This is a genomic window from Streptomyces sp. NPDC094032 (assembly GCF_040303965.1).
Taxonomy (GTDB): Bacteria; Actinomycetota; Actinomycetes; order Streptomycetales; family Streptomycetaceae; genus Streptomyces.
This window is the reverse complement of record NZ_JBEOUE010000012.1, coordinates 1-56062: the sequence shown is the minus strand read 5'-3', so window position 1 is coordinate 56062 and position 56062 is coordinate 1. Positions and strand designations below refer to the sequence as shown.

At 71.8% G+C, this 56062-nt stretch carries 55 protein-coding genes (1 of these 55 cut by a window edge); 35 read left to right on the top strand and 20 right to left on the bottom strand.

Going from position 1 to position 56062, the window contains the following annotated elements; translation table 11 throughout:
• The 4 genes from ABTZ54_RS18565 to ABTZ54_RS18550 form a co-directional block, all read left to right on the top strand.
• Window positions 1-353, top strand: the 3' portion of a protein-coding gene (locus ABTZ54_RS18565) for an IclR family transcriptional regulator (protein ID WP_351664376.1). The gene continues 406 nt to the left of window position 1, outside the view; only the last 353 of its 759 coding nucleotides appear in the window; the start codon falls outside the window, past its left edge; its stop codon occupies window positions 351-353.
• Window positions 354-366: 13 nt separating this feature from the next.
• On the top strand, window positions 367-777 hold the full coding sequence (locus tag ABTZ54_RS18560) for a RidA family protein (protein ID WP_351664374.1): 411 nt from the start codon (window positions 367-369) through the stop codon (window positions 775-777).
• Window positions 778-902: 125 nt separating this feature from the next.
• A complete protein-coding gene (locus tag ABTZ54_RS18555; protein WP_351664372.1) occupies window positions 903-2390 on the top strand; it encodes a GntP family permease in 1488 nt (495 codons plus the stop codon).
• Between the two features lie 194 nt (window positions 2391-2584).
• The gene (locus ABTZ54_RS18550) at window positions 2585-2971 is read left to right on the top strand and encodes a hypothetical protein (RefSeq protein ID WP_351664370.1); all 387 of its coding nucleotides are present in this window, start codon (window positions 2585-2587) and stop codon (window positions 2969-2971) included.
• On the opposite strand, the gene ABTZ54_RS18545 is transcribed toward ABTZ54_RS18550, so the two are convergent.
• Both ABTZ54_RS18545 and ABTZ54_RS18540 read right to left on the bottom strand, forming a co-directional pair.
• Window positions 2968-4311 (bottom strand): M14 family metallopeptidase, encoded by a 1344-nt coding sequence (locus tag ABTZ54_RS18545; protein ID WP_351664368.1) that lies wholly within the window; start codon window positions 4309-4311, stop codon window positions 2968-2970. The genes ABTZ54_RS18550 and ABTZ54_RS18545 overlap by 4 nt on opposite strands.
• A gap of 208 nt (window positions 4312-4519) precedes the next feature.
• Complete coding sequence (locus ABTZ54_RS18540; RefSeq protein ID WP_502997266.1) at window positions 4520-6202, bottom strand: chitinase; 1683 nt, start codon at window positions 6200-6202, stop codon at window positions 4520-4522.
• Window positions 6203-6546: 344 nt separating this feature from the next.
• On the opposite strand from ABTZ54_RS18540, the gene ABTZ54_RS18535 reads away from it, so the two are divergent.
• From ABTZ54_RS18535 to ABTZ54_RS18475, 13 genes are all read left to right on the top strand, one after another.
• Window positions 6547-7446, top strand: a complete 900-nt coding sequence (locus ABTZ54_RS18535; RefSeq protein ID WP_351664366.1) for a hypothetical protein — start codon at window positions 6547-6549, stop codon at window positions 7444-7446.
• Window positions 7447-7524: 78 nt separating this feature from the next.
• On the top strand, window positions 7525-8229 hold the full coding sequence (gene cpaB, locus ABTZ54_RS18530) for a Flp pilus assembly protein CpaB (protein ID WP_351664364.1): 705 nt from the start codon (window positions 7525-7527) through the stop codon (window positions 8227-8229).
• A gap of 8 nt (window positions 8230-8237) precedes the next feature.
• On the top strand, window positions 8238-9494 hold the full coding sequence (locus ABTZ54_RS18525) for a CpaE/TadZ family protein (protein ID WP_351664362.1): 1257 nt from the start codon (window positions 8238-8240) through the stop codon (window positions 9492-9494).
• 1 nt (window position 9495) lies between these two features.
• A complete protein-coding gene (locus tag ABTZ54_RS18520) occupies window positions 9496-9864 on the top strand; it encodes a TadE/TadG family type IV pilus assembly protein (protein ID WP_351664360.1) in 369 nt (122 codons plus the stop codon).
• Window positions 9865-9932: 68 nt separating this feature from the next.
• On the top strand, window positions 9933-10439 hold the full coding sequence (locus tag ABTZ54_RS18515) for a TadE/TadG family type IV pilus assembly protein (protein WP_351664358.1): 507 nt from the start codon (window positions 9933-9935) through the stop codon (window positions 10437-10439).
• Window positions 10436-11779: a TadA family conjugal transfer-associated ATPase gene (locus tag ABTZ54_RS18510; protein WP_351664356.1), complete on the top strand. Its 1344-nt coding sequence runs from the start codon at window positions 10436-10438 to the stop codon at window positions 11777-11779. Before ABTZ54_RS18515 ends, ABTZ54_RS18510 begins: the two co-directional genes overlap by 4 nt.
• Window positions 11780-11804: 25 nt before the next feature.
• On the top strand, window positions 11805-12749 hold the full coding sequence (locus ABTZ54_RS18505; protein ID WP_351664354.1) for a type II secretion system F family protein: 945 nt from the start codon (window positions 11805-11807) through the stop codon (window positions 12747-12749).
• A gap of 12 nt (window positions 12750-12761) precedes the next feature.
• Window positions 12762-13649, top strand: a complete 888-nt coding sequence (locus ABTZ54_RS18500) for a DUF5936 domain-containing protein (protein ID WP_351664674.1) — start codon at window positions 12762-12764, stop codon at window positions 13647-13649.
• An 8-nt stretch (window positions 13650-13657) separates the two neighbouring features.
• Entirely contained in the window at window positions 13658-14245 is a 588-nt protein-coding gene (locus ABTZ54_RS18495; RefSeq protein WP_351664352.1) for a response regulator transcription factor, read from the top strand.
• Between the two features lie 90 nt (window positions 14246-14335).
• Complete coding sequence (locus tag ABTZ54_RS18490) at window positions 14336-14545, top strand: Flp family type IVb pilin (protein ID WP_351664350.1); 210 nt, start codon at window positions 14336-14338, stop codon at window positions 14543-14545.
• Entirely contained in the window at window positions 14545-15228 is a 684-nt protein-coding gene (locus ABTZ54_RS18485; protein WP_351664348.1) for a pilus assembly protein TadG-related protein, read from the top strand. Before ABTZ54_RS18490 ends, ABTZ54_RS18485 begins: the two co-directional genes overlap by 1 nt.
• A gap of 21 nt (window positions 15229-15249) precedes the next feature.
• On the top strand, window positions 15250-15837 hold the full coding sequence (locus tag ABTZ54_RS18480) for a hypothetical protein (protein WP_351664346.1): 588 nt from the start codon (window positions 15250-15252) through the stop codon (window positions 15835-15837).
• A gap of 10 nt (window positions 15838-15847) precedes the next feature.
• Entirely contained in the window at window positions 15848-16486 is a 639-nt protein-coding gene (locus ABTZ54_RS18475; RefSeq protein ID WP_351664344.1) for an OmpA family protein, read from the top strand.
• A 12-nt stretch (window positions 16487-16498) separates the two neighbouring features.
• On the opposite strand, the gene ABTZ54_RS18470 is transcribed toward ABTZ54_RS18475, so the two are convergent.
• Window positions 16499-17191, bottom strand: coding sequence for an endonuclease domain-containing protein (locus ABTZ54_RS18470; protein WP_351664342.1), 693 nt, complete (start codon window positions 17189-17191; stop codon window positions 16499-16501).
• A 392-nt stretch (window positions 17192-17583) separates the two neighbouring features.
• Between ABTZ54_RS18470 and ABTZ54_RS18465 the strand changes: the two genes are divergently transcribed.
• Both ABTZ54_RS18465 and ABTZ54_RS18460 read left to right on the top strand, forming a co-directional pair.
• Complete coding sequence (locus ABTZ54_RS18465; protein ID WP_351664341.1) at window positions 17584-17940, top strand: hypothetical protein; 357 nt, start codon at window positions 17584-17586, stop codon at window positions 17938-17940.
• A 38-nt stretch (window positions 17941-17978) separates the two neighbouring features.
• On the top strand, window positions 17979-19076 hold the full coding sequence (locus tag ABTZ54_RS18460; protein WP_351664339.1) for a glycosyltransferase family 39 protein: 1098 nt from the start codon (window positions 17979-17981) through the stop codon (window positions 19074-19076).
• On the opposite strand, the gene ABTZ54_RS18455 is transcribed toward ABTZ54_RS18460, so the two are convergent.
• Window positions 19048-19428 carry a DUF192 domain-containing protein gene (locus ABTZ54_RS18455; RefSeq protein WP_351664337.1) on the bottom strand — a complete coding sequence of 127 codons (381 nt, stop codon included), beginning with the start codon at window positions 19426-19428 and terminating at the stop codon, window positions 19048-19050. The genes ABTZ54_RS18460 and ABTZ54_RS18455 overlap by 29 nt on opposite strands.
• Window positions 19429-19458: 30 nt before the next feature.
• Here ABTZ54_RS18455 and ABTZ54_RS18450 point away from each other — a divergent pair, with 30 nt between their 5' ends.
• Window positions 19459-20205 carry a prepilin peptidase gene (locus ABTZ54_RS18450; protein WP_351664335.1) on the top strand — a complete coding sequence of 249 codons (747 nt, stop codon included), beginning with the start codon at window positions 19459-19461 and terminating at the stop codon, window positions 20203-20205.
• Between the two features lie 24 nt (window positions 20206-20229).
• Complete coding sequence (locus ABTZ54_RS18445) at window positions 20230-21750, top strand: DUF2079 domain-containing protein (RefSeq protein ID WP_351664333.1); 1521 nt, start codon at window positions 20230-20232, stop codon at window positions 21748-21750.
• A gap of 298 nt (window positions 21751-22048) precedes the next feature.
• Here the strand turns inward: ABTZ54_RS18445 and mgrA are convergent, their stop codons facing one another.
• Entirely contained in the window at window positions 22049-23086 is a 1038-nt protein-coding gene (mgrA, locus tag ABTZ54_RS18440) for an L-glyceraldehyde 3-phosphate reductase (protein ID WP_351664331.1), read from the bottom strand.
• Between the two features lie 110 nt (window positions 23087-23196).
• On the opposite strand from mgrA, the gene ABTZ54_RS18435 reads away from it, so the two are divergent.
• From ABTZ54_RS18435 to ABTZ54_RS18415, 5 genes are all read left to right on the top strand, one after another.
• Window positions 23197-23958 carry an isoprenyl transferase gene (locus ABTZ54_RS18435; RefSeq protein ID WP_351664329.1) on the top strand — a complete coding sequence of 254 codons (762 nt, stop codon included), beginning with the start codon at window positions 23197-23199 and terminating at the stop codon, window positions 23956-23958.
• Window positions 23959-24267: 309 nt separating this feature from the next.
• On the top strand, window positions 24268-25590 hold the full coding sequence (phoH2, locus tag ABTZ54_RS18430) for an RNA 5'-3' helicase PhoH2 (RefSeq protein ID WP_351664327.1): 1323 nt from the start codon (window positions 24268-24270) through the stop codon (window positions 25588-25590).
• Between the two features lie 360 nt (window positions 25591-25950).
• Entirely contained in the window at window positions 25951-26652 is a 702-nt protein-coding gene (locus ABTZ54_RS18425; protein ID WP_502997265.1) for an aggregation-promoting factor C-terminal-like domain-containing protein, read from the top strand.
• A 98-nt stretch (window positions 26653-26750) separates the two neighbouring features.
• Entirely contained in the window at window positions 26751-28220 is a 1470-nt protein-coding gene (locus ABTZ54_RS18420) for an AI-2E family transporter (RefSeq protein WP_351664323.1), read from the top strand.
• A complete protein-coding gene (locus tag ABTZ54_RS18415; RefSeq protein WP_351664321.1) occupies window positions 28217-28897 on the top strand; it encodes a hypothetical protein in 681 nt (226 codons plus the stop codon). Before ABTZ54_RS18420 ends, ABTZ54_RS18415 begins: the two co-directional genes overlap by 4 nt.
• A 64-nt stretch (window positions 28898-28961) precedes the next feature.
• Here ABTZ54_RS18415 and ABTZ54_RS18410 read toward each other — a convergent pair whose 3' ends face one another.
• Together ABTZ54_RS18410 and ABTZ54_RS18405 are read right to left on the bottom strand one after the other, a co-directional pair.
• On the bottom strand, window positions 28962-29495 hold the full coding sequence (locus ABTZ54_RS18410; RefSeq protein ID WP_351664320.1) for an alkyl hydroperoxide reductase: 534 nt from the start codon (window positions 29493-29495) through the stop codon (window positions 28962-28964).
• Window positions 29496-29497: 2 nt separating this feature from the next.
• Complete coding sequence (locus ABTZ54_RS18405; protein ID WP_046909806.1) at window positions 29498-30052, bottom strand: peroxiredoxin; 555 nt, start codon at window positions 30050-30052, stop codon at window positions 29498-29500.
• Window positions 30053-30204: 152 nt separating this feature from the next.
• On the opposite strand from ABTZ54_RS18405, the gene ABTZ54_RS18400 reads away from it, so the two are divergent.
• The gene (locus ABTZ54_RS18400) at window positions 30205-31152 is read left to right on the top strand and encodes a LysR substrate-binding domain-containing protein (RefSeq protein ID WP_351664317.1); all 948 of its coding nucleotides are present in this window, start codon (window positions 30205-30207) and stop codon (window positions 31150-31152) included.
• On the opposite strand, the gene ABTZ54_RS18395 is transcribed toward ABTZ54_RS18400, so the two are convergent.
• From ABTZ54_RS18395 to ABTZ54_RS18385, 3 genes are read right to left on the bottom strand one after another with little or no spacing between them, the layout of a single operon-like run.
• The gene (locus ABTZ54_RS18395) at window positions 31139-33487 is read right to left on the bottom strand and encodes an FtsX-like permease family protein (protein ID WP_351664316.1); all 2349 of its coding nucleotides are present in this window, start codon (window positions 33485-33487) and stop codon (window positions 31139-31141) included. The genes ABTZ54_RS18400 and ABTZ54_RS18395 overlap by 14 nt on opposite strands.
• Complete coding sequence (locus ABTZ54_RS18390) at window positions 33484-34167, bottom strand: ABC transporter ATP-binding protein (RefSeq protein ID WP_351664314.1); 684 nt, start codon at window positions 34165-34167, stop codon at window positions 33484-33486. Before ABTZ54_RS18390 ends, ABTZ54_RS18395 begins: the two co-directional genes overlap by 4 nt.
• Window positions 34164-34688 carry a PadR family transcriptional regulator gene (locus tag ABTZ54_RS18385; protein ID WP_351664312.1) on the bottom strand — a complete coding sequence of 175 codons (525 nt, stop codon included), beginning with the start codon at window positions 34686-34688 and terminating at the stop codon, window positions 34164-34166. Before ABTZ54_RS18385 ends, ABTZ54_RS18390 begins: the two co-directional genes overlap by 4 nt.
• 229 nt (window positions 34689-34917) lie before the next feature.
• Here ABTZ54_RS18385 and ABTZ54_RS18380 point away from each other — a divergent pair, with 229 nt between their 5' ends.
• A complete protein-coding gene (locus tag ABTZ54_RS18380; RefSeq protein ID WP_351664310.1) occupies window positions 34918-37110 on the top strand; it encodes a transglycosylase domain-containing protein in 2193 nt (730 codons plus the stop codon).
• Between the two features lie 73 nt (window positions 37111-37183).
• Here the strand turns inward: ABTZ54_RS18380 and ABTZ54_RS18375 are convergent, their stop codons facing one another.
• From ABTZ54_RS18375 to ABTZ54_RS18365, 3 genes are all read right to left on the bottom strand, one after another.
• A complete protein-coding gene (locus tag ABTZ54_RS18375) occupies window positions 37184-39013 on the bottom strand; it encodes a SpoIIE family protein phosphatase (RefSeq protein ID WP_351664308.1) in 1830 nt (609 codons plus the stop codon).
• A gap of 274 nt (window positions 39014-39287) precedes the next feature.
• Window positions 39288-39953 carry a cytidylyl-2-hydroxypropylphosphonate hydrolase gene (gene fomD, locus ABTZ54_RS18370; protein ID WP_351664306.1) on the bottom strand — a complete coding sequence of 222 codons (666 nt, stop codon included), beginning with the start codon at window positions 39951-39953 and terminating at the stop codon, window positions 39288-39290.
• 143 nt (window positions 39954-40096) lie between these two features.
• Window positions 40097-41497, bottom strand: coding sequence for a class II fumarate hydratase (locus tag ABTZ54_RS18365; protein ID WP_351664304.1), 1401 nt, complete (start codon window positions 41495-41497; stop codon window positions 40097-40099).
• A 151-nt stretch (window positions 41498-41648) separates the two neighbouring features.
• Here ABTZ54_RS18365 and ABTZ54_RS18360 point away from each other — a divergent pair, with 151 nt between their 5' ends.
• Both ABTZ54_RS18360 and ABTZ54_RS18355 read left to right on the top strand, forming a co-directional pair.
• Window positions 41649-43187 (top strand): ricin-type beta-trefoil lectin domain protein, encoded by a 1539-nt coding sequence (locus ABTZ54_RS18360; RefSeq protein ID WP_351664302.1) that lies wholly within the window; start codon window positions 41649-41651, stop codon window positions 43185-43187.
• Window positions 43188-43364: 177 nt separating this feature from the next.
• Window positions 43365-43880: a dirigent protein gene (locus tag ABTZ54_RS18355; protein WP_351664300.1), complete on the top strand. Its 516-nt coding sequence runs from the start codon at window positions 43365-43367 to the stop codon at window positions 43878-43880.
• 4 nt (window positions 43881-43884) lie between these two features.
• Here the strand turns inward: ABTZ54_RS18355 and ABTZ54_RS18350 are convergent, their stop codons facing one another.
• Window positions 43885-44523 carry an HAD family acid phosphatase gene (locus ABTZ54_RS18350; protein WP_351664298.1) on the bottom strand — a complete coding sequence of 213 codons (639 nt, stop codon included), beginning with the start codon at window positions 44521-44523 and terminating at the stop codon, window positions 43885-43887.
• A gap of 194 nt (window positions 44524-44717) precedes the next feature.
• Window positions 44718-46388, bottom strand: coding sequence for a fumarate hydratase (locus ABTZ54_RS18345; RefSeq protein ID WP_351664296.1), 1671 nt, complete (start codon window positions 46386-46388; stop codon window positions 44718-44720).
• Between the two features lie 232 nt (window positions 46389-46620).
• Here ABTZ54_RS18345 and ABTZ54_RS18340 point away from each other — a divergent pair, with 232 nt between their 5' ends.
• Both ABTZ54_RS18340 and ABTZ54_RS18335 read left to right on the top strand, forming a co-directional pair.
• A complete protein-coding gene (locus tag ABTZ54_RS18340; RefSeq protein WP_351664294.1) occupies window positions 46621-47331 on the top strand; it encodes a DUF1707 SHOCT-like domain-containing protein in 711 nt (236 codons plus the stop codon).
• A 162-nt stretch (window positions 47332-47493) separates the two neighbouring features.
• Window positions 47494-47862 (top strand): WhiB family transcriptional regulator, encoded by a 369-nt coding sequence (locus ABTZ54_RS18335; RefSeq protein WP_351664292.1) that lies wholly within the window; start codon window positions 47494-47496, stop codon window positions 47860-47862.
• An 87-nt stretch (window positions 47863-47949) separates the two neighbouring features.
• Here the strand turns inward: ABTZ54_RS18335 and glpX are convergent, their stop codons facing one another.
• The gene (gene glpX, locus ABTZ54_RS18330; RefSeq protein ID WP_351664290.1) at window positions 47950-48984 is read right to left on the bottom strand and encodes a class II fructose-bisphosphatase; all 1035 of its coding nucleotides are present in this window, start codon (window positions 48982-48984) and stop codon (window positions 47950-47952) included.
• Between the two features lie 117 nt (window positions 48985-49101).
• On the opposite strand from glpX, the gene ABTZ54_RS18325 reads away from it, so the two are divergent.
• The gene (locus ABTZ54_RS18325; protein WP_351664288.1) at window positions 49102-49635 is read left to right on the top strand and encodes a DUF4245 domain-containing protein; all 534 of its coding nucleotides are present in this window, start codon (window positions 49102-49104) and stop codon (window positions 49633-49635) included.
• A 77-nt stretch (window positions 49636-49712) separates the two neighbouring features.
• On the opposite strand, the gene ABTZ54_RS18320 is transcribed toward ABTZ54_RS18325, so the two are convergent.
• The 4 genes from ABTZ54_RS18320 to ABTZ54_RS18305 all read right to left on the bottom strand — a co-directional run bounded on the left by ABTZ54_RS18320 (window position 49713) and on the right by ABTZ54_RS18305 (window position 54116).
• The gene (locus tag ABTZ54_RS18320) at window positions 49713-50306 is read right to left on the bottom strand and encodes a malonic semialdehyde reductase (RefSeq protein WP_351664286.1); all 594 of its coding nucleotides are present in this window, start codon (window positions 50304-50306) and stop codon (window positions 49713-49715) included.
• Between the two features lie 114 nt (window positions 50307-50420).
• On the bottom strand, window positions 50421-50681 hold the full coding sequence (locus tag ABTZ54_RS18315) for an exodeoxyribonuclease VII small subunit (RefSeq protein WP_351664284.1): 261 nt from the start codon (window positions 50679-50681) through the stop codon (window positions 50421-50423).
• A gap of 614 nt (window positions 50682-51295) precedes the next feature.
• Entirely contained in the window at window positions 51296-52507 is a 1212-nt protein-coding gene (gene xseA / locus ABTZ54_RS18310) for an exodeoxyribonuclease VII large subunit (RefSeq protein ID WP_351664282.1), read from the bottom strand.
• Window positions 52508-52748: 241 nt separating this feature from the next.
• A complete protein-coding gene (locus ABTZ54_RS18305; RefSeq protein ID WP_351664280.1) occupies window positions 52749-54116 on the bottom strand; it encodes an APC family permease in 1368 nt (455 codons plus the stop codon).
• A 54-nt stretch (window positions 54117-54170) separates the two neighbouring features.
• Between ABTZ54_RS18305 and ABTZ54_RS18300 the strand changes: the two genes are divergently transcribed.
• Window positions 54171-55190: a 4-hydroxy-3-methylbut-2-enyl diphosphate reductase gene (locus tag ABTZ54_RS18300; RefSeq protein WP_351664278.1), complete on the top strand. Its 1020-nt coding sequence runs from the start codon at window positions 54171-54173 to the stop codon at window positions 55188-55190.
• Window positions 55191-55220: 30 nt separating this feature from the next.
• Window positions 55221-55967, top strand: coding sequence for a polyphosphate--glucose phosphotransferase (gene ppgK / locus ABTZ54_RS18295; RefSeq protein WP_351664276.1), 747 nt, complete (start codon window positions 55221-55223; stop codon window positions 55965-55967).
• Window positions 55968-56062 lie beyond the last annotated feature (95 nt).

Below are 56062 nucleotides of genomic sequence, written 5' to 3'. Positions count from 1 at the left end.
AACTGCTCCTCGCCGACCTGCCCGAGCACGAGCGCCGCGCGCTCGCCGCCAAGCTGGACTACCCCCTGTACACGCCCCGTTCGACGCCCAACGCCGCCGCCTTCCTCAAGGAGCTGGCGACCGTACGCGAACAGGGGTGGGCCACCGACCTCGGTGGCCACGAGGAGTCGATCAACTGCGTCGGCGCGCCCATCCGGGGCGCCGACGGCCGGGTCGTCGCCGCCATGTCGGTCTCCGCGCCGAACGTCGTGGTGACCGCGGAGGAACTCCTCACCCTCCTCCCGCTGGTGCGCCGCACCGCCGAGGACATCAGCCGCGACTACTCCGGCAACACCCCCAGGAAGAACAGTTAGGAACAGGAACCGCATGACCGAGAAGATCGCCCTCGTCCCCGCCACCCACACCGCCCCGCCCGCCAAGTTCTCCCACGGCGTGAAGAAGGGCAACATCCTCCAGGTCGCCGGCCAGGTCGGCTTCCTGCCCGCCGTCGAGGGGCAGCCCCCGACGCCGGCCGGCCCGACCCTGCGCGAGCAGACCCTCCAGACCTTCGCCAACGTCAAGGCGATCCTGGAGGAGGGCGGCGCCACCTGGGACGACGTGATGATGATGCGCGTCTACCTCACCGACGTCGACCACTTCGCCGAGATGAACGAGATCTACAACGCGTACTTCGAGGAGCAGGGCCTCAAGGCCCCCGCCTCGGCCCGTACGACGGTCTACGTCGGCCTGCCCAAGGGCCTGCTCATCGAGATCGACGCCCTGGCGGTTCTGAGCTGATCCCGCTGCACCACCACCCGCACCACCACCTGCTCCACGGCACGGCGTTCGTCCCCGGAACGCCGTGCCGCGCCCCACCCTGCCCGAAAACGAGAACGAGAACCGAGATACGAGGTCCCCCCTTCATGCACCTCAGCCTCAGCCTCAGCCCCGCCCTTCCCCTCGCCGCCGAAGCCCCGCCCGCCCCGCCGCACACCGGCGGCCTGCTGCTCCTGATACCCGGCACCGCGGGACTGCTCACCGTCGCAGCGCTCGGCATCGCCCTGCTGCTGCTCCTCATCATCAAGGTGCGGCTCCAGCCCTTCGTGGCGCTGCTCGCCGTCTCCCTCACCGTCGGCCTCGCCGCCGGTCTGTCGGTCACCGAACTCTTCGGCACCGTCCAGAAGTCCGCCGCCACCTCCGTCATCGAGAACGGCATGGGCGGCATCCTCGGCCATGTCGCCATCATCATCGGCCTCGGCACCATGCTCGGCGCGATCCTCGAAGTGTCGGGCGGCGCCGAGGTGCTGAGCAGCCGTCTGCTCGGGCTCTTCGGTGAGAAGCGCGCCCCGCTCGCGATGGGGCTCACCGGCCTCATCTTCGGCATCCCCGTCTTCTTCGACGTCGGCATCTTCGTCCTCGCGCCGATCGTCTACGCCGCCGCCAAGCGGTCCGGGAAATCGATTCTGCTCTACTGCATGCCGCTGCTGGCCGGGCTTTCGATGACCCATGCCTTCCTGCCGCCGCACCCCGGTCCCGTCGCCGCCGCCGGTCTGCTGAACGTCTCGCTCGGCTGGGTCATCCTCATGGGCGTCGTCGTCGGCGTCCCGGCCGTCCTCGCCGCCTGGGCGTACGCCGCCTGGATCGGCAAGCGCATCTTCGTCGAGGTCCCCCAGGACATGGTGGACGCCGCCGAGGAGGCCAGGGCACGCGTGGCCGCCGAACGCTCGGGCGGCTCCGAGGCGCCCGTACCGCTGGCCACCGTCCTGTTCATCATCGGTACGCCGCTGGTGCTCATCCTCGCCGCGACCTTCTCCTCCATCGCGCTCGACCCGTCCACTCTCCGGTCGGTGATCGAGTTCTTCGGCAACCCGTTCGTCGCCCTGACGATCGCGCTGCTCCTCGCGTACTACCTGCTCGGCATCCGGCGCGGCTGGAGCCGCAAGTCCCTTGAGCAGGTGTCCACGTCCTCCCTCAAGCCGGTCGGCAACATCCTGCTCGTGGTCGGCGCGGGCGGGGTCTTCGGCGCGGTCCTCAAGGCCAGCGGGGTCGCGCAGGCCCTCTCCGACACCTTCAACGACGTCGGCCTGCCCGTGATCGTCCTCGCCTACCTGATCTCCCTGGTCCTGCGCGTCGCCCAGGGCTCGGCCACCGTCGCCATCGTCACCACGGCCGGCATCGTCCTCCCGCTGGTCGAGGGCGGCGACTACTCGCAGGCCTTCCTCGCCCTGGTCATCATGGCGATCTCGGCCGGCTCGATCTTCGCCTCGCACGTCAACGACGGGGGCTTCTGGATCGTCGCCAAGTACTTCGGGATCTCGGAACGGGACACCCTGAAGTCCTGGACGGTGCTGGAGTCGGTGCTGTCCGTGGCCGGGTTCGCCGTTGCGGCGGCGTTGAGCCTGGTCGTGTAGCGGGCGGGCCCGTTTCCGGCGGGGGCGCCTGCCCCGCTCACAGCATCGTCGGCCATACTTCCCGCGTGGAGCAGAGCACAGGACCCAGCAGCATTCCGCCCCTTCAAGGCGCCGCGGCCGATCCGGCGTTCGTCCCCGGCATCACGGGGCCACGCCCGGAGGCGGAGACAGGACCGGCGGAGACAGGACCGGCGGTGAGTGACGCGGTCGAGACCGATGTCGATGTCGATGTCGATGTCGATGTCGTCGAGGACGCGGTGCCCGAGAGTGGTTTCGAGCCGGATCCCGACGGGCCCGTCTTCGAGGCCGCCGACCGGCGGGCCCGGATCGTCGCCGACGGCGAGGGCGTACGGCTCAGCCTCGACGAGGAGAGCTGCGACTTCCGCTGGGACGAGATCGGCGCGGTCGAGACCGCGTCGGGGCGCTTCGGCAAGCGGTTCACCGTCACCGTGCACACCCCTGACCGGCGCTGGTACCCGATCGAGATCGAGGCACCGGCCAGGGGGCACATCGCGGAGTGGGAGTCACAGCTCGACGCCGTGCTGGACGCCTACTTCGACGACGACGCCAAGGCCGGCTAGCAGTACTGCGCGGCCTTGCCGATCGAGCGGTACATGCAGTCGCTGTTCTCCAGGAGTTGGAGCACGGCGTCCCGGTTGCGGCTGGTCTCCCGCTCGATCACCTCGTCGGGCGGGTAGAAGCCGCCGCTCCAGGAGTCGGTCGGGTACATCTCGAAGGTGTACGCGAAGATCTTCTGCGCGCCCCACAGGTAGTCGTCGATCGACCCGTCCGTGATGTACAGGTCGCTGGACTGCTCGGGCGTGTAGCCGTTGCTCGTGGCCATCTTCTGGCCGACCGTGGCGAAGGCGTCGCGGTCGTCCTGGGTCATGCCCGTGGCGGTGTCCGCGGTGGTCCAGCCGAAGGGCCACAGGACCAGTTCGCTGTAGGTGTGGAAGTCGATGCCGGTCTTGATCTGCTGCTTGCCGCCGACGACCCGGGAGCGGACGAAGTCGGCGACGACCTTCACCTCGGGCGCGGACTCGGGCGCCGTGCCGCGGTAGGTCTCGGAGCTCTTGGAGCCGGAGGAGCCGCCGCAGCAGCCCCACTTGTAGTCCCAGTTGCGGTTGAGGTCCGTACCGACGTACGAGGAACCGGAGTTGGGCTGGCGGTTCTTGCGCCAGCTGCGGTAGGAGCCGGTGGCGATGTCGTACTCGCCGCCGTCCGGGTTGAGGTCGGGGACGATCCAGATCTCCCGGTTGTTCACCATGTTGGTGATCCGGGGGTCGGTGCCGTAGCCGGCGCCCAGCTCGCGCAGCAGGTAGAGCGCCATCTCGACGGTGAGGTGCTCGCGGGCGTGCTGGTGGTGGGTGAAGAGGACCTCGGGCTCGTCCTCGTCGGTGGCGACGTTGTCGCTGACCTTGATGGCGATGATGTCGCGGCCCTGGTACGTCTTGCCGATCACCCGCTTGTTCATGATCGACGGGTAGGCGGCGAGGCGCTGGTCGATCTCGGCGTTCATCTCCGCGTAGTTGTGGTACTTCGCGTCGGCGGAGGGGAAGTCGAGCGGGCCCAGCGCGCTGGTGGCGGACTTGCCCCGGTCGGGCGGGGCGGGCAGGGCGACGGCGCGGTAGCCGAGGCTCTTGAGGTGGGCCACCTGCTGGGCGTTGGCGCTGACGACGACCGAGCGGGCGTCGACCTCGTCGATGGAGACGCCGGTGGCGGCGAGGGCGGTGCGTTCGGCGGGGGTGGCGGGTCCGGCGATCTCGTACTGCCGGATCACCTCGTCCCCGCCGCGGGTGGCGGCGGCCGGTGCCGGGTCGGCCCCGGCAGGTGTCGCGAGGGCGGAGATCGGCGCCGCGAGGGCGAGCGCCAGGAGGCCCGCGAGTGCGGCGGACCTTCTTCCGCGGATACGAAGTCGCATGCTGTCTCCTGGGTGGGGAGTGTGGGGGAGTGCGACAGACGGTCGTGCGGTGCTGACATGGTGCGGCTATGGCATGGACCGGTCAAGCGGGGGAGTTCGGCCACATTCTTCCGGCCCCGGACCCGGGAAACGGCGCAGCGCCGCCGGGGGAGCGGCGGCGCTGCGGGGGATTCCCCCGAAGGGGGGAGGGGGGAGGGAGTTCCGGTGGCTACGGGAGGCCGTGGACGTGCGGGCCGACCGCGTTCGACCAGGCGTTGCCGGCCGTCGCGTCCCAGTTGGTGGACCAGGTCATCGCGCCCCGGATGTTCGGGTAGGTCTGCGCGGGCTTGAAGGTGCCGCAGCCGGTGCCCTTGGCCAGGCAGTCCAGCGCGTTCTTCACGATCTGCGGGTCGACGTAGCCGCTGCCCGCGCCCCGGGTCGAGGCGGGCACGCCGAGGCCGACCTGGGAGGCGTCGAGGCCGCCCTGGAGCTGGATGCAGGCGAGCGCGGTGAGGAAGTCCACCGAGCCCTGGCTGTAGACCTTGCCGTCGCAGCCGAGCATCGCGCCGCTGTTGTAGTACTGCGTGTTGACCACCGTGAGGATGTCCTTCACGGCGAGCGCGGTCTTGAAGTACTCGGTGCCGGTCGACTGCATGTCGATGGTCTGCGGGGCCATCGTGAGCACCATCGACGAACCGGCCTTGGCGGAGAGCTGACGCAGCGCCTTGGTCAGGTACGTGGAGTTGATGCCGTGCTCCAGGTCGATGTCGACGCCGTTGAAGCCGTACTCCTGCATCAGGGCGTACGCGCTGTCGGCGAAGGCGGTCGCGGAGGCGTCACTGTTGATGGTGACGTTCCCCTTCTCGCCGCCGACCGAGAGGATGACGGACTTGCCGGCCGCCTTCTTCGCGGCGATGTCCGCCTTGAAGTCGGCGGTGGAGGCGTAGCCGACCGCCGGGTCCAGGTTGAAGGTGAGCTGGCCGGCCGTGGTGGTGGCGTCGGCGAAGGAGACGGCGATGATGTCGTACTGCGCCTGGACGTCCCGCAGCTTCTGCTTGGCGGCGCCGTTGTCGAAGTTCTGCCAGTAGCCGGTCACCGCGTGCTTGGGCACGGCCGGGCCGGGGCCCGGGTCGGTGACCTGGGCGGTCTTCACGGAGACGGCGGCCGACTTCGCGGACTCCCCGGCGGCGTTGGTCGCGGAGACCTGGAACTGGTACGTCGTGTTGGCGGTCAGGCCGGTGACGGTGGCCGAGGCGCTGTTGACCGTGGTCGCGAGAGCACCGTCCTTGTAGACCTTGTAGGCGGTCGCGTTGGAGACCGCGCCCCAGGTCAGCGGGACGGACGTGGAGGTGGGCGTGGACGCGGCGAGGCCGGCGGGGACGGCCGGGATCGTCGGCTGCGGGTCGGTGCCGCCGCCTCCGTCGGGCCCGAAGACGCTCACGTCGTCGACGGAGTAGGCGGCCGTGCCGTACCACCCGTGCGTGTAGATCTGCACCGAGGTGGTGTTCGCCCCCGTGCTGAAGGTGGTCGTCAGCTGCTTCCAGCCCGCGCTGTCCGGGGTCCAGGTGGAGACGTCGGTGGTGCCGGTGCCGGTCGCGCCGAGGTACGCGTAACCGCCCTGCACCCATGCGCTCAGGGTGTACGTGGAGCTGGGCTTGACCGCCACGGTCTGGGTGCACTGGGCGTTGTCGAGGCCCGCCGGGGTGGCGCGCAGGGCGCCGGCCCCGGTGCGTACCGGCGAGGAGACGACGGCGCCGCTGCCCGCGGAACAGGACCAGTTGGCGAGGCCGTTCTCGAAGCCGGCGTTCTTGGCGTTGTTGACGTCCGCGGCCTGTGCGACGCCGGTACCGCCGACGAGGACGAGCCCGGCGCCGACGGCGAGCGCCAGTGCGGCTCTGGTGGTGCGGTCCACTTGCTGCCTCCGGGAGGGGGGAGTGGGGGAGTGGGGATCGGGGAGGGGTGGAGGCCGTACGCCTTCGTACGGGGGTGCGGAACGGTGGCCACCGTCGGGGGAACAAGCTGGTCCAGACCAATCGGCTTGTCAAGACCTCTGGCGGTAACCGCAGTTCAGGGCCGACGCCCGCGAGGCGCGCCGCGAGGTGCGTGCGGACGCGCGTGACGGGAGGGGGCGGCCGAGAAAGTGACGGAGCTTGAAGGATTGTCTGTTCACCACCCCGGGGGACGTGGATAAAGTGCAGAGGCGTGACGCTGCGAACGCAGCAAGTAGTGGTCAGTGAGGGATCGGGGGAGCCCGGCGTGCCGACAGCGATTGCGGTCACCAGCCCCGATCTGGTGCTGCCGCCCACCGACCCCCAGACACCCCCCGCCGCCGTCCTGCCGGGCCCCGCGACCCGGCCGCTCGACGCCGCCGTCGCCGACGCACAGCTCCTGCTCGAACGCCACGGGCATGTGATCGTCGTCTGCCCCGCCTCCGCCCCGGCCGCGGAGGAGCGGCGGCTGCACACCGTCCGCTCGCTGCTCGAATCCGACCGGATCGCGATCGTCAGGACCGAGCTGCCGCCGCTCGGCGCCGCCGTCCTCGTCCGCCAGCTGCGCCAGCTCTCCGGCTGCGACTTCAGCCCCGGCGTCCTCGCCTCCGCCGCCCGGCTGCTCACCCACTACGTGTACGCGGGCGCCGTCCTCGGCTCCGTCGCCAAGCTGGACCGGGTCCCCGTCGGGCTCACCTCGCACGTCAAGGGCTGGCTGCCCGGCGCCCAGTTCGGCGTCCTCGCCGGTCCCGTCGCCGAGCTCGTCCGGATCGGCTCCGGGGGCGGGCAGGCGTCCGGAGCCGGGTCGCGGTCCGGCCGGCCGGGCGCCCCCGACATCCTCACCGGACCCGAGTTCACCACCGACCTCGTGCTGGCCCGCGGCCAGCTCCAGACCGACTGGCCCGCCACCGTGCTCGCCCCGCGCTGGCAGGTCCGCGCCGTCCAGGAGACCACGCTGCCCGAGTCCTCGCCGCGCTGGTGGGGCACGGGCAAGCTGGTCGAGTTCGCCGCCCACCTCTCCGACCTGTCCGTCCTGTACCAACTGGTCGCCTCCGTACGGCGGGAGACCTGCCACTGGTGCCGGATGGAGCTCATCGGCGACCGCTGCGGCTTCTGCGCCGCCCCGCTGCCCACGGCCGAACCGATCGCGGCGCCCCTGTCCCGCTAGCCCCCGCCCCTCCTCGTCCCCTCCGCCCCCTCCCGCCCCTTCCCGTCCGTTCCCGTCCACGATCGAGGTAGTACGGCCATGAACTCCCGCCAGCGCCGTGGTGTCATCCTGCTGCTGCTCTCCGTCCTGTGCGCCCTCGGCGCCTTCGCCGGGGTGCTCTCGGTGATCAGCGACGTGAACTCCAAGGTCGGACCCGAGGTCACCGCGTACCGCGTCAAGGACGACATCAAGCCGTACACCCCGCTCGGCCCCGGCCGGTTCGAGAAGATCACGATGCCCGAGCGCTGGCTTCCGGCCACCGCCGTCACCGACCTCGCGCAGACCGAGGGCAAGATCGCCGTCACCACCCTCAAGGCCGGCTCGCTGCTCCAGAGCGACATGATCGTCAAGCGCCCCGCGCTCGAAGCCGGCCAGCAGGAGATCGCCATCATGATCGACGCCGCCACCGGAGTGGCCGGCAAGATCACCCCCGGCGCCACCGTCAACATCTACGCCACCTTCGCCGGCGAACGCGGCGGCCAGGCCGCCCAGTCCAAGATGATCGTGGCCGGCGCCCGGGTCATCGACGTCGGCGAACTCACCGCCCTCACCCCGGACCGCGAGGACCGCAACCGGGCCACCGAGGCCGTCCCGATCACCTTCGCGCTCTCCACCGTCGACACCCAGCGCGTCGCCTACGCCGAGTCCTTCGCCCAGCACGTCCGCCTCGCCCTCGTCGCGCCCGGCGGCAGCACCCCGCCCGACGCCCGCGACCGCACCTACACGCTCAACAAGGACAAGTGAGGCCCCGCATGACCACCAGGATCCTGCCGGCGGTCGGCGACGCGGACGCGGCCCGCGCGGTCACCACCCTCATCGGCCAGCTCCCCGACGCCGAACCGGCCTCCCCGGTCGCCGACTCCACCCAGCTCGTCGACACCCTGGCCCGCCTCGCCGCCGAGTCCCTCGACGAACTCCCCGAGGTCGTCCTCGTCCACGAGCGGATCGGGCCCGTACCGGCGCTGGAGCTGATCCGCGAGGTCGCCCTGCGCTTCCCCGCCGTCGGCGTCGTCCTCATCACCGCCGACGCCAGCCCGGTGCTCTTCTCCGCCGCCATGGACTCCGGCGCCCGCGGCCTCGTCACCCTTCCCCTCGGTTACGAGGAGCTGGCCAGCCGCGTCCAGGCCGCCGCCCAGTGGTCCACCGGGGTCCGCCGCCACCTCGGCGGCGGCACCGAGGCCCTCACCGGACCCGGCGGCCGGGTCGTCACCGTCAGCGGCGCCAAGGGCGGCGTCGGCACCACCGTCACCGCCGTCCACCTCGCCCTCGCCGCCCGCGCCTCCGGCCACACCGTCGCCCTCGTCGACATGGACCTCCAGGGCGGCGACGTCGCCTCCTACCTGGACGTCCAGTTCCGCCGCTCGCTCGCGGACCTCGCCGCCGTCGACGACATCTCGCCCAGGGTCCTCCAGGACGCCGTGTTCGTCCACGAGACCGGCGTCAGCCTGCTCCTCGCCCCGGCCGAGGGCGAGCGCGCCGAGGAGGTCACCGACCGCGCCGCCCGCCAGATCGTCAGCGCCCTGCGCGGCCGCTACGAGGTCGTCGTCATCGACTGCGGCACCCACCTCGACGGGGCGGGCGCCGCCGCCGTCGAGATGGCCGACACGGCTCTTCTCGTGACCACCCCCGACGTGGTCGCGGTCAGGGCCGCCAAGCGGGCGGTACGGATGTGGGACCGGCTCCAGGTCCGCAAACCGGAGGAGACCACCCTGCTGGTCAACCGCCACCAGCGGGCCACCGAGATCCAGCCGCCCCTGGTCCAGAAGATCACCGGCACCCGCATCGCGGGCGTCACCGTCCCCGCCCACTTCAAGGAGCTCGCCGCCGTCGTCGACGCGGGCCGCCTGCACGACCTGGACGCCCGCTCGACCGTCAAGCAGGCGCTGTGGGCGCTCGCCGGCGAGCTGGGCCTCGTGAAGGCCGGTGTCCCCGCGCCGCGCGGCAAGGAGCTCGTACGGGGCGGGGAGCGCGGCGCCCTCGGGCTGCGGCGGCGCGGGGCGGGGCGCTGAGATGAGGCTCGCCGAGCGGGACGACAGGGGACAGGTGGCGGTCGAGTTCGTCGGCATGCTGCCCCTGATCCTGCTCACCCTGGTGCTGCTGTGGCAGTGCGTCCTGGTCGGCTACACCTTCACCCTCGCCGGGAACGCGGCGGACGAGGCGGCCCGGGCCGGCGCCGTCGGCGACGACTGCGGCGCGGCGGCCAAACGGCACCTGGAGGGGGCATGGGCCGCGAAGGCCTCGGCGGGCTGCGCCCGGGACGGCGGGCTGGTCCGGGCGACGGTCACGCTGCGGGTGCCGGTGCTCTTCCCGGGCGCGGTCAGCTTCCCGTTCGACGTGAAGGGCGAGGCGGGGGCCGTGTGGGAGGGGGAGCGGGGATGAGACGACGGATGGTCGGGCGAGGGGTGGTCGGGCGACGGATGGTCGGGCGAGGGGTGGTCGGGCGGCGGATGGTCAGGCGACTGACGGTCGAGCCGATCGCCCCACGCACCGCGCCGCGCGCCGTCACGCGTACGGCGCCGCGCACCGCCACGCGTACGGCGCCGCGCACCGCCCCGCGCATCACCCCCCGCCCCGCCCCGCCCGCCTCCCGGCGCCGCGACCGGGGCCAAGTCGCCATCGAGTACCTCGGCTTCCTCCCGATCCTCCTCCTCGTCGGTCTCGTCGGCGTCCAGTTCGGCATCGCCGCCTACGTGGCCCAGCAGGCCGGTACGGGCGCGCGGGCGGCGGCGCGGGCGGCCAGTGTCGACGACCCCCGCTCCGTACCGGATCCGGAGGTCGCGGGGAAGGCGGCGATGAGCGGCTGGGCGGCGAGCCGCAGCCGCGTGAAGGTGGCCGGCGGGGTGGCCACCGTCGTCGTCAAGGTCCCCTCCCTCATCCCCTTCGTGCACTTCGGCGACGTGCGGCGGAGCGCCGTCATGCCCCTGCCCGACGAGACCCGGAAGGACCGGCCATGAGCCTGAGGTCCCGTATCGGCCACCCCGAGGAGACCGGGGCCGGCGGCGGCCGGGAGGACGGACACCTCGTCGCGTCCTTCCGGGCCAAGCTCCTGGAGGAGATCGACCTCACCGAGATGTCCGCGCTCGCCGCCGCCGAGCGCCGGGCCCGCCTGGAACGGGTCCTCGGCCACATCATCAGCCGCGAGGGCCCCGTCCTGTCGACGGCCGAACGGGCCCAGCTGATCCGCCGGGTGGTCGACGAGGCACTCGGGCTCGGCGTGCTCGAACCGCTCCTCGAAGACGCCTCGATCACCGAGATCATGGTCAACGGCCCCGACCAGATCTACATCGAGCGGGCCGGCCGGGTCGAGCTCCTGCCGCTCCGTTTCGCCTCGCACGAGCAGCTGATGCAGACCATCGAGCGGATCGTGTCGACGGTCAACCGGCGGGTGGACGAGTCGAATCCGATGGTCGACGCCCGGCTCCCGTCCGGCGAGCGCGTCAACGTCATCATCCCGCCGCTGGCCCTCACCGGGGCCACCCTCACCATCCGCCGCTTCCCCCGCGCGTACACCCTGCACGAGATGGTCGGCCTCGGCTCGCTCGACGAGCAGATGCTGCTGCTGCTCTCCGGGCTCGTCCAGGCGAAGTTCAACATCATCGTCTCCGGCGCGACCGGCACCGGGAAGACCACCCTGCTCAACGCCCTGTCCGGGCTCATCCCCGACGGCGAGCGGGTCATCACCATCGAGGACTCCGCCGAGCTCCAGCTCCAGCAGTCCCACGTCATCCGCCTGGAGGCGCGCCCGCCCAACATCGAGGGCCGGGGCGCGGTCACCATCCGCGACCTGGTGCGCAACTCGCTGCGGATGCGCCCCGACCGGATCGTGGTCGGCGAGGTCCGCGGCGGCGAGACCCTGGACATGCTCCAGGCGATGTCCACGGGACACGACGGCTCGCTCGCCACCGTCCACGCCAACTCGGCCGAGGACGCCCTCATGCGGCTCCAGACCCTCGCCTCGATGTCGGAGGTCAAGGTCCCCTTCGAGGCGCTGCGCGACCAGATCAACAGCGCCGTCGACGTCCTCGTGCAGCTCACCCGGCACCCCGACGGCACCCGCCGGATCACCGAGATCGCGATCCTCGCCTCCGACGGGCGCGAGCGCTACCTCCTCGCCACCGTCTGCGGCTTCCGGGCACAGCCGCTCGCGGCCGACGGACGGGTGTACGGGGAGTTCGCGTACCACCCGCTGCCGCGCCGGGTCGCCCAGCGGCTCTACATGGCGGGACAGCCCGTCCCGCAGGCCTTCGGCGTGGCCGCGTACGACGAACAACTGGCCGTGCGGGAAGCGAAGTAGGGAAGGAAGAGGGAAGGAAGCCGACGTGAATCCGACACTGCTGACCGCGGGCGTGGCGCTGATCTGCTGCGTCCTGGCCGTGCTCGGCATCCAGACGTACGCGAGCGGGGCCGCCCAGCGGGCCGCGCTGATCGCCCGCCTGTCGCAGACCGGCGAGGGCGGCGAGGGCGGTACGGGAGGGCGCCGCCGCCCGTTCCGGGGCATCGACCGGCGGGTGCGCCGTACCGCCTTCGGGCGCAGGCTGGAACTGCGTATCTCGGCCACGGGACTCGACGTCACGCCGGGTGAGTTCGTGGTGTACATGACGGCCACGGTCGCCGTGCTGTGGATCGTGGGCCAGGCCCTGCTGTCCCCCTTCTTCGGCCCGATCTGCGGTTTCCTCGGCGTGTGGGTGGCGATGGGCTTCCTCAACTGGCAGCGGCAGAAGCGCATCGAGAAGTTCATCAATCAGCTCCCCGAGCTCTCCCGCATCCTCGCCAACGCCACCCAGGCCGGACTCGCCCTGCGGATGGCGCTCTCGCTCGCCGCCGACGAGCTGGAGGCCCCGGCCGGCGACGAGCTGGAGAAGGTCGCCCAGCAGCTCGCCGTCGGCACCTCCGTGGACGACGCGCTCGGCGAGCTGGCCGAGCGCCTGCCGTCGCGCGAACTCGTCGTCCTGGTCACCACCCTTGTCCTGGCCAACCGGGCCGGCGGCACCGTCGTCTCCTCGCTGCGCAACCTCACCGAGACGCTGGAGGAGCGCAAGGAGACCCGGCGCGAGGTCCGCACCCAGCTGTCGCAGGTGAGCCTCACGGCGTACGCGGTGCCGGTCATCGGGGTCGGCTCGCTGCTGCTCATCGACAACATGCAGCCGGGCGCGCTGGACCGGATGACGGGCTCGGGCCTGGGGCAACTGGCCGTGGTGATCGCCCTCGCGCTCTACGGGGTGGGTTTCGTGGCCATCCGCCGCTTCTCGAAGATCGACGTGTAGGGGCGTGTGACCGTGGAACTGCTGCTCGCCCTGCTCGCCGGGCTCTCCGTCGCCGGCGCCTGCTACGGCGTCCGCCTCTACCGCGCGGACGCCAAGCTGCCCGCCGACCTCCAGCTCGCCCTGGAGGTCGGCGCCACCCGTACCGGCGCCGTCGACTCGCTCGTCGACCGGCTCGGGATGCGCTGGTCGCCCGCCGTGCTGCGGCTGATGGGCCCCAAGCGGGTCAACTCGGTGCGCCGCCGGATCGACCTCGCGGGCAATCCGGGCGGCCTGACGATCGACCGGTACGGGGCCCGGCGCGCGGTCTACGGCGTCCTTGGCGCGCTGGGCGGCCTGCTGATGCTGGGCAGGGGCTCGTTCCTGGCCGCGGCCCTGCTCTTCGCCTTCGGCGCGTTCTGGACCGAGGTCGGCATCTGGTCCGCCGTCCGCATCCGCAAGGACCAGATCGAGCGCACCCTGCCGGACTTCCTCGACGTCCTCGCCGTCGTCGTCTCCGCGGGGCTCGGCTTCCGCCAGGCGCTGGAGCGGGTGGCCGAGAAGTACGAGGGCCCGTGGGCCGACGAACTGCGCATCACCCTGCGCCAGATGGACATGGGCGTCAGCCGCCGCCAGGCCTTCGACGAACTGCGGCGGCGCAACGACTCGGAGCAGGTGGCGCAGTTCGTCACGGCGCTCCAGCAGGGCGAGGAGCTCGGCGCGCCGATCGTCGACACCCTGATCCAGATCGCCAACGACATGCGGCGCACGGACGCGCAGAACGCGCGGCGCAAGGCGGCGAAGGCGGTTCCCAAGGCGACGATGGTGATCACGACCCTGATGGTCCCGGCGACGATGATCCTGCTGGGCGCGGGCCTGTTCCTCGGTACGGGCACCGACTTCGGCTCGATCACGGGCGAATGAGGACCGCGATGAGAGTCCTGGTGGCGAGCGCGAACCCGGTGGTACGGGCCGGCCTCACGGCCCTCCTGTCCCTCCGTGCCGACCTCCGCGTCGTCGCGGTGACCGGGACCCCCCACGACACGCTCACGACGGCCCGCCGCACGGCCCCCGACCTGATCGTCCTGGACGGCCCGATGCCCCTGCCCCCGCTGACGTCCCTGTCCCCGGTGCTGCTCCTGACGCACACGGCGGCGGCGACGGAGGCGGCGGACGGGGTCCCGCACCTGGTCCACGGCGCGTTCACGGTGGACGATCTCTTACGGGCCATGCGTGCGACTGCACACACTGGCGCTGGCTCAACTGTCTCCAATATATTGCGCTTCAGAAATCCAACTTCGCAAGTGCAATCTCCTGTCGGACGGTTCGGCCTGAGCGCGAGGGAGGCGGAGGTGATGGACCTGATCGCGTCGGGCATGACCAACCAGCAGATCGCCGCCACGTGCTTCATCACCGAGAAGACCGTCAAGAACCACATCAACCGCATCTTCGCCAAACTCGACAGCACCACCCGCGGCGAAGCCATCGCCTCCTGGCTCGGCACGAGGACGGCGTCATGACTACCCACCGTGATTGGGCCTACGGACCCTGTGAACACCCCACCCGCCCGGCGTACCCTGCCCGCGTCGCCGGACACGGAGGGGAACACCATGAACGACGCGCTGCTGAAGCTCCTGACCAAGGCTCGGGTGCACACCGGGAGTTGGTCCAGGAGGGGCGGGGACCGGGGGCAGACGGCGGTCGAGTACCTGGGGATCATCGTGGTGGTGGTGGCGATCGTGGTCGCGATCACGGGAACGGACATCGGGTCCTCGATCAAGACGGCCATCTCGAACAAGATCGCCGAACTGATCAAGTAGTGCCGCCCGGCAGGGACCCGGAGGCGGGACAGGCCTTCCCCGTGTACATCACGGTGGTGGCGGCCCTGCTCTTCCTCGCGTTCGTCTACTTCGCCGTGGGGCAGGCGGCGGTCGTGCGCAACAGCGGGCAGACCGCGGCGGACGCCGCCGCGCTGGCCGCAGTCCAGGACGCCAGGGAACAGCTCCGGGACGGCTGGCTCGACGTGATCCTCGATCCGGCCGAGTGGGACGCGTATCTGCGGGGCGAGGAGTACGGGACGGGCGCCGCGTGCCGGTACGCGGCGGAGTTCGCGAGGAAGAACGACGCCGAGCTCTGGGGCGACGGATGTGTACGCCTGTCGGGCGAGGAAGGGTTCCGGGTGACGATCCGCACGCTCCGCACCGTGGGCGACTCGGTGGTCCCCGGCACGGCCGACCGGCACGCCTCGGCGACGGCGACCGCCGTTCTGGAACCCCGCTGCACCTACGAACCCCCCGACCCGCCGCCACCGCCCCCCACGACCGAGCCCCCGGCGACCCCGGACCCGACGGGCACGGCCACACCTGAACCGACCCCCACCCCGAGCCCTGAACCGGCGCCGATCACCGGCCTGGTCTGCGACGGCGTCGCGTGGACGATCGACCCCGAGCGCCCGAGGCTGCCCGACGCGGCCGAGCTCTTTACCGTCCGACTGGCCGACTGACGAGCGAAGGACCCTGTTCTCATGAGTGTGCGGCACGCAACGAAGGCCGGCAGAGGAGTGGCCGCCGTGGCCATGGCGGCCGGACTGGTCCTCGGCCTCACCGGCTGCGGCGGTGAGGCGCAGCAGGCGCAGCAGGACAAGCCGAAGGCGACCACGGCGGCTCCCCAGAAGACGGCGGGCGGGAACACACAGCCCCAGTCCGAGGAGCCGGCCGAGCCGATCGCCGTCCTCAAGGGACAGGACGGCTTCCAGCTGGCCATCACCTCGGCCGACCGGGACGCGGGCGGATTCCTCACCGTCAAGGGCTCGTTGAAGAACACCTCGGAGAAGGGCCGTGCCATTCCCGCGGGCACGCGGGGCGACGAGACGGAGGTGCTCAAGCACGGCAACTCCCTGGGCGGGGCCACGCTCGTGGACCTCCAGGGGAAGAAGCGCTACTACGTGCTGCGCGACACGGACGGGCGGCCGCTGACCACCACAGGACTGGACATCCTCGGCGCCGGGGCGTCGGCGGAGGTCTTCATGCAATTCCCCGCCCCACCCCCCACCACCACCGAGGTCTCCCTCCAGCTCCCCACCTTCGACCCCGCCACCATCAAGCTCTCCTGAGGGCGCAGCCATGACGACGACATCCCGCCGACTCGCCGTTCTCACCGCCACCCTGGTCCTGCTCTCCGGCACCGCCGGTACCGCCGGTGTCGTCGGGACGGCGCGGGCCGACGACCCGCCGGGCGCGGCCGGCAGCGCCTCCCCGCCGCCCCCGATCGACACCAACTCGCCCGCGCTCATGCTCCCCGACGGCGCCACCCTCGCCCCCGCGAAGATCCTCGACATCAAGCAGATCGTCGAGGAGCAGGGTGGCGAGCAGCGCCGCGAGGACACCAACGTCGACGTGACGTTCGCGCTCCAGGCCGAGGTGCTGTTCGCGAAGGACAGCGCCAAGCTGAGCCCCGCCGCCACCGCCCGCATCGCCGCCATCGCCGCCGAGATCAACAAGCAGGGCTCCGGCCGCGTCCGCGTCTTCGGCTTCACCGACAACCTCGGGTCGTACGAGCACGGCCTCACCCTCTCCAAGAAGCGCGCCGACGCCGTGCAGCAGGAACTGGCGAAGAACCTCGACCCGGGGACGACCTTCGACATCCGCGGCTACAGCGAGGACTACCCGATCGCCGACAACTCCAGCGAGGAGGGCCGCAAGAAGAACCGCCGCGTCGAGGTCTCCTTCCCCCGGACCACCGCCCCGGGCGGCGCCGGGTGACGGCGGGCGGCGTCACGGGGCGCCGAGTGCCCCCAGTGCCTCCCGGATCGTCGTCGTCATCCGCTCAGGGTGCTCGAACACCTCGCGTGCCGTGAAGCGCAGCACCCGTCGTACGCCCGGACAGTTCTGGAGCTCGTTGAAGCGCTGGACGTCCCGTTCGTGGGCCTGGCGGGTGCCGTGGAAGGCGAAGCCCTCGATCTCGACGGCCAGGCCCGCGGCGCGGAAGTAGAAGTCCGGGTGCAGCGGGCGGCCCGCGGCCGTGCGGAGTGCGGGCTGCGTCTCCGGGAACAGGCCCGCGTCCCGCATCCGCAGCCGCGCGACCGTCTCGGCGGGCGAGCCCGACCCGGGCTCGGCCAGCGGCAGCCAGCCCCGGGCCCGAGGGCCGCCCGGGCGGCGCGGCACCGCCAGCGCCTCGGCCAGCTCCTCCCGGCCCACGACCGGCTCCCGGCGCAGGCCCGCCACGAAGCGGCGGGAGAGCGCCGAGTCCGCGACCACCACCGCCGCCTCGCGCGTGGCGGCGGCCCGTATCAGGTCGGCGACCGTCCTCGCCGGGCGCGTCACCCGCAGCCCGCGCCGCACCACCCGGTCACGGTCCGTCAGACAGGCGCTCCCGTACACCCGTATCCAGCCGGCGGAAGCCCCGCCTCCGCGCGCCGTGAACTCCAGTGGCGCAGGCCCCTCCGTCAGCAGCTCGATCCGGTGCACTGCCGCCGCCGTGCGGTGACTGCATACAAGGTCGGGGCGGAGCAGCTGGACCGCGCCCGCCCGCACCCTCCAGTCCACCTCCTTCCCCGGGACCGCCCACGCGCCCCGGCAGATCCGCTGCCACCCGTCCCCGCGCAGCCGCCCGGCCCCGCGGCCAGCCCGCGGCGAGCGCCCACACCGTGAGCAGCACCCCGCCCCTGGCGAGTCTCACCAACTCGTACATATGCGCAAGGATCCACGGATGGGGGATCTTTCGCACCCCCTGTGGAAAACCCGTCATAAGACGTCGTCAGGAAAGCGCAAAAGTGACGGGACGGGGCACTTCAGGAGGAGCATGCTGGTCGGAAGAGCAACAGCTACAGAGCGCTTTCGACGTCCGAAATGGGCAGCCGATGACGACCACGACCGCGAGTGTCCAACTGGTCAGCGACCTCGTCGCCCGCGTCCCCGAGTTCCGGGACGCGTACGAGTCGCACGTCTTCACACAGGGCGATGTCCTGCCCCACGTCTTCTTCTGGGACGTGGTCCAGGGCACGGTCAGCTCCTTCCTGGAGGACCAGGACCGCTGGCGTCGCACCCTGGACTTCCTGGAGGAGCAGTGCTGCCGGGGCGTCCTCGGCATCGACGAGGTGATCGTCACCTCGTTCCTGGGCGACCTGCCCTCCCCGCCGGAGCCCGGCCACGAGATCGCCGGGCAGCTCGGCCCGGCCCTCTCGGCGAAGTTCCTGAGGATCCGCCCCCTGGGCTAGCCGCTGGGAGCGCGGAGGCGCCGGACATAATCGAGCGCATGTCCCGCACCACCCCCGCCCCGCCCTGGGCCGCCCTCGGCGGCTACGCCGCCACCCGTCTGCTCGGTCTCGCCGCGCTCGCCGTCGTCGCGGCGGCCACCGGCAAGGACGGGCTGCACCGGCTCATGGGGCGCTGGGACGCGGTCTGGTACACCAGGATCGCCGAGCACGGATACGGCTACCAGGTCACCCTGCCCGACGGCGGCGTCCACGCCGACCTGGCCTTCTTCCCCCTCTTCCCCGCGCTCGAACGGGCCGTCTCCACCGTCCTCCCCGTCGACGTGCCCACCGCCGGGCTGCTCGTCTCCTGGGCCGCCTCGCTCGCCGCCGCCTGGGGCATCTACGCGGTCGGCGCGCATGTGGCCGGGAAGCGCGCCGGGGTCGTGCTCGCCGTGCTGTGGGGCGTGTACCCGACCGCGTTCGTGCAGTCGATGGCGTACACCGAGACCCTCTTCACCGCGCTCGCCGCCTGGTCGGTCCTCGCCGTGCTGCGCGGGCGCTGGATCCTCGCGGGCGCGCTGTGCGTGTTCGCCGGGCTCACCCGGCCGACCGCCGCCGCGCTGATCGCCGCGATCGGGATCACCGCCCTGGTCACGGTCGTACGGGAGCGCCGGCTGCGGGCCCCCGTCGTGGCGGGCGCGCTGCTCGCGCCGCTCGGCTGGCTCGCGTACATCGTCTACGTCGGCCTCCGGCAGGGCAGCGCGACGGCCTACTTCGACGTCCAGGCCGCCTGGGGCAACTCCATCGACGGCGGTGTCGCCCTCGCCCGCTTCATCGCCGGACTGCCCTGGCCCGCCGCCCTCGGCCTGTGCGCCGCGCTCGGCCTGCTGGGCTGGCTGGCCGCCCTGTGCGTACGGCAGCGCCAGCCGCTCCCGCTGCTCGTCTACTCGCTCACGGTCGTCGTGATCTCCCTGGTCGGCGCCGCCTACTTCGGCTCCCGGCCGCGCCTGATGATGCCCGCGTTCGGCCTCCTCCTGCCGCCCGCCGTGGCCCTGGCCCGGCTGCGGACCCGTACCGCCGTGCCGATCCTCGCGGTCCTCGCCCTCGGCTCGGCGGTCTACGGCGCGTTCACCCTGCTGGGCTCCGGTCCACCGTGACCCGCACGCCCCGCCGCAGCCCCCACCCCGCCATCGCGCCGCCCGCCGCCTCCAGGACGTGCCGGCCGCGCGGGCGGATCAGGCCCAGGCGGCCCGGGCGCATGGTCACCACGTCGAGGACGGTCAGCGAGCGGTCCAGATAGGCGACGTCGATGGTGAAGCGCATGCCGAAGGTGTGCACGCTGTTGGCCGGGGTGAGGAGCATCGCGCCCGCGATCCCGTCCCGCCCGAGCAGCCCCCGCCGCCGTGCCTTATAGGAAGCGGCGATATCCAGCGGCACCTCCCCGCCCCCCGGCACGATCAGCAGCCCCGCCCCGTCCCGCCAGGCCCCGCGACCAGAAGTCCACCCCATGGCCCCGACCCTAGGCCCTAGGGTCGCTCCGTGGACGCCCCCTGGATCGCTCTCGTCGTCGCCGCCGCCCTGTGGGGCGGGGCAGTCGGCCGTCTCGTCCCCCGGGCCGCGTACCGGCTCTCCGTCGCCGCCGACGAGCCCTGGCGCGACCGCTGTCCCGCCGGGCACCCCTTCACTGGTCCGGGCAGGGGCTGGCTGGGTGGCCCGGGGCGGGGCGGGTGCGCCACCACCGCCGTGCCCGCCGCCGCGCCGCTGCTCACCGCGCTGGCCTGCGCGGCGCTCGCCGCGGCGGCCGGGGGGCCGCGGCCCGAGCTGGTGGTGTGGCTGCTCGTCGCGCCCTTCGGGACCCTGCTCGCCTGGGTGGACGTGCGCGTCCACCGGCTGCCCGACCGGCTCACCCTGCCGCTCGCCGGAGCGCTGCCGCTGCTGCTCGCGGGCGCCGCGCTCCTGCCGTACGCGGCGGGATCCTGGGCGCACGCCCTGCTGGGCGCGCTCGTCCTCGGCGGCGGCTATCTGCTGCTCTTCCTGGTCCACCCGGACGGCATGGGCTTCGGCGACGTGAAGCTGGCCGTCCCGCTCGGCGCCGCCCTCGGCTGGTACGGGTGGGGCGTCCTGTTCGCGGGGGCCTTCGCGGGCTTCCTGCTCGGCTCGCTGTACGGCCTCGGGCTCGTCCTCGCCCGGCGGGCGGGCCGCGGCTCCGCGATCCCGTTCGGCCCCTTCATGCTCGGCGGCGCCCTCCTCGGGCTGCTCCTCGGCGCGTTCACCGCCGCCCCCTGAAGGGACTCCCTAGCATCACCCCATATGCGGACAATCATTGACAAACCGGCGTCAGGCAGGCGAGGGCCGGAGCGTTCCGCCCCCACCCCCTGGTACCGGCGCCCGGCCGCCCTGCCCTGGACCTGGGCCCTCGCCCTCTGCCTGCTCTACTCGACCGTCGCCGTACGCCGCCACCAGCTCATGCGCACCACCGGATACGACCTCGGCATCTTCGAGCAGGCCGTCCGCGCCTACGCCGAACTCCGCGCCCCCGTCGCCCCCTTGCGCGGCGAGGGCTTCAACCTCCTCGGCGACCACTTCCACCCCCTGCTCGCCGCCCTCGCCCCGCTCTACCGCCTCTGGCCCTCGCCGCTCACCCTGCTCGTCGCCCAGTCCGCGCTGCTCGCGCTCGCCGTCGTCCCGCTCGCCCGCTGGGCCGCCCGCGCGCTCGGCCGCCGCGCCGCCCATGTCGTCGCCGCCGGATACGGGCTGAGCTGGGGCGTCGCCTCCGCCGCCGCCTTCGACTTCCACGAGGTCGCGCTCGCCGTACCCCTGCTCGCCTTCTCCCTGGAGGCGCTCGGCCGGCAGCGCTGGCGGACCGCCGTCGGCTGGGCCGCCCCCCTGCTCCTGGTCAAGGAGGACCTGGGCCTTACCCTCGCCGCCGTCGGCGGCTACATCGCCCTCAAAGGGGGCCGGCGCGCGCTCCGGCTCGGCCTCGGCACCGCCGCCGCGGGCCTGCTCGGCTCGCTCCTGGAGATCAAGGTCCTGCTGCCCGCCCTCGATCCCACCGGCGGCTACGCCCACGGCGGCAACCTCGCCGCGGCCCACGGCTCGCTCCTCGGCGCCCTCGCCCACGCCCCGCTCGACCTGCTGCGCCCCGAGACGAAGGCCACCACCCTCGTGCTCGTCCTCGCCCCGTCCGCGCTGCTCGCCCTGCGCTCCCCGCTCACGCTGATCGCGCTGCCCACCCTCGCCTGGCGGATGGCCTCGGAGAACGGCTTCCACTGGGGGACCGCCTTCCACTACAGCGCGATCCTCATGCCGATCGTCTTCGCCGGACTCGTGGACGTCCTCGGCCGGGAGACCGACCCGCGCAGGCTCCGCGCCCCGCTCGCCACCGTGCTCGCCGTGACGGCGGTGCTGCTGCCCTCGTTCCCGCTGGCCCAGCTCGCCCAGCGGGCCACCTGGCACACCACCGGGCATCTGCGGGCCGCCCGCGCGCTGCTCGACGAGATCCCCGACGGGGCCACCGTCGCCGCGTCCAACCGGCTCGCCCCCCAGCTCACCTCGCGCTGCGCCGTCGTCCTCTTCCCCAGCTTCCCGGTCGGCGGCCGGCTCTACTCGTACCCCCGGGAGGATCTCCCGCCGCCGACCGCGGAGTGGATCATCCACGACGACCAGGCCCCGGAGGCCTGGCCGTACAAGCCGGGGCACTGGCCCTACCCGCTGCCCCAGCAGCTCGCCGAGCTCCGGGACGCGCGCCGCCTGCACGGTTACGAGCTCGTCGCCCGCCGTGACGGCATCACCCTGCTGCACCGCGCGCGGACCCCGCGTACCCCGTCCTGACCTGCGCGACCGCGTCAACCGGGCGACTCGGCGCGGGGGTCCCCCGTCGGAGGTACCGATTCCGCCGCCATGCCCGGGCGCAAACCCGCCACAGATCCCCACAGCCCTTGTGCCGCTTGGCCTCCGGCGAATCCGCGACACTCCGGGCGGCGCACGTGGCGCGCAGCAACACTAATGAAGGGTTATGGTGGAAACCCCCCCTCGGGCCGGTCCGTATCCCCCCCACGGACCGGCCCGTTTTTCTTTTCTCCGCGCCCCGCCGGGCCCCGGCTCGGCGCCGATGCCCCCCGGGGGTACGTCAGCCCCGGCCGGCCCAGATGTTGGCGCCCTCGGTGTCGACGGCGAAGGAGTCGATCTCCTTCAGCTCCTCGTCCGACAGCGGAGCGCCGGCGAGGGTCGCGATGTTCTCCTCCAGCTGGGCCACGCTCGACGCGCCGATCAGCGCCGAGGTCATCCGCTCGTCCCGCAGCACCCAGGCCAGCGCGAGCTGCGCGAGCGACTGCCCGCGCCGCTCGGCGATGTCCGCGAGACCGCGCAGCCGGCGCAGCACCTCGCCGGAGAGCAGGTTCGGGTCGAGGGACTTGCCCTGGGTGGCCCGCGAGCCCTCCGGGATGCCCTTCAGGTACTTGTTGGTGAGCAGCCCCTGCGCCAGCGGCACGAAGGAGATGCAGCCCATGCCGGCCGCCTCCAGCGTGTCGAGCAGGTTGTCGTCCTCGGTCCAGCGGTTGATCATCGAGTACGAGGGCTGGTGGATCAGGGCCGGGACGCCCATCTCCTTGAGGATCCGCGCGGCCTCGGCGGTCTGCTCGGCGGTGTACGAGGAGACGCCCACGTACAGCGCCTTGCCCTGCTGGACGGCGGAGGCGAGCGCCCCCATCGTCTCCTCCAGCGGGGTGTGCGGGTCGAAGCGGTGCGAGTAGAAGATGTCGACGTAGTCGAGGCCCATCCGCTTCAGGGAGGCGTCGAGCGACGACATCAGGTACTTGCGGGAGCCCCACTCGCCGTACGGCCCGGGGTGCATCTCGTAGCCCGCCTTGGTCGAGACGATCAGCTCGTCCCGGTAGGGCGCGAAGTCCTGCGCGAAGATCTTGCCGAAGTTCAGCTCGGCGGAGCCGGGCGGCGGGCCGTAGTTGTTCGCCAGGTCGAAGTGGGTCACGCCCAGGTCGAAGGCGCGGCGCAGGATCGCGCGCTGGGAGTCGAGGGTGCGGTCGTCGCCGAAGTTGTGCCACAGGCCGAGGGAGATCGCGGGCAGCTTGAGCCCGCTGCGGCCGGTGCGGCGGTACTCCATGGAGTCGTAGCGGTTCGCGGCGGCGCGGTACAGGGGGGAATCAGTCACGTATCTCTCCTTATCACGTACTTGTGACAGTCCCGGGCTGGGAGCCCGTGACCCGTGCGCAGTAATGTGGCGGCTTCGGGGGGCCGACACTCATGGAGGGGTAAAGAACGGTGAACCTGCGTGACCTGGTGTACGGGCTGTACGCACGCCGGGTGGAAGGCCGACTCGACCACGCCCAGGTGCCCAAGCACATCGGTGTCATCCTCGACGGCAACCGCCGCTGGGCCAAGGCATCCGGCGGCACCCCCGAGCAGGGTCACAAGGCCGGCGCGGACAAGATCCAGGAACTGCTCGGCTGGTGCTCCGAGACGGACGTCGAGGTCGTCACCCTCTGGATGCTGTCCACCGACAACCTGAACCGCCCCGAGGAGCAGCTGGTCCCGCTGCTCGGGATCATCGAGGACGCGGTCCGGGCCATCGCCGCCGACGGCCGCTGGCGGGTGCACCACGTGGGCACCATGGACCTCCTGCCCGCCCGCACCCAGTCCGTGCTGAAGGAGGCCATGCAGGCCACCCACGACAACACGGGGATACTCGTGAACGTCGCGGTGGGCTACGGCGGCCGCCAGGAGATCGCGGACGCGGTCCGCTCGCTGCTCCTGGAGCACGCGGAGAAGGGCACCAGCTTCGAGGAGCTCGCGGAGATCGTCGACGTCGAGCACATCTCCGAGCACCTCTACACCCGCGGCCAGCCCGACCCCGACCTGGTGATCCGTACCAGCGGCGAGCAGCGCCTGTCCGGATTCATGCTGTGGCAGAGCGCGCACTCCGAGTACTACTTCTGCGAAGTGCACTGGCCGGCCTTCCGCAAGGTCGACTTCCTGCGCGCGCTGCGCGACTACGCGGCCCGGCACCGCCGCTTCGGTTCCTGAGGCACCACCGGCATCCCCTTCACCTCCCGTCACCGGTCGTTCATGAACACGCCGTCATATGCCCTGGCATGACGGCGCGTGCGGGAGGGCATATCCCTGGTGAAGTGAGCGGCACGGAGACCGCCACCCGGGAGGCCCTTTGCACCAGGACGACCGTGCAGGACATGTACGGACGACGCGGAGGGCCGGAGCTCGGCCCGCGCATCGCGGCCTGAGCCCGGTCCCATTCCGCAGCGACGGCGGCTCCACCGTGGGCGGAGCCGTCGCACCCCGATCTGACCGGGGTGCTCGAAGGGGGTCTGTCCTTCCGTGGTGACCAGCACTAAGCGCCGCTTGTCCGACAGGCGCACCTATGTTCTCGACACCAGCGTCCTGCTGGCCGACCCGGGCGCGATGTCCCGCTTCGAGGAGCACGAGGTCGTGCTCCCGATCGTCGTCGTCACCGAGCTGGAGGCCAAGAGGCACCACCCCGAGCTCGGCTACTTCGCCCGGCAGGCCCTGCGCCTCCTCGACGACTTCCGGGTCCGGTACGGACGCCTCGACGCCCCCCTCCCCATCGGGGAGCTGGGCGGCACGCTCCGCGTCGAACTGAACCACTCGGACCCCGGCGTCCTCCCGGCGGGCTACCGGCTGGGGGACAACGACTCCCGGATCCTCGCCGTCGCGCGCAACCTCCAGGCCGAGGGGTACGACGTCACGGTCGTCTCCAAGGACCTGCCGCTGCGCATCAAGGCGTCCTCGGTCGGCCTCCTCGCCGAGGAGTACCGGGCGGAGCTCGCCATCACGGACTCCGGCTGGACCGGGATGTCCGAGCTGGCCCTCTCCGCCGACCAGGTCGACATCCTCTACGACCAGGAGACGCTGTACGTGCCCGAGGCGGCCGAGCTGCCCGTGCACACCGGTCTGGTCCTCCAGTCCGAGCGCGGCAAGGCGCTGGGCCGGGTCGCGGCCGACGGCGGCGTACGGCTGGTCCGGGGCGACCGGGAGGTCTTCGGGATCCGCGGCCGCAGCGCCGAGCAGCGGATCGCGCTCGACCTGCTGCTCGACCCGGACGTCGGCATCGTCTCGATGGGCGGCCGGGCCGGCACGGGCAAGTCGGCGCTCGCGCTCTGCGCGGGCCTTGAGGCGGTCCTGGAGCGCCGTCAGCACCAGAAGGTGATGGTCTTCCGTCCGCTGTACGCGGTCGGCGGCCAGGAGCTCGGCTATCTGCCGGGCACCGAGGCCGAGAAGATGAGCCCCTGGGCGCAGGCGGTCTTCGACACCCTCTCGTCCGTGGCGGGCCGGGACGTGATCGAGGAGGTGCTCGGCCGGGGCATGCTGGAGGTGCTGCCGCTCACCCACATCCGGGGCCGCTCGCTGCACGACGCGTTCGTCATCGTGGACGAGGCCCAGTCCCTGGAGCGGAACGTCCTGCTGACCGTTCTGTCCAGGATCGGGGCGAATTCCCGGGTGGTCCTGACCCATGACGTCGCCCAGCGCGACAACCTGCGGGTCGGCCGGTACGACGGAGTCGTCGCCGTGGTCGAGAAGTTGAAGGGGCATCCGCTCTTCGCGCACGTCACGCTCACCCGCTCCGAGCGCTCGCAGATCGCCGCGCTCGTGACCGAAATGCTGGAGGACGGGCAGATCTGACCTGAAACGCACCGCAGTTGGCGCCGCCCGGCAAAGCGCAGGAGCTTAGCCGGGCGGCGCCGCGTTGTCCGCCGTATCGGCCAAAACCCGTGCACCTGTTCAGGTGTGAGCTTTCACACGCAGTACGGAATTGCCTTGCGGTGTCGGCGTCCGGCAGAGTCTTGCTTCCGTCAGGCCCCGCATACGGCACAGGTGCACCCTCAGGGGTGCGGCACCACACAACTGAACAGCCGTCAGCCGTATGCCGCCCACAGCACCACGGGCCCGTGTCTTCTGTGACCCAGCAGTTCGGAGACCAGCGCGAGGGGCACGATTTCGCCCGCTTGGTCACCTGCGCGGGCGATGCTGGAAGGAAACCGTGTGAGCCGGATCTCGGTCCGGGGATTCGCGGTGGCTTCGGCCACTGCGGTCACCACTGTAGGCGCCGTCGTCGGCGTTGCGTCGGGCAATGTCGCGCAGCCCTCGGACGACAACTTCGAGGCCACCGCGGCCGACACCACGCTGCTCGCGGACATTCCCGCGGGCGAGCAGGCCCAGGTACAGGTCTCCTCCCTCGCGGAGCAGGCCGACGTGCAGGCCGCCGCCGCCGACTCCCTCGTGCGCAAGTCCGCCGAGGAAGCCGCCCGCGTGCAGGCCGCCAAGGACGCCGAGGCCAAGAAGAAGGCCGCCGACAAGGCCGAGCAGGAGCGCAAGGACAAGGCCGCCGAGGCCGAGCGCGCCAGCCGTTCCGCCGTGCGCGACGCCACCAGCTTCGCCGCCCAGGGCTCGTACAGCGTCTCCGAGGTCAAGGCGATGGCTCGCCAGATGATCCCGGCCGACCAGTTCCAGTGCTTCAGCAACATCGTGGACCACGAGTCCGGGTGGAACTACCGGGCCGTCAACGCGGGCTCGGGCGCCTACGGTCTGGTCCAGGCGCTCCCCGGCTCGAAGATGTCGACGGCCGGCGCCGACTGGCAGACCAACCCCGCCACCCAGATCAAGTGGGGCCTGAGCTACATGGACGGCCGCTACGGCAGCCCCTGCGGCGCCTGGTCCTTCTGGCAGGCCAACCGCTGGTACTAGTACCGGCACCGCTCAACTTCGCGCAGCCCCTCGCCGTCCTACGGTGGGGGGCTGCGTGCGTGTAGGTTCGGGGGTTCGGAGGGGGAGAGGGAAAGAGCATGTCGAGACTGCCAGGATGGCTGAACCGGCTGGGCGCGAGCGTCAGCCGCATGGGCGAGCGCCTTGACGAGCGCCGCGCGGAGGCCGAACGCGAGGAGCCACTGGGCTCGCCGTACGCCGTCCCGGACGCCCCGGCGTACGCCCCCGCCTCGGGACCCGCGCCGGTGGCCGTCGCCGTGGCCGTCGCGGACCCGGTCACGGCCCCGCGCCCGTACCCGGACACGGACACGGACACGGGCAAGGCCGAGGACACCGCCGCGGCCCAGGAGGCCGCCGCCTCCGTCCCGGCGCCGCCCGCCTACGCGCCCGCCGTCGCCGCCCGGCCCGACCCCGTCGCCGCGATCCCGTGGGGCATGCGGGTCGCCGCCGAGGCCGGCTGGCGGCTGCTCGTCCTGGCCGGCACGGTCTGGGTGCTGATGAAGGTGATCAGCTCCGTCCAGCTGGTCGTGCTCGCCTTCGTCGCCGCCCTCCTCATCACCGCGCTGCTCCAGCCCACCGTCGCCCTGCTGCGCCGCAAGGGCCTGCCCCGCGCCCTGGCCACCGCCGTCACCGCCGTCTCCGGCTTCGTCGTGATGGGCCTGGTCGGCTGGTTCGTGGTCTGGCAGGTGATGGACAACATCGACAACCTGTCCGACCAGGTCAGGACCGGCATCGACGACCTCAAGCGCTGGCTGCTCGACAGTCCGTTCCATGTGACCGAGTCGCAGATCAACGACATCGCCAAGAACCTCAGCGACACCATCGGCGCCAACGCCGAGCAGATCACCTCCGCCGGACTCCAGGGCGTGACCGTGATCGTCGAGGCGATGACCGGCATCCTGCTCGCCATGTTCTCCACCCTCTTCCTCCTCCACGACGGGAAGAAGGTCTGGGAGTGGACGCTGAAGCTGGTGCCCGCGCAGGCCAGGCCCGGCGTCGCCGGAGCCGGTCCGCGCGCCTGGCGCACCCTCACCGCGTACGTCCGCGGCACGGTGCTCGTCGCCCTGATCGACGCCGTCTTCATCGGCCTCGGGCTCTACTTCCTCGATGTGCCGATGGCGGTGCCGCTCGCCGTCTTCATCTTCCTCTTCGCCTTCATCCCGATGGTCGGCGCCGTGCTCTCCGGCGCCCTGGCGGTCGTCGTCGCGCTGGTCACCAACGGGGTCTTCACCGCCCTGATGGTGATCGTGGTGGTGCTCGCCGTCCAGCAGATCGAGGGCCATGTCCTCCAGCCGTTCATCCTCGGCCGGGCCGTACGGGTGCACCCCCTCGCGGTGGTCCTCGCGGTCGCGGCCGGCGGACTGACCGCGGGCATCGGCGGCGCCGTCGTCGCCGTCCCGCTGGTCGCCGTCGCCAACACGGTGGTCGGCTATCTGCGCGCGTACAGCCATGAACAGGCCCTGCGCGCCTCGCCCGAGCCGCGCGGTGCCACCGCCCACGAGGTCGCCCCCACCCCGGCGCCGGGCTCGGTCGAGAGGGCGGACGGATGATCTCGGAGCCGGAGCTGGTCGGCGGTACGGAGTTCCCGGACGCCCTGGAGCCCGTCCCGTTCGAGCCGAGCGGGCCCCGGCCCCACCGCCCCTGGCTGTGGGCGGTCGGCGGGGCGGTCGCCGCCTCGGCGGTGTGGGGCGCCGGGCTCGTCGCGTACGAGAAGCACGGCGAGGACCGGGGCCCGGACCTCGGCGGCTACCGGCTGGGCGTGGACCCGTGCGACCGGGCCAAGCTGGCGGGGCTGGCCTCGGCCTTCGGGAGCAGGGGCGAGACGACCAACCCGATCACCGTCGAGCAGCCGGCCCTCTTCCGGGCGCAGTGCATGGTGCCGTTGGAGGGGAAGCCGGTCCCCTACGAGGTGTCGGTCACCTACACCCTGCACCGGGTCACGGATCCGGGGCCCGAGTTCGAGGCCCTGATGAACGACCCGCTGGAGGGCGGCGGCGACCGGGTCTCCGGTGTCGGGGAGACCGCCTGGTTCTCCGACGGCGGCGGCTTCGGCGGGATGAAGCTGCGGGTCCTGGACGGGCAGGCGGAGATCGAGCTCTCGGTCTCCGCGAGCCTGTCGTACGAGGGCACCGGCCCGCCGCCCGAGCCGCCCCGGCTGGATCCGGCCGCGACCCGTACGTATCTCGTCGAGGACATGCAGGCGCTGATGGCGGCGCTCAAGAAATGACCGAAGGGCCCCGGGGCGTGCTGCGCCCCGGGGCCCTTCGTGTCGCTCTGTGGTGGACCGGGCCTTACTCGGCCAGGACCGCCTCGGCGTCCAGCGTGACGCCGACCGCCTGGATGACCGAGGCGATCTTCACGGCCTCCAGGATCACCTCGCGGCTGACCCCGGCCTTGCGCAGGACCTGCTCGTGCGAGTCCAGGCACTGGCCGCAGCCGTTGATCGCGGAGACGGCCAGCGACCACAGCTCGAAGTCGACCTTCTCGACGCCCGGGTTGCCGATGACGTTCATCCGCAGACCGGCGCGCAGGTTGCCGTACTCCGGGTCCGACAGCAGGTGCCGGGTCCGGTAGAAGACGTTGTTCATCGCCATGATCGCGGCGGCCGACTTGGCGGCCTGGTACGCCTCGGGCTTCAGGTTGGCCTGAGCCTCGGGCTCCAGCTCCTTCAGCACCTTCGGCGAACGCGAGGCGATGGCGCAGGCCAGCACCGTGCCCCAGAGCTGCTGCTCCGGGAGGTCGCTGTTGCCGATGACCGAGCCGAGGTTCAGCTTCAGGTCCTTGGCGAAGTCCGGGAGGGCGGCCTTCAGCTCATCGAGCGCCATGCTCACTCACCGGCCAGGAGCGCGCCGGCGTCGAGGGTGTCCTCACCCTTGTTCCAGTTGCACGGGCACAGCTCGTCGGTCTGCAGGGCGTCCAGCACCCGCAGGACCTCCTTGGGGTTACGGCCGACGGAGCCGGCGGTCACCATGGTGAACTGGATCTCGTTGTTCGGGTCCACGATGAAGACCGCGCGCTGGGCGAAGCCGTCCTCGCCGCGCACGCCGCAGTCGCTCATGAGCTCGTGCTTCGAGTCGGCGAGCATCGGGAAGGGCAGGTCACGCAGGTCGGCGTGGTCCTTGCGCCAGGCGTGGTGCACGAACTCGGAGTCACCGGAGACGCCGAGGATCTGGGCGTCACGGTCGGCGAACTCGTCGTTCAGCTTGCCGAAGGCGGCGATCTCGGTGGGGCAGACGAAGGTGAAGTCCTTCGGCCAGAAGAACACCACACGCCACTTGCCCTCGTAGGACTTGTGGTCGATCTGCTCGAACTCCTTGCCGCTCTCCAGCGACACGCAGGCGGTCAGGTCGTAGGTGGGGAACTGGTCACCGACAGTGAGCACGCGCTCTCCTTGCAGTTCGGAAGGGTCCCTTTTGAGGTCTTCCGTGAGGGGTTGGACGGATCCCCAGCATGGCACGGAGTGCATTGATCAGTGAAATAGCTAGACTGGCTCACGTTGATCGAAGGTGGTTATCAGTGATTCCGGTCCGGCGTGTGAAGCAACCCAGCCTGTCCCAGCTCAGAGCCTTCGCGGCGGTCGCGGAGCACCTCCACTTCCGGGACGCGGCGGCGGCCATCGGCATGAGCCAGCCCGCCCTCTCGGGCGCGGTTTCGGCCCTCGAAGAGGCACTCGGTGTCCAGCTCCTTGAGCGTACGACGCGAAAGGTACTGCTCTCGCCCGCGGGGGAGCGGCTCGCGGTACGGGCCGGGGCCGTGCTCGACGCGGTCGGCGAGCTGATGGAGGAGGCCGAGGCGGCGCAGGCCCCGTTCACGGGCGTGCTGCGGCTCGGCGTCATCCCGACGGTCGCCCCGTACCTGCTGCCGACCGTGCTGCGCCTGGTCCACACCCGCTACCCGGAGCTCGACCTCCAGGTGCACGAGGAGCAGACCTCCTCGCTGCTCGAAGGGCTGGCCGCCGGGCGGCTCGACCTGCTGCTGCTCGCGGTGCCGCTTGGCGCCCCCGGGGTCACCGAACTCCCCCTCTTCGACGAGGACTTCGTCCTGGTCGCCCCCGAGGGGCATCCGCTCGCCGGGCGCGCGGACATCCCGCGCGAGGCCCTCAAGGAGCTCAAGCTGCTGCTCCTGGACGAGGGGCACTGCCTGCGCGACCAGGCCCTCGACATCTGCCGGGAGGCCGGCCGTACGGAGGGGGCGCCGGTCACCACCACCGCGGCCGGCCTGTCGACGCTGGTGCAGCTGGTCGCGGGCGGCCTCGGCGTGACCCTGCTGCCGCGCACGGCGGTCACGGTCGAGACGGCCCGCAACACGGCCCTGCACACCGGCTGCTTCGCCGCCCCGGCCCCGTCCCGCCGGATCGCCCTCGCCATGCGCACGGGCGCGGCCCGCCAGTCCGAGTTCGGCCAACTGGCGGGCGCGCTGCGCGAGGCGATGCGGGGGCTGCCCGTACGGGTGACGGGCGAGGAGGGGGCTACTCCGTCCTGAGCCCGTCGGCGCGCATCAGGCGCCACAGCAGCGGCAGGCTCAGCAGGGTCACCGCGGCGATGAGCGCCGCGCCGACACCGGCCACCGGCAGGAAGACGAACCAGTCCTCGACCTGCTTGCCGATCATCCGCAGGAGCACCGCGCCGAGGCCGAGTCCGCCGGCCACCGCGAGGGCGAGCCCGAGAACGATCGGCACCGTCGTCTGCCACAGCACCGACCAGCCGAGCGTGCTGCGCCGGGTGCCGAAGGCGACCAGCGAGGAGAGCAGCCGCCTGCGCTCGCGCAACTGCTCCAGGGTGGTGACCAGGAGCGAGGCCGCCACGAGGAGCATGGTCAGCGTGGCGCCCACCAGGATCCCGGTGCGGACGCTGGAGTACTGCGCGTCGCGCTCCATGTCGTGCAGGGTGTCGACGCGGGTCAGCGGATCGAGGGCGGCGACCGTGTTGCGTACGTGCTCGGGGGCGTCCGGCACCGCCGGATCGATCCGGATCATGACGTTGGCCACGGGGTCGTCGAGCCGGGCCGCGTCGAGCGCCTTCGGGGTGGCGAGCACCCCGAACTGCGTCAGGCCCATGGGGTCGAGCCGCGAGTCCACCACGCGGGCGGAGGACGGGATGCGCCAGGTGGGCGGCGGTCCGGCCCGGTGGCGGGCCACCTCGCGCAGGTTCACCGTGGCGCCCGGCTTCGCGGTCCCCATCACCCAGGCGTCGTCGGGCCCGCCCTTGCCGTGCGTGAGGGCGACGAAGACGTCGCCGTCCGTGCAGGAGGGCAGCGTGGCGAGCTCCTTCAGGGAGGCGCAGTCGCCGACGAGGACCGAGGTGATGGGGCCGGCGTCCCCGCTCTTCGGCAGCGGTCCGGGCCGCCACACGGTGGACTCGATCACGCCGGAGACCCCGGTGACGCCCTTGGTCTCGGCCAGCTTCTCGATCATCACCCGGGCCGTGCCGCCGTCGTGGGCGCGGACCCTGGTCTGCATCTGGGCGCGGGCGGTGTCCTGGTTGGTCGGCCGCATGAAGTCGTTCTGCATCGCCTGGAACAGCATCGACAGGGCAATGGCCCCGGTCGCCGCGACGACGATGCCGCTGACCGTGCGGGCGGCCGCGCTGCTGCTCAGCTGGAGCCTGCGGACGGCCAGCTGCCAGGCCACCGGGCCGCCGTGCAGCCGCTTCACCAGGGCCTCCACCAGCCAGGGCAGCAGCGTGGTGAGGCCGATCAGGGCCAGGGTGGCGCCGCCCGCGATCCAGGCCGTGTCGATCTCCGTCTGCTCGATCCGTACGCCCGAGACGGACGGGACCAGGAGCGCCGCTCCGGCCAGCAGGAGCACCAGCCGCCAGGCCAGGCGGCGGGGGCGCGGGGTCGCAGTCCTGACGACGCCGAGCGGCTCGATCGCGACCTCGCGCAGGGCGAAGAGGGTGACCGCGACGGCGGCGACCGGCACCGCGCCGACGATCAGGGCGGCGAGCCAGGGCATCGGGGACACGTCGGACGGGAAGGCGTTGACGTCCCAGAACTTCACGGTGCCGGAGAACTGCCGGGCGACGGCGAAGAGGACGCCGCCGGTGGCGAGTCCGAGCAGCGCCCCCGCGAGGGACTCGCCGGCCGCGATCCGCCGGGTCATCGCGGTGTCCGCGCCGACCAGCCGGAGCGCGGCGAGCCGCCGGTCGCGCTGCTCGCCGCCGAAGCGGACGGCGGTCGCGATGAAGACCAGCACCGGGAGCAGCAGCACCACACAGCCGATGACGACCAGCAGGAGCAGGAAGGCGTTCTTCTGCTCCTCGGGCACCGACCAGCCGTACGTCTTGCCCCGGCCGTCGTAGTTGTCCGTGGTCAGGGTGGAGCTGCCGGCCACGTAGCGCAGTTCGGCCGGGCCGATCAGCCCGTCCTGGCCGAGGGTGCCGACGGTCTTGTAGGGGATCCGCTCCCGCAGCAGCGCCCCCTCGGGGGAGTCCAGCAGGTCGGCGAGGGCGGGAGAGACCAGCATCTGGCCCGCCCCCGGCAGCGCTGCGGCACCCGGGGGCAGCGCGGGCCGTGGGCCCTCGGGGCGCAGCAGCAGGCCCGTGACGGCGTCGCCCCGGTACTCGGTCCGGTGGCTGACGTACAGAAAGGTGTCGGGGCCCGGCTTCGCGATCTCGTGGCTGGCGTCGGGCAGCCGGGCGGACTCCCGTACCTCCCGCTGGAACAGCATGTTCGGCAGGGACGCGGCGACCAGCAGCAGGGCCACGCCGCATCCGATGCCGGTCGCCGTCAGCGCCGTACGGATCCAGCCGCCGCGGCCGCCGGTGACGGCGAAGCGCGCGCCGAGCGCCAGGTCGCGCACCCAGGTACGAGGGTTCACGCCGCCCACTCCGTGTCCCGTACGGAGCCGTCGCGGACCACGATCTCGCGGTCGGAGTAGGCGGCGACCCGGGCCTCGTGGGTGACCAGGACGACGGCGGCGCCGGTGTCCCGGGAGGCGTCGGTGAGCAGCTGCATGACCCGCTCGCCGTTGAGCGAGTCGAGGGCGCCGGTCGGCTCGTCGGCGAAGATCACCCGAGGGGCGGTGACGAGGGCGCGGGCCACGGCGACCCGCTGGCCCTGGCCGCCGGATATCTCGCCGGGGCGCTTGCCCGCCACCTCCTCGACCTCCAGGCGCGCCATCCAGGTGCGCGCCTTCTCCTCGGCGCTTCTGCGCCGCTCGCCGTTCAAACGCAGCGGAAGGGCGACGTTCTCGACGCAGCTGAGCTCGGGGACCAGCTGGCCGAACTGGAAGACGAAGCCGAAGTCGGCGCGGCGCAGGGCGCTGCGCTGCCCGTCGGTGAGGGCGGTCAGCTCGCGCCCGTCGTAGTGGATGGTCCCGGCGTCGGGGCGGACGATGCCGGCGAGGCAGTGCAGCAGGGTGGACTTGCCGGAGCCGGAGGGCCCCATCACGGCGACGACCTCCCCGGCGCGCAGGGCGAAGTCGGCCCCGGCGAGCGCGGGCGTCGGCCCGTACGCCTTGTCGATGCCGCTCGCCCTGAGCAGCGGTTCGGCGCTCATCGGCGGATCTCCTCGGCGAGCCGGTCCAGACGGGCGGCGGTCAGTTCCAGCCAGCGGAGGTCGGCCTCCAGGTGGAACAGGGCGTGGTCGCAGATCAGCTGGTCCGCGAGGTCGCCGTCCTTCTTGCGCCGGGTGAGCTCGCGCATCAGGCGCAGGTGCTCGGTGCGCTGGACGTCGAGGAGCTCGGCGGCCCCGCGCCCGGTGAGCAGGGCGAGGACGACCTTGGTGAAGAGCGTCGACTGGAGGTACGGCTCGGGCTTCTCGGGGGTGGCCAGCCACTGGGCGACATCGGTGATGCCGGCTTCGGTGATGGCGTAGCGCTTGCGTTCGGGGCCGCCGCCGGCCTCGATGCCGTCGACCTCGACGAGACCGTTCTTCAGGAGCCGGGACATGGTCGAGTAGACCTGTCCGTAGTGCAGCGGCCGGTCGTGGCCGAACCGCTCGTCGAAGGCGCGCTTGAGGTCGTAGCCGTGGCGCGGGCCGGACTCCAGGAGTCCGAGCAGGGTGTGACCGATGGACATGCCGCCACTGTACATGGCGTGTATACGCACGATGTATAGCGCTGGTGGGACCCTCGTACGAGCGGATTGTGACCGGCGGCACACAACCATCCGGGCTTCCTGAGCGTCGGTTCCGTCGGGGGCAGGTGCTGATTGTCACGTCCGGAAAGTACGGATCGATCGGGCTTTGTCTCCATGGGCGGTGTTAGCTTTCCAAGCTGATTCCACGACGAGCGGAGCGACGGAAGACATGGGCCGAACGGGCAAGAGCCAGGCGAAGAAGGGCGGGCGCATACGCCGGCTCTTCACCTGGAAGAAACTCCTGGGCACCTTCTTCGTGGGCTGCCTGCTCGTCATGGGCGCCCTCTACACCGTCTACCTGATGGTCCCGGTGCCGACCGCCAACGCCGACGCGACGCTGCAGAGCAACGTCTACAAGTACTCCAACGGCAAGGTCATGGCCCGCACGGGCAAGATCAACCGGGAGATCGTCGGCCTGGAGAAGGTCCCCCAGGACGTCCAGAAGGCGTTCGTCGCCGCCGAGAACAAGACGTTCTACAAGGACAACGGCGTCGACATCAAGGGCACCGTCCGGGCCGCGTGGAACACCCTCACGGGCAAGGGCAAGCAGGGTGGCTCGACCATCACCCAGCAGTACGTGAAGAACTACTACTTGAGCCAGGACCAGACGGCCACGCGCAAGCTCAAGGAAATGGTCATCGCGATCAAGGTCGACCAGAACATGCAGAAGCCCGAGATCCTCGCCGGGTACATGAACACCAGCTACTACGGCCGCAACGCCTACGGCATCCAGGCCGCGGCCCAGGCGTACTACGGCGTCGACGCCAGCAAGCTGAACGTCGCCCAGGGCGCCTACCTCGCCTCCGTGCTCCAGGCCCCCAGCCAGTACGACTGGACCGCCGCGAGCCCCGAGGGCCGCAAGCTGGTCGAGCAGCGCTGGAACTACGTCCTGAACAACATGGTCGAGGAGAACTGGCTGGACCCCGGCCAGCGCGCGGGCCTGAAGTTCCCCGCCCCGCAGAAGCCCAAGGCCCCCAAGGGCATGAGCGGCCAGAGCGGCTACATCGTCGAGGCCGCCAACCAGGAGCTGCTGCGCCAGGGCGTCAGCGAGGAGGACCTCAAGGCCGGCGGCTGGACCATCACGCTCAACATCGACGAGAAGAAGCAGAAGGCCCTGGTCCGCGCGGTCGACCACGAGCTGGAGGCCAAGCTGGACCGCAAGGGCAGCAAGAAGCAGGCCGGCGTCCAGGCCGGCGCCACCTCCGTCGACCCGAAGACCGGCGCGGTCGTCGCCCTCTACGGCGGCGTCGGCGCCACCGAGCACTGGACCAACAACGCCACCCGGCGCGACTACCAGCCCGCCTCGACCTTCAAGCCGCTCGTCCTCGCCTCCGCGCTCGACAACGGGTCCGAGACCCAGGACGGGCGCAAGATCGGCCTCGGCACGATCTACGACGGCACCAGCAAGCGCCCGGTCGTCGGCAGCTCCATCCCGTTCGCCCCGGAGAACGAGGACAACGAGAGCTACGGCCCGGTCAGCGTCCAGAAGGCCACCAACAGCTCGATCAACTCGGTCTACGCCCAGATGATCATCGACGTCGGCCCCACCAAGGCCAAGCAGACCGCGATCGGCCTCGGCATGAAGGACGGCGTGGACTTCGGCGCGACCCCCTCGATGTCGCTCGGCGTCATGCAGGCCTCCACCATGGACATGGCCGGCGCCTACGCCACCCTCGACAACCACGGCGTCAAGGTCACCCCGACCCTCGTGAAGTCCGCCGAGCACAAGGACCGCAAGGCCGAGCCCGTGAAGTCGATCGGCGACCGGGTGATCAGCCGCGAGGCCGCCGACACCACCACCAAGGCCATGCAGGGCGTCGTCCAGTCCGGCTCCGGCTTCCGCGCCGCCGGCGACTACGCGGCGGCCGGCAAGACCGGTACCTCCGAGAACAACCGCTCGGCCTGGTTCGTCGGCTACACCCCCGAACTGGTCACCGCCGTCGGCCTCTTCGGCGAGGACGCCAAGGGCAACCAGGTCACCCTGACCGACACCATCAACCCGGGTCGCGCCAACGGTGGCCGCACCCCGGCGCAGATCTGGGGCGCCTACACCACCGCCGCGCTCGGCGGCGGCTCCGACGCCACCTTCGACCTCCAGACCGACGGCACCTCCGGCGGCGACGGCACGGCCCCGACGCCGACCTCGACCGCCACCGGGTCGCCCACGCCGACCACGACGCCCAGCGACGAGGCCACCACGCCGACCCAGCCGCCGACCTCGACGGCCACCACGCCGACCCAGCCGCCCACGTCGACGGCCACGACTCCGCCGGAGCCGCCGCCGACGAAGACGGACGAGCCGACCACGCAGCCGCCGCCGACCGGCAACAACGGCATCGCCGACGGCCGACCGGGCCAGTGAGACACGGCGACGGCCGGGCCCCCCGCACTGGGGCCCGGCCGTCGCCTTTCTCGTATCTCCGCCGCGCGCCGGATCAGCGCGTGGCCAGCTCGAACCAGACCACCTTGCCGCCGGAGAGCCGGGTCGCGCCCCACCGCCGGGCCAGCCGGTTCACCAGGAACAGGCCGCGCCCGCCCTCGTCGGTGTCCCGGGCCCGCCGCTGCCGGGGCAGCTGCGGAGAGTCGTCGCCGACCTCGCAGCGCAGGACGTCGGTACGGAGCAGGCGCAGCGTCACCGGACGCTCCGCGTACCGCACCGCGTTGGTCACCACCTCGCTGACCAGCAGCTCCACCGAGTCCGAGAGCTCCTCAAGGCCCCAGCGCTCCAGGGCCCGCCGGGCGAGCCGCCGGGCCCGGCCCGGGGCGGCGTCCTCCGGTTCCAGGAACCAGTACGCCACGTCGCTCGGCGCGATCCCGTCGAAGCGGGCCGCGAGCAGCGCGATGTCGTCGTCCCGGTCGCCCGGACCCAGCATGTCGAGCACGTCGTCGCAGAGCGCCTCCAGCGGCGGCGAGTGGTCCGGCCCGGTGAGCTGGGCGGTCGCGGCCAGCCGCTCCCGCAGCTGCTCGATCCCGGTCCACACGTCCCGCAGCCGGGACTCCACCAGGCCGTCCGTGTAGAGCAGCAGCGTGGCCCCGGCCGGCGCGTCCAGCTCCACCGCCTCGAAGTCCACCCCGCCGACCCCGATCGGCGCGCCCGGCGGCACCCGCAGGACCTCCGCCCGGCCGCCCAGATGCAGCAGTATGGGCGGCGGGTGGCCCGCGTTGGCGATCGTGATCCGGTGCGAGACCGGGTCGTAGACCGCGTACATGCAGGTGGCCATGCGGTTCTCGCCGAGCCGCTGGGCCTGCTCGTCCAGGTGGTGCAGAACCTCCTGCGGCGGCAGGTCGAGCCCGGCCAGGGTCTGCGCCGTGGTGCGCAACTGGCCCATGATCGCCGCCGAGGTCATGGAGTGCCCCATGACGTCGCCGACGACCAGCGCCACCCGGCTGCCGGGCAGCGGGATCGCGTCGTACCAGTCGCCGCCCACCCGGGCCGTCTCGGCCGCCGGGAGGTAGCGCGAGGCGAGCCGTACGCCGGTCGGCTGCGGCAGCGAGTCCGGCAGCATCGTGCGCTGGAGCTCGTCCGCGATGTACGCCTCGCGCCCGTACAGCACCGCCTTGTCGATGCCCAGCGCCGTGTGGGTCGCCAACTGGGCCGCCACGAGCAGGTCGTTCGGCTCGAAGCCGGCCCGCTCCGGGCGGCGCAGGAACACGGCCGCGCCGATCACCCGGCGGCGGCCGCGCAGCGGCGCGAGTATGGCCCGCTGCCCGCCGGGCACCGGGTGGTCCGGGCCGAGCAGCTCCGGCAGCGCCGCGCGGGCGGCCGCCGAGTCGCCGGGCACCGGCCGCACCCCGCGCAGCACCTCGGCCAGCGCGCTGCCCGAGCGGACCTCGCACAGCTCGGCGGCGGGGGTCGGGTCCGGGTCGGGCACGAGGACCAGCTCCTCGCCCTCCAGGTCCGTTAACCGCAGCCGGTCGGTGCGGCGCAGCCGCAGCACGAAGGGCTCGGCCGGCCGCTCGTCGCCCACCGGCAGCGGGTCGCGCAGATAGACCAGGATCGCGTCGGAGAACGTCGGCACGGTCGCCCGGCACAGGCCGAGGACGATCTCGTCCAGGTCGAGGCCGCGGGCGATCCGCCGGGTCGCGGCGCCGACGAACCGCAGCCGGTCGCCCTCACGCCGCGCCGCGGCCCCGTCCGCTCCGTTGCCGCTCCCGGGGGCGGGCACCGCTACGGCCGCCGCGGCCTCCTGTCGGGGCCGGGCGCGTTCCTGCGGCTGGGCAGCCAGGGGCTGGCGGCCTTCGTGGGAGGTGGGATGCTCCGTCACGCCTGGGGTTCCGTCCGTCCGTGCCGGTGGTGCGATGCACTCGCTCTTCTCGCCGATGCCGCGCTCCCCACGGGGCTAAACCCCCGGCGGGCGGCGGATGTGACGACGCCGCGAGCAGCGGGACCAGCCGAGCACACGTCCGCCACTGCTTGCTCCCTCATGGATGACTTACGGTCAGGTCCTGTGCCGTGCTCAGTGTTTGACGCACCGTTCGGTGATCAAGGACTTGCGGAGGACGATCCTACGGTTGCACCCCGGGGGCGCATCAAGGGTCTCATGGCGCCGTGTGCGCCGGGGTGCGATCCCAGTCGGCGGGCAGCCGGGGCACCGGCCAGGCGGGGTCCGGCCGCCAGTCCTCCCAGCCGTCGGCGAAGGGCGCCCCCCAGGAGCGGATCAGTTCGACGGCGGAACGCCCCGCGGCCTTGACGCGGGCCGCCTGCGCCGGGTCCATCAGGCCGGCCCGCTGGGCCTGGGCGAACTCGTCCTCGTCCCGCCACAGCCAGCTGCGGTCCGGATAGACCGAGATGTCGAGGAAGTGGTCCTCGGAGTCGACGCCGCCGGACCAACGGGTCCTGGGCTCCTCCAGGTTCACGTACCAGCTGCGGAAGCGCCAGCCCCGCTCCCAGAACAGCCAGACGGACCACGGGTCGTCGGGCGCGGCCAGCTTGAGCACCCCGCTGCCGAACCAGTGCGAGCGGGTGGTGGTGCGCGGCGCCGTGTACCGGGTGGCCAGCGGCTCCTCGTGCACGGGGGTGCCGTCGGTCAGGACCGGCCGGACGCATTCGGTGCCGGGCGCCATCCACACCGCGAGCAGCTCCGGGGTGTCCTGCACGACGGTCACCGGCCGGCAGATGTGCACGTCGCCGGTGCCGTTGTCGCGGTAGCGCCAGAGGATGTGATCCCCAGGCGCCCAGTGCTGGGGGCGGCCGGATCCTGTCATGCGCAGATCTTAGGGGCGCGCCCCCGGCACCGCTGCGGTGAAGGTCACGGAGGGGCCGGCGGTAGGCGAGAACGGGTCAGGGAAGGGGCGGGGGCGGCCGGGGGGCGGTCCGGGGTCGGTCGTGGCCCGGGGACGGGGGTCCGTCAGGGCCGGGTCATCCGCAGGACGTCCAGGGCCTCGTCGAGCTGCTCCAGGGTGAGGTCGCCCCGCTCCACGTACCCGGACTCCAGGACCACCTCGCGGATCGTCCTGCGCTCGGCCAGCGACTTCTTGGCGACCTTGGCGGCCTCCTCGTAGCCGATGTACTTGTTCAGCGGGGTCACCACCGACGGCGAGGACTCGGCGTACTCGCGGGCCCGCTCCACGTTGGCGGTGATGCCGTCGACCGTGCGGTCGGCGAGCAGCCGGGACGCGTTGGCGAGCAGCCGGACCGACTCCAGGAGGTTCTTGGCGATCACCGGGAGCATGACGTTGAGCTCGAAGTTCCCGGCCGCGCCCGCGACCGCCACCGTGGTGTCGTTTCCGGTCACCTGGGCGGCGACCATCAGGACCGCCTCGGGGATCACCGGGTTCACCTTGCCCGGCATGATCGACGAGCCCGGCTGGAGGTCCGGCAGGTTGATCTCGGCGAGGCCGGTGCGCGGCCCCGAGGACATCCAGCGCAGATCGTTGGCGATCTTCGTGAGGGAGACCGCGATGGTCCTGAGCTGCCCGGAGGTCTCCACCAGACCGTCCCGCGCGCCCTGCGCCTCGAAGTGGTCGCGGGCCTCGGTGAGCGGCAGTCCGGTGGCCCGGGCGACCTCGGCGATGACGGCCGCCGAGAAGCCGGGCGGCGTGTTGATGCCGGTGCCCACCGCCGTGCCGCCCAGGGGGAGTTCGGCGAGCCGGGGCAGCGAGGCGCGCAGCCGCTCCACGCCGTACCTCACCTGGGCCGCGTAGCCGCCGAACTCCTGGCCCAGGGTCACCGGGGTGGCGTCCATCAGGTGGGTCCGGCCGGACTTCACCACGTCCGCGAATTCGGCCGATTTCCGCTCCAGGGACTCGGCCAGATGGGCGAGGGCGGGAATGAGGTCGTGGGTGACGGCGGCGGTGGCCGCGATGTGGATCGAGGACGGGAAGACGTCGTTGGAGGACTGCGACGCGTTGACGTGGTCGTTGGGGTGCACCTCCCGGCCCCCGGGCAGGCGCTCGCTCGCGAGGGTGGCGAGCACCTCGTTGGTGTTCATGTTCGACGAGGTGCCGGAGCCGGTCTGGAAGACGTCGACGGGGAACTGCTCGTCCCAGCGTCCCTCGGCGACCTCCTCCGCCGCCTCCTGGATGGCGTCCGCGACCTCCTTGTCGAGCACGCCGAGCTCGGCGTTGACCTTGGCGGCGGCGGCCTTGATCCGGGCCAGCGCGGCGATGTGGGCGCGCTCCAGGCGCTGGCCGCTGACCGGGAAGTTCTCCACCGCGCGCTGGGTCTGGGCGCGCCACTTGGCGTGCGCGGGGACGCGGACCTCGCCCATGGAGTCGTGCTCGATCCGGTAGCCGGCTTCGTCGTTCATCTTCGTCGTCCTCCTGGCTGCGCTGGTCGGGGGGAGAGGGGGCGAGCGCCCGAATCCCCCTAAAAACATGAGCACTTGTCTTGTTCGACGTATTCCCAAGTCGCTTACCGGCCAGTAAAAACCGTGGGTAACCCCACTTCCAGGAGGCGCAATGAGGCGCACCAGGTACAGACTCCGCTGGCCGGTCGCGGCCGCCGCCACCGTGGCGGCGGTCCTCGGCAGCATGACGGCCGCGGCCCCCGCCGGCGCCGCCGACACGAGCGGCACCGGCAACACCGCCCAGATCACCTCCGTACCGCTCTCGCCCGAGCTGGAGGCGATCCGGGCCGCGGAGGCGACGAAGATCTACGGCAGCCCGGAGGAACGCCCGCTCGCCGAGCGCAGGACGGGCCTGATCTCCCTCGGCGACAGCGAGATCTCCGGCGAGGGCGTCGGCAGCTACGAGTCGCCGACCAACGGCCCCACCAACTGGTGCCACCGCTCGCCCGACGCCGCCATCCACCGCACCGGGATCCCCGCGGACCTCACGTTCAACGTGGCCTGCTCCGGCGCGTACACCGGCAACATCCGCATCGGCGGCGCGAAGCAGTACGCCGACGAGCTCGTCCAGAGCGACAACCTCGCCGTCAAGGCGCGCAACACCCGCATCAAGATGGTGCTGCTGGTCGCCGGAGCCAACGACGACCTCCAGTTCGGCCCCGTCATGACCGACTGCGTCCAGCGCTATCTGCTGCTCCAGGGCGCCTGCGAGCCCAAGTACGCGCCCGGCTGGCAGTCCCGCGTCGACGCCCTCGTCCCCAAGGTCGAGCAGACCGTCCGCGACCTGCGGACCGTCATGCGCGACGCCGGGTACGCGGACGCCGACTACAAGCTGGTCCTGATGGGCTACCCGAGCCCCATCGGCCCGGACTTCAACGACAACCCGAACTTCCCCGGCAAGCTGGCCTGCGGCGGCCTCGGCTACGACTCCGACACCAAGTGGGGCCGCAACATCGCCGTCCCGGCCTTCGAGCGCGGCATGCGCAGGGCCGCCGCCGACACCGGGGCGGTCTTCCTGGACAACTCGCGGCTCTTCCACGGCCACGAGGTCTGCATGGAGGACACCTGGGCCCGGGGCCTGTACATCGACCTCTCCAAGCCCGGCACGCCGGACGAGAACTCCGTCCGCCAGTCCTTCCACCCCAACTACCGGGGCCACGGCGCCTTCGCGTCCTGCCTGACCCAGATCTACGGCTCCGGCCTGCGCGAGGCGGCCTGCGCGGACGTCGACTCCACGGGCACCCCGACGCTCTTCCCGCTGGCCTGGGACGACGCGTACAAGCCGCTGAGGAACGCGGCCACCGGCAACTGCCTGGACGTCAACGCCTCCGAGTCGGCCAACGGCACCGCCGTGCTCGGCTGGGACTGCCACGGCGGCCGGAACCAGAACTGGTGGTACGACTCCGCCCGCCGCGCCGTCCACACCGAGCTCACCCAGGACCGCTGCCTGGACGTCCCCGGCGCGAACTACTCCGCCGGCACGGCGCTCATCCTGTGGAACTGCCACGGCGGGGCCAACCAGAAGTTCGTCCGCGACGGCGACACCCTGCGCCCGGCCTCGGCGACCGGCCTGTGCCTGACCCAGGGCGCGGCGAAGGAGGCGATCCGGCTGCGGGACTGCACCGGCTCGGCCAACCAGCGCTTCGTCTGAGCCGCACACCGCCGTCTGAGCCGCGCATTGTCTGACCTGCGCGTACGTGAGAGGGGCCCCGGCCGCCGTGGGGGTGGCCGGGGCCCCGCGCGTTCGCCCGAGTGGGCGGATCCGGGGCGCCCGTCGGAGAATGTGAAGCGTGCTCGGGGAGATCAGCCATCTCGCGGGAGGCAGCACATGATCCGCAGCTTCAGGAGGACGGGGGCGCTCGGCGCCTGCACGGTCGCCGTCCTCGCCCTCGGCACCGTCGCCCCGGCGCAGGCCTCGGCCGACACCGGCAACGGCAACGGCTTCGAGTTCACCCTGTACGCCAAGGAGGTCCAGGGGATGACGGCGAGCCAGAGCGCCCAGGCCCCCAAACTGGGGGACTCCTTCGCCTTCGCCGACGACCTCTACAAGACCAAGGACGTCAACGGCGACAAGGTCGGCCGGGACGGCGCGAGCTGCGTCGTGGTGCGCCCCGGGAACCCGATGGACCTCCAGTGCACGGGCACGGTCGTGCTCAACGGCGGCCCCGGCGGACAGCTCGCCCTCCAGGCCCTCACCTCCGTCAACCCCAACGACCAGGCACCGCCGGCGGCCGACATCGCCGTCACCGGCGGCACCGGCGACTTCAAGAACGCGCGCGGCTGGGTGCGCTCGACCCCGGACGGCGACTGGTCACGGATGGAGTTCCACATCGCGACGCGCTAGCGGGTCAGGACAGCTTGCCGCCGTAGTCCGGCAGCTTGAAGGTGCGCTCGGCGTGGCCGCCGACGAGGTCGGTGGTGTTGTTGCCGATGTTCGCGACGATCGTGTAGCCCTTGGCCTCGATCTCCGCGCGCTTCGCCGTCTTGTACGCGCCGACCTCGGCGAACAGATCGGGCAGCGACCGGACGTACAGCCCGTCGACCGGGTAGCCGGCCCGCTTCAGGTTCCAGTCGGTCAGGGACTCGACGATGCCGGGGCGGGCCGTCACGAAGAAGACGGCGACCCCGCGGTCGTGGGCGTCCCGGACCAGCTCGCGGACGTCGGCGATGGCGGGCGTCGGCAGCTCCCAGAACGGGTGGAAGTCCGTCTCCAGGGAGGAGTTGTCGATGTCGAGGACGATCGCCTGCTTCTCCCGCCCGGCGTCCGCGGCGCGCGCCTCGATGTAGGGGCGCGCCTCGGCCACCACGGCGGCCACGTCACGGCGCCAGGTCCGGTAGTCGACGTGCTTGACGGCGGCGGTCGACGTCACATGGGTGTCCGGGTCGGCCGCGGAGGCGGCGGGCGCGGGGCCGACGACGAGGAAGGCGGTGGTCAGGGCGACGGCGGCGGTTGCCGAGGCCTTGGCGCTGGCTTTGGCGGAGGGCATGGGGGCTCCCGAGGGTCGACCGGCTCAATGGTTGACATGCTCGCGGCCAATACTGGCCAGTAGGTGACGTCAGGGCTACCGGTCGGTAGCGACTTTCTGAGCGAAGATCGACACGGGAGTACGGGGGAGTACGGGGACGCCCCCCGGTCCGGAAGGACCGAGGGGCGCCGAGGAACGGAGGGGCCGGGTGCGGGTCAGCCGAGGCCCGGGCCGCGCACCGGGATGTGCGTGAAGGTCGGCTCCGGCGCCGGGTTCTGGAAGAAGTCGTTGCCCTTGTCGTCCACCACGATGAACGCCGGGAAGTCCTCGACCTCGATCTTCCAGACCGCCTCCATGCCGAGCTCCTCGTACTCGACGACCTCGACCTTCTTGATGCAGTCCTGCGCGAGCCGCGCCGCCGGGCCGCCGATCGAGCCGAGGTAGAAGCCGCCGTGCGCGCCGCACGCGTCCGTGACCTGCTTGCTCCGGTTGCCCTTGGCCAGCATGACCTTCGAGCCGCCCGCCGCCTGGAACTGCTCGACGTACGAGTCCATCCGGCCGGCCGTCGTCGGGCCGAAGGAGCCGGAGGCGTACCCCTCGGGGGTCTTCGCCGGGCCCGCGTAGTACACCGGGTGGTCCTTCAGGTACTGCGGCATCTCCTCGCCCGCGTCCAGGCGCTCCTTGATCTTGGCGTGCGCGATGTCGCGCGCCACGACCAGCGGGCCGTTGAGCGAGAGCCGGGTCTTGACCGGGTACTTGGTCAGCTCGGCCAGGATGTCGTCCATCGGCTGGTTCAGGTCGATGGTGACGACGTCGCCCGCCTCGTCCAGGTGGGAGTCCTCGGTCTCCGGCAGGAAGCGCGCCGGGTCGGTCTCCAGCTGCTCCAGGAAGACGCCCTCGGCGGTGATCTTCGCGACGGCCTGACGGTCGGCCGAGCAGGAGACGGCGATGGCGACGGGCAGCGAGGCGCCGTGCCGGGGGAGGCGGACGACGCGCACGTCGTGGCAGAAGTACTTGCCGCCGAACTGCGCGCCGATGCCGATCTTCTGCGTCAGCTCGAAGACCTTCTCCTCCAGCTCCTTGTCCCGGAAGCCGTGGCCGGTGGCGGCGTCGCCCTCGGTGGGCAGCTCGTCCAGGTAGTGCGCGGAGGCGTACTTGGCGGTCTTCAGCGCGAACTCGGCGCTCGTGCCGCCGACCACGATCGCCAGGTGGTACGGCGGGCAGGCCGCGGTGCCCAGCGAACGGATCTTCTCCTCCAGGAACTTCATCATGGAGGCCTCGTTCAGGACCGCCTTGGTTTCCTGGTAGAGGAAGGACTTGTTGGCCGAGCCGCCGCCCTTGGCCATGAAGAGGAACTTGTACGCGCCGCCGTCGGTCGCGTACAGCTCGATCTGCGCGGGCAGGTTCGAGCCGGTGTTCTTCTCCTCCCACATGGTCACCGGGGCCATCTGCGAGTAGCGCAGGTTCAGCTTGGTGTACGCGTCGTAGACGCCCTTGGACAGGGCCTCCTCGTCGCGGCCCGAGGTGAGGACGTTCTGGCCGCGCTTGCCCATGACGATCGCGGTTCCGGTGTCCTGGCACATGGGCAGGACGCCCGCGGCGGCGATGTTCGCGTTCTTGAGGAGGTCGAGGGCGACGAACTTGTCGTTGCTCGACGCCTCCGGGTCGTCGATGATCTTCCGCAGCTGGGCCAGGTGGGCCGGGCGCAGGAAGTGCTGGATGTCGTGGATGGCCTCGGCGGCGAGCCGGCTCAGCGCCTCCGGCTCGACCTTGAGGAACGTACGGCCGTCGGCCTCGAAGGTGGAGACACCTTCGGCGGTCACCAGGCGGTAGGGCGTGGTGTCCTCTCCCAGGGGGAGCAGATCGGAGTACGCAAACTCAGCCATGACGGGGGCCATTCCTCACTCGGCAGACAGCAGCGCCGCCTCCGTTGGCGGCGCACGCTCCAGCGTAAGACGCGGGCGCGGCGCAGATCCTGTGAGGTAAGGCTCACTAGGGCCTGTCCGGCTGCTCGGACCACTCCGCGATGGCGCGATCCGGTGCGTGGCGGCGGCGTCGTCCACAGGACACGGGCCCCGCCCCTGGTCGCGATCTATCGCGTTTCGCTAGGCTGAGGTCGTGGACCTCGAAAAGCAGCCCCAGCAGCCGGTCGCTCCCGCCGAGCCCGCCCCCGCGCCCCGGCCCGCCTACGCGGATCCGGAAGGGTCGCTGCGGGCCTCGGACGCCGACCGGGACCGGATCGCGGACATCCTCAGGGACGCCCTCGCCGACGGCCGGATCGACGCCGAGGAGCACTCGGACCGGATCGACTCCGTCTACCGCGCGAAGACCGTGGGCGAGCTGGAGCCGCTGGTACGGGACCTGCCGGCGGCCCGCACCGCGGGCGCGCCCGCGCCGACGCCGCTGTACGGTCCGGGCGACGACGTCGAGGGCCCCGCGGACAACCTGGTCGCGGTCTTCTCCAGCACCACCCGCAAGGGCCGCTGGCGCGTCGGGCGCAAGACCAACGCCTTCTCGCTCTTCGGCAGCATCGAGATCGACCTGACCGAGGCGATCTTCACCCAGCGGCTCACGACGATCAACGCCACCTCGATCTTCGGCAACGTGGAGGTCCGCGTCCCGGAGAACATCAGCCTGCGCGGCAGCGGCACCGGCATCTTCGGCAACTTCGAGGTGGTGACCCTGGAGGGCGCCGACCCGCAGGCCCCCCTCGTGGTCGTCAACGGCTACGCGGTCTTCGGCAACGTCGAGGCCAAGCCCAAGCGCGGCAAGTGGATCACCGACCTCCAGGCCCGCGTCCAGGACAAGCTGCGCAAGCACCTGGACTGACGCCCACGGTCCGCTTCTCCGGACGGCGTCCGAAGGTGACCGGAATTCGCCGCCCGGTGTCCGCGCTGCGGAACTCGGCGGCACGCAGTGCATAGGCGCGCGCACAGCGGGTAGGGCTGGTGCATCGTCGCTCGCTCGCGAAGCCGTCGTCAGGAGTAGACCGTGCTGCACATGCCGCATCAGCCCCTCCAGGTCGCCGCCGTGCCGTCCCAGCGCGTCCCCGCGCGGGAGGACGAGGCCGGCCCCTGGCACACGGAGGCGGTGTGCCGTCGGGACGAGGCCGGACTGTTCTTCGCCCCGTCCAAGGAGCCCACCGCCGCCCGGCTCTCCCGTGAGGAGGCCGCCAAGCGGGTCTGCGCCCGCTGTCCCGTGATGGTCGCGTGCCGCGAGCACGCGCTGCTCCAGCCCGAGCCGTACGGGGTGTGGGGCGGGCTCACCGCCGCCGAGCGCCGTGTCGTGCTCGCCCGGCGCCGCCGCCGGGACGTCGAGCTCAGGAAGACCGCCGCCGAGGGGATCGCCAAGGCCGGCTGACGGGTCCGTCGCCCGTACGGGAAGGGGCGCCCCCACCGCACATGGGGGCGCCCCTCTTCGTACCGTCGTCGCGTCGGCCGCGACCGCCTACTTCGCGCGGTCGAAGTCGATCTTGCTGTACGCGCGCAGCTTCGAGAGCCGGTGCGTGGAGTCGATCTGGCGGATGGTGCCGGACTTCGAGCGCATGACCAGCGACTGGGTGGTCGCCGTCTCGGCGCGGTAGCGCACCCCGCGCAGGATCTCGCCGTCGGTGATGCCGGTGGCGACGAAGAAGACGTTCTCGCCGGAGACCAGGTCGTTGGTGGAGAGCACCCGGTCCAGGTCGTGGCCGGCGTCCAGGGCCTTCTGGCGCTCGGCCTCGTCCTTCGGCCACAGCTTGCCCTGGATGACGCCGCCGAGGCACTTTATGGCGCAGGCGGAGATGATGCCCTCGGGGGTGCCGCCGATGCCCATGAGCATGTCGACGCCGGTGCCCTCGCGGACGGCCATGATCGAACCGGCGACGTCGCCGTCCGAGATGAACTTGATCCGGGCGCCGGTCTCGCGGATCTCCTTGACGATGCCCTCGTGGCGCGGGCGGTCCAGGATGACGACCGTGATGTCCTCGGGGGAGGAGTTCTTGGCCTTGGCGACCCGGCGGATGTTGACCGAGACGGGGGCGTTGATGTCGACGAAGTCGGCGGCCTCGGGGCCGGTGACCAGCTTGTCCATGTAGAAGACCGCGGACGGGTCGAACATGGTGCCGCGGTCGGCGGCGGCCAGTACGGCGATGGCGTTCGGCATGCCCTTGGCGTTCAGGGTGGTGCCGTCGATCGGGTCGACCGCGATGTCGACCTCGGCGCCGGTGCCGTCGCCGACCCGCTCGCCGTTGAACAGCATCGGGGCTTCGTCCTTCTCGCCCTCGCCGATGACGACGACGCCGTTCATCGAGACGGTGGAGATCAGGGTCCGCATGGCGTTCACGGCGGCGCCGTCCGCGCCGATCTTGTCACCGCGGCCGACCCAGCGGCCCGCGGCCATGGCGGCGGCCTCGGTGACCCGGACCAGTTCGAGGGCCAGGTTGCGGTCGGGGGCCTCGGGGGAGACCTCCAGTTCGGGCGGGAGGAGGTGGTGCTCGGTCATCGGAGCGCACCTTTCTGTACGGCGACGGCCGGATAAAAGAGGGTGATGTGACTCTATCGTCAGGTCGACAAAATGAGCAGAGGGGCCCACGTATGAGCACGAGACCTTGATGCGACCATGGGGGGCGTGGCAGGTATGCGAGGCAGGCAGACGGTACGGGGGATGTTCCAGTCCCTCGGGGTGATCATGGTCGCGGCGGGCGTGATGTATCTCTTCATCCCGCACGACGACAAGGCGGAGCCGGTCAAGGCCAAGGACTACCGGGTCGAGCTCCTGACGGCCCAGCGGGCGGCGCCGTACCCGGTGCTGGCCCCCGAGGGCCTCGGTGAGGGCTGGCGCGCGACGGTCGTCTCGTACAAGCGGGAGAACCACGACGCGTGGCAGCTGGGCTTCCTGGACCCGGACACCCAGTACGTGGCGATCCACCAGTCGACCGAGGAGGCGCGCAAGTACGTGCCCGACGTCACCCAGCAGGCGAAGAACTCCGGGAAGACCGAGACGGTCGCCGGAAAGGTCTGGCAGCGCTGGGAGGGGCCGAAGTACGACGCGCTGGTACGGACCGAGGACGGCGCGACGACCGTCGTGACGGGCACGGCGTCGTTCGACCGGCTCGCGCAGATGGCGGGCGCGCTGCAGGCGAAGAAGGCGTAGGTGTAGGTACGACGAAGAACCCCCGGGCGCTGGGCGCCCGGGGGTTCTTCGCTGTGTCCTGCGTCCGTCCGAACGGATCAGACGGTGGTGATGACGTCCTCGTAGGAGAGGCGCGGCTGGCGCGGGAACGGGGAGGCGTCCTCGCCCGGCTTGCCGATGTTGATGACCATCAGCGGGCTGTGGTCGGCGTCGAGGAACTCCTTCTGGACACCCTCGAAGTCCAGACCGGTCATCGGGCCCGCGGCCAGGCCGGCGGCGCGGATGCCGACGATGAAGTAGGCGGCCTGGAGGGCGCCGTTCAGCAGCGCGGACTGCTCGCGGACCGGACGCTCGGAGAAGAAGAGGTCCTTGGCCTGCGGGAAGTGCGGCATCAGGGCCGGGAGCTCCTCGTGGAACTCGTTGTCGGCGGAGAGGATCGCGACCAGCGGGGCGGCGGCGGTCTTGGGCTGGTTGCCCTCGGCCATGTGCTTCACCAGGCGCTCGCGGGCCTCGGGGGAGCGGACCAGGGTGATACGCAGCGGGGTCTGGTTGAACGCGGTCGGGCCGTACTTGACCAGGTCGTAGATCGCCTGGACCTGCTCCTCGGTCACCGGCTCGTCGGTGAACGTGTTGGCGGTGCGGGCCTCACGGAAAAGGAGGTCCTGGGCGGTGGGGTCAAGGGCGAGGGACATGCTGCGTACCTTCCGGGTGTACGGGGCTATGGCTCGACAGTACGCCGGGATAGGTGAAACTTCAACAATCCTATCCGGATAGTGATCCGCTTCACAGGGAGTCTACTCGACCCCCTACTCGGCCCCGGAGGCGCTGCCGCCCTCCGCCGGGGAGTCCTCCGTCCGCTCCGCAGCGAGCGAGGCGTCCAGACGGGCACGAGCCCCCTCCAGCCAACGCCGGCACACCTTCGCCAGCTCCTCACCGCGCTCCCAGAGCGCCAACGACTCCTCAAGCGTCGTGCCACCCGCCTCCAGCCGCCGGACGACCTCGATGAGCTCGTCGCGCGCCTGTTCGTAACCGAGTGCAGTCTCTTCCGCGCCCGCGCGTGCCGCCATGTCATCCACCCTTGTCTGTCAGTTCCTTGACGTTGCTCTGTAGTTCTCGACGATTCTCTGATGTTCGGGGCGAGGACGGCGCCGGTGGCGGGCGGGCCGCTTGCGCTGTTCGGGGGCGGGATCCGCGCGGGGTGGAGCGGGGCCGGGGGCCTGCCGGGGGCGCCGGCGCGGTGTGGCCCACCGGTCGGGAGCGCTTTCCGGGGCGTCCGGGAGGCTGTCCCGGGCGCGTGGGGGCCGTTCCCGCGCGCGGTGAAGCGGTACCGCGTGTCGGCGAAGCCGTCCTGTTCGTCCAGGGGCTGTCCCGTGTCGCTCTGCGGTCCTGAGGCCGTTCCGTGGGCTCGCCCGGGGTCCTGCGCGCCCCCCCCGGGCTTCGGCCCGCAGTCCCGCGGGCTGTCCCAGGGCGTCGGCCCGCTGTCCTGCGGAACGTACCGCAGGCTCGGCCTGCGGCCCCGCGACCGTCCCGTGGGGTCGGCCCGCTGTCCCGCGCGCCGCCCCCCGGCTTCGGCCCGCAGTGTCGCGGGCTGTCCCAGGGCGTCGGCCCGCCGTCGCGCGGACCGTACCGTGGGCTCGGCCTGCGGCCCTGTGGGCCGCCCCGCCGCCCCGCCGCCCCGGCGTCAGCTCGCGGTCCTGCGGACCGTGAACTCGCCCGCCGCGACCCGCGCCCGCAGCTCCTCGTCCACCGCCACCTCCTCCGGATCCCGGACCACCGACCCGTCCGCCCGCTGGAGCACCGCGTACCCCCGCTCCATCGTCGCCGCCGGCGACAACGCCCGGACCCGGGCCCGCGTGTGCGACAACTCCGACTCCGCCCGGTCGAGGAGATGCCCGAAGGTGCGCCGGCCCCGGGCCAGCAGCGCCTCCACCTCGTCCTCGCGGACCTCGACCATCCGCTGCGGGTGCTCCATCACCGGCCGGGCCAGCGCGTGCGCGAGGCCCCGCTCCTCCCGGTCAAGGAGCCCCCGCACGGTCCGCAGCGCCCGGTCCCGCAGGCCCTGCACCCGGTCCAGCTCCTCGCCCACATCCGGCACCACCTTCTTCGCGGCGTCGGTCGGCGTGGACGCCCGCAGGTCCGCGACCAGGTCGAGCAGCGGCGAGTCCGGCTCGTGCCCGATCGCCGAGACCACCGGCGTACGGCACTCCGCCACCGCCCGGACCAGCTGCTCGTCCGAGAACGGCAGCAGATCCTCCACACTGCCGCCGCCCCGCGCCACGATGATCACGTCCACCCCCGCGTGCGCGTCCAGCTCCCGCACGGCCTGCACCACCTGGGGGACGGCCTTCACGCCCTGCACCGCCACGTTCCGCACCTCGAACCGGACGGCGGGCCAGCGCCGCCGCGCGTTCTCCAGGACGTCCCGCTCGGCCGCCGAGGCCCGCCCGACGACCAGCCCCACCAACTGCGGCAGGAACGGCAGCGGCTTCTTGCGGTCCAGGGCGAAGAGCCCCTCCGCGCCCAGGCTCCGCTTCAGCTGCTCAAGCCGGGCCAGCAGCTCGCCGATCCCGACCGGCTTGATCTCCGCCGCCCGCAGCGACAACTGCCCCCGAGGCGCGTACCACTCCGGCTTCGCGTGCACCACGACCCGGGCGCCCTCGGAGACGACGTCGGCGACGGCGTCGAAGACCTGGCGATAGCAGGTCACGTTGATCGAGATGTCGTACGAGGGATCCCGCAGCGTCAGGAACACGACCCCGGCCCCCGGCCGCCGCGACAACTGCGTGATCTGCCCCTCGACCCAGATCGCCCCCAACCGGTCGATCCACCCCCCGATGAGCCGGGAGACCTCCCCGACAGGCAACGGCGCTTCAGCGGACGTGTTCAGACCCATGCGCCGAGCGTAACGGTGCCCTCGGACAAGCGGCCGAACCACGCGGCCCAGCCCAGCCCGTTGTGGGCAATCGTCCCGCTGGGGCGGGACGGGTGGGCACAACGGGACGGCGCCCTCAGCGGCGCCCCCGCTCCCCGCAGCCCGTCCCACCAGCACCGCGCCCGTACAGCGGCCTCCGCCCCAGCAGCCCGTCCCACCAGCACCGCGCCCAAGCAGCCGCCTCCGCCGCACCACCCAAACGTCAAACCACCCGCCCCGTCCCCTGCATCGCCAACACCACCAACCCCACCCCCAACCAGATCACCCCCACCACCTGCGCCGCAGCCGACGCCTCCACAATCACCACCACCAGAATCCCCGCCCCCAGCACCGGCGCCACCACATGCAGAAACCAGTGCGGCGCCCCCTCCATCCGCCGCACCGCGAACCACCCCACCACGCTCGCGTGCAACAGCACGAACGCCGTCAGCGCCCCCACATCCACCACCGACACCAACTGGTCGAGACCGTCGTCCCGCCGCGCCGCCCACACCGCCGCGACCATCGTCACCGTCGCCGACACCAGCAGCGCCACCCGCGGCACCCCCGAGTCCGTCCGCGCCAGCACCCTCGGCAGCCGCCGGTCGCGGCCCATCGCGAACAGCAGCCGCCCGCCCGCCGCCTGCCCCGCCAGCGCCGCGAACGCCGCGCCGATCGCCTTCGACACCGCGACCAGATCGTGCAGCCAGCCCCCCACCGTCGCCTCGATCGCGTCGTAGAACGCGGAACCCTGCGCCCCGGGATCCGCCGCCAGCTCCTTCGACGAGAGCGGCTCAAGGAGCGCGATCAGCCAGGTCTGCGCCACGAACAGCACACCGGCGAGCGCCAGACAGAACAGCACCGCCCGCGCCACCTTCGCCGACCCCCCGGTCACCTCCTCCGCGAAGGACGCGATGGCGTCGAAGCCCAGATACGACAGGACCGCCACCGACACCGCCCCCAGCACCGCCACCGCCGAGAACCCCGCGTCCCCGACCAGCGGCGACCACCAGTCGCGCCGCGATCCGTCCCGTACCAGAACGACCACCGCCGACACCACGAAGACCAGCAGGACCACGATCTCCATCGCCAGGACCGCGAAGCCGACCCGGGCCGCCGCCCGTACCCCCCAGAGATTGAGCAGCGTGGTCAGGACGACCGCGATCACCGTCCACACCCACCGGTCCACCTCCGGGACCAGCGCCTCCATGGCGATCCCCGCGAAGAGGTACGCCACGGCCGGGATCAGCAGGTAGTCGAGCATCGCCATCCACCCGGCGATGAACCCCGGCCCCTCCCCGAGCCCCTTGCGCGCGTACGTGAAGACCGAGCCGGCCTGCGGCGCGACCCGCACCATCTGCGCGTAACTCAGCGCGGTGAAGGCCATGGCGACGGTCGCCACCAGGTACACCAGTGCGACCGCGCCATGCGATTTCGCGTCAAGCGTGCCGTACACGCCGACCGGGGCCATCGGCGCGATGAAGAGCAGTCCGTACACGACGAGATCGCGAAACCCCAGGTTCCGGCGGAGTCCCGTGTGCCCCGCGACCTGCGCGTCCTCCGGTGCCTGCCCCCGCGCGTCCTCTGCCATGGCGCCAGTCTCGGCCACCGCACCGCTCCGAACGCTGACCGACGCGGCCTTACGATGGGACGCATGACTGCAACGCCCGCGTCGACGCCCGCGACGAACCGCCCGAAGCGTGTCCTGCTCGCCGCTCCCCGCGGCTACTGCGCCGGTGTGGACCGTGCCGTGATCGCCGTGGAGAAGGCCCTGGAGCAGTACGGGGCCCCGATCTACGTCCGGCACGAGATCGTCCACAACAAGTACGTCGTGCAGACCCTGGAGCGGAAGGGCGCGATCTTCGTCGACCAGGCGACCGAGGTGCCGCCGGGCAACATCGTGATGTTCTCCGCCCATGGCGTCGCCCCGACCGTCCACGAGGAGGCCCGCCAGGGCCGGCTCGCCACCATCGACGCCACCTGCCCGCTGGTGACGAAGGTGCACAAGGAAGCCGTCCGGTTCGCCAACGAGGACTTCGACATCCTCCTCATCGGCCACGAGGGCCACGAGGAGGTCATCGGCACCTCCGGCGAGGCCCCCGACCACATCCAGCTCGTCGACGGTCCCGGCGACGTCGAGAAGATCGAGGTCCGCGACCCCGACCGCGTCGTCTGGCTCTCCCAGACCACGCTCTCGGTCGACGAGACGATGGAGACGGTCGACGCGCTGAAGGACAAGTTCCCGAACCTGATCTCCCCGCCGTCCGACGACATCTGCTACGCCACGCAGAACCGCCAGATCGCGATCAAGGAGCTGGCCGGTCAGGCAGAGCTGGTCATCGTCGTCGGCTCGAAGAACTCCTCGAACTCGATCCGCATGGTCGAGGTAGCCAAGCAGTCCGGCGTCCCCGCCGCGTACCTGGTCGACTTCGCCAGCGAGATCGACGAGGCCTGGCTGGAGGGCGTCACCAGCGTCGGCCTCTCCTCCGGCGCCTCCGTCCCGGACGTGCTGGTCCAGGAGGTCCTGGAGTGGCTGTCCCAGCGCGGCTACGCCGACGTGGAGATCGTCAAGACCGCCGACGAGTCGCTGACCTTCTCCCTCCCCAAGGAGCTGCGCAACAAGGACCTGCGCGCCCACGCGGCGGGCCTGCTCGAAAACGAGTGACGCAGGGCTCCGGCCCGTAACGTTGGGTCCATGAACGTCTTCGGAGTGGACATCGGCGGCTCGGGCATCAAGGGAGCCCCCGTGGACCTGGAGCGCGGCGACCTGGCCGAGCCGCGCCACAAGGTACTGACCCCGCAGCCCGCCACACCCGACGGTGTGGCGGGCTGCGTCGCGGAGGTCGTGGAGCGCTTCGGCTGGCAGGGGCCGGTCGGCGTCACCTTTCCCGGCGTGGTGACCGGCTCCACGATCCGCACGGCGGCGAACGTCGACAAGTCCTGGATCGGCGTCGACGCCGGCACGCTGCTGGGCGACCGGCTCGGGGGCCTGCCGGTCACCGTCCTCAACGACGCGGACGCGGCGGGCATCGCGGAGATGGCGTACGGCGCGGGCCGGGGGCGCAAGGGCACCGTCATCCTGCTCACCCTCGGCACCGGCATCGGCTCCGCCGTCTTCGTCGACGGGCGGCTCGTGCCCAACACGGAGCTGGGCCACCTGGAGCTGAAGGGCCACGACGCCGAGAAGCGGGCCTCCTCGAAGGCCCGGGAGGACGAGGAGCTCAGCTGGGAGCACTGGGCTACGCGGCGGGTGCAGAAGTACCTGGCGCACGTGGAGATGCTGTTCTCGCCGGAGCTCTTCATCATCGGCGGCGGCGTGAGCCGCAAGGCGGACAAGTTCCTGCCGCTGATCGAGGGGATCAAGGCGGAGATCGTGCCGGCGGAGCTGCAGAACAACGCGGGGATCGTGGGGGCGGGGATGGCGGCTGGGCCGGGGCGCTGAGGCTGTCCGGTGGTCCGGCGGGGGTCGGGGGCGGGGCTGGGGTAGGGGGTGTCCGGACTGCGACCTTCACTTCGCTGCGCTCGTTACGGGCGCCG

Bases quoted from the DNA above. Each gene is read 5' to 3' on its own strand.
- ABTZ54_RS18560 (WP_351664374.1), top strand. From the start codon at position 367: ATGACCGAGAAGATCGCCCTCGTCCCCGCCACCCACACCGCCCCGCCC.
- ABTZ54_RS18555 (WP_351664372.1), top strand. From the start codon at position 903: ATGCACCTCAGCCTCAGCCTCAGCCCCGCCCTTCCCCTCGCCGCCGAA.
- ABTZ54_RS18545 (WP_351664368.1), bottom strand. From the start codon at position 4,311: ATGCGACTTCGTATCCGCGGAAGAAGGTCCGCCGCACTCGCGGGCCTC.
- cpaB (WP_351664364.1), top strand. From the start codon at position 7,525: ATGAACTCCCGCCAGCGCCGTGGTGTCATCCTGCTGCTGCTCTCCGTC.
- ABTZ54_RS18525 (WP_351664362.1), top strand. From the start codon at position 8,238: ATGACCACCAGGATCCTGCCGGCGGTCGGCGACGCGGACGCGGCCCGC.
- ABTZ54_RS18520 (WP_351664360.1), top strand. From the start codon at position 9,496: ATGAGGCTCGCCGAGCGGGACGACAGGGGACAGGTGGCGGTCGAGTTC.
- ABTZ54_RS18515 (WP_351664358.1), top strand. From the start codon at position 9,933: ATGGTCAGGCGACTGACGGTCGAGCCGATCGCCCCACGCACCGCGCCG.
- ABTZ54_RS18510 (WP_351664356.1), top strand. From the start codon at position 10,436: ATGAGCCTGAGGTCCCGTATCGGCCACCCCGAGGAGACCGGGGCCGGC.
- ABTZ54_RS18495 (WP_351664352.1), top strand. From the start codon at position 13,658: ATGAGAGTCCTGGTGGCGAGCGCGAACCCGGTGGTACGGGCCGGCCTC.
- ABTZ54_RS18490 (WP_351664350.1), top strand. From the start codon at position 14,336: ATGAACGACGCGCTGCTGAAGCTCCTGACCAAGGCTCGGGTGCACACC.
- ABTZ54_RS18480 (WP_351664346.1), top strand. From the start codon at position 15,250: ATGAGTGTGCGGCACGCAACGAAGGCCGGCAGAGGAGTGGCCGCCGTG.
- ABTZ54_RS18475 (WP_351664344.1), top strand. From the start codon at position 15,848: ATGACGACGACATCCCGCCGACTCGCCGTTCTCACCGCCACCCTGGTC.
- ABTZ54_RS18465 (WP_351664341.1), top strand. From the start codon at position 17,584: ATGACGACCACGACCGCGAGTGTCCAACTGGTCAGCGACCTCGTCGCC.
- ABTZ54_RS18460 (WP_351664339.1), top strand. From the start codon at position 17,979: ATGTCCCGCACCACCCCCGCCCCGCCCTGGGCCGCCCTCGGCGGCTAC.
- ABTZ54_RS18455 (WP_351664337.1), bottom strand. From the start codon at position 19,428: ATGGGGTGGACTTCTGGTCGCGGGGCCTGGCGGGACGGGGCGGGGCTG.
- ABTZ54_RS18445 (WP_351664333.1), top strand. From the start codon at position 20,230: ATGCGGACAATCATTGACAAACCGGCGTCAGGCAGGCGAGGGCCGGAG.
- ABTZ54_RS18420 (WP_351664323.1), top strand. From the start codon at position 26,751: ATGTCGAGACTGCCAGGATGGCTGAACCGGCTGGGCGCGAGCGTCAGC.
- ABTZ54_RS18415 (WP_351664321.1), top strand. From the start codon at position 28,217: ATGATCTCGGAGCCGGAGCTGGTCGGCGGTACGGAGTTCCCGGACGCC.
- ABTZ54_RS18410 (WP_351664320.1), bottom strand. From the start codon at position 29,495: ATGGCGCTCGATGAGCTGAAGGCCGCCCTCCCGGACTTCGCCAAGGAC.
- ABTZ54_RS18390 (WP_351664314.1), bottom strand. From the start codon at position 34,167: ATGAGCGCCGAACCGCTGCTCAGGGCGAGCGGCATCGACAAGGCGTAC.
- ABTZ54_RS18385 (WP_351664312.1), bottom strand. From the start codon at position 34,688: ATGTCCATCGGTCACACCCTGCTCGGACTCCTGGAGTCCGGCCCGCGC.
- ABTZ54_RS18380 (WP_351664310.1), top strand. From the start codon at position 34,918: ATGGGCCGAACGGGCAAGAGCCAGGCGAAGAAGGGCGGGCGCATACGC.
- fomD (WP_351664306.1), bottom strand. From the start codon at position 39,953: ATGACAGGATCCGGCCGCCCCCAGCACTGGGCGCCTGGGGATCACATC.
- ABTZ54_RS18365 (WP_351664304.1), bottom strand. From the start codon at position 41,497: ATGAACGACGAAGCCGGCTACCGGATCGAGCACGACTCCATGGGCGAG.
- ABTZ54_RS18360 (WP_351664302.1), top strand. From the start codon at position 41,649: ATGAGGCGCACCAGGTACAGACTCCGCTGGCCGGTCGCGGCCGCCGCC.
- ABTZ54_RS18355 (WP_351664300.1), top strand. From the start codon at position 43,365: ATGATCCGCAGCTTCAGGAGGACGGGGGCGCTCGGCGCCTGCACGGTC.
- ABTZ54_RS18350 (WP_351664298.1), bottom strand. From the start codon at position 44,523: ATGCCCTCCGCCAAAGCCAGCGCCAAGGCCTCGGCAACCGCCGCCGTC.
- ABTZ54_RS18345 (WP_351664296.1), bottom strand. From the start codon at position 46,388: ATGGCTGAGTTTGCGTACTCCGATCTGCTCCCCCTGGGAGAGGACACC.
- glpX (WP_351664290.1), bottom strand. From the start codon at position 48,984: ATGACCGAGCACCACCTCCTCCCGCCCGAACTGGAGGTCTCCCCCGAG.
- ABTZ54_RS18325 (WP_351664288.1), top strand. From the start codon at position 49,102: ATGGGGGGCGTGGCAGGTATGCGAGGCAGGCAGACGGTACGGGGGATG.
- ABTZ54_RS18320 (WP_351664286.1), bottom strand. From the start codon at position 50,306: ATGTCCCTCGCCCTTGACCCCACCGCCCAGGACCTCCTTTTCCGTGAG.
- ABTZ54_RS18315 (WP_351664284.1), bottom strand. From the start codon at position 50,681: ATGGCGGCACGCGCGGGCGCGGAAGAGACTGCACTCGGTTACGAACAG.
- xseA (WP_351664282.1), bottom strand. From the start codon at position 52,507: ATGGGTCTGAACACGTCCGCTGAAGCGCCGTTGCCTGTCGGGGAGGTC.
- ABTZ54_RS18305 (WP_351664280.1), bottom strand. From the start codon at position 54,116: ATGGCAGAGGACGCGCGGGGGCAGGCACCGGAGGACGCGCAGGTCGCG.
- ABTZ54_RS18300 (WP_351664278.1), top strand. From the start codon at position 54,171: ATGGGACGCATGACTGCAACGCCCGCGTCGACGCCCGCGACGAACCGC.
- ppgK (WP_351664276.1), top strand. From the start codon at position 55,221: ATGAACGTCTTCGGAGTGGACATCGGCGGCTCGGGCATCAAGGGAGCC.